Origin of the sequence: Collinsella sp. TF07-1 (assembly GCF_003437235.1) — a bacterium.
In the GTDB taxonomy this organism is placed as follows: domain Bacteria; phylum Actinomycetota; class Coriobacteriia; order Coriobacteriales; family Coriobacteriaceae; genus Collinsella.
In genome coordinates, this window is sequence record NZ_QSRV01000005.1 from 3,548 (window position 1) to 61,218 (window position 57,671).

Consider the following 57,671-nt stretch of genomic DNA (forward strand, 5'->3'; position numbering starts at 1 on the left):
CCCGTGGCGACCGTGGCCGCCGCGGGCCTCAAGCATGTTCCGGACTAGGAGAACATGCCGGTGAGGTAATCATTCAGCCGCTTATCCTTGGGCCGCTGGAAAATCTCGTCGGTCTCGTCGTACTCGACCATATCGCCCATGTAGAAGAACGCCGTGCGGTTGGACACACGCGACGCCTGCTCCATGTTGTGCGTCACGATGACGATGGCGCGGTCGGCCACGATCGACGACATCAGGTCCTCGATCGCCAGCGTCGAGATGGGGTCAAGCGCCGAGCAGGGCTCGTCAAACAAGATCACGTCGGGGTTGAGCGCCAGCGTGCGCGCGATGCACAGGCGCTGCTGCTGACCGCCCGAAAGCGCGTAGGCGCTCTTGTCGAGCTTGTCCTTGACCTCGTCCCACAGCGCCGCGCCGCGCAGGCTCTCCTCGACCATGCGGTCGAGCTCGTCACGGTCGGTGATGCCGTGGCGCTTGGGCGCAAACGTGATGTTGTCGCGAATGGACTTGCGGAAGGGGTTGGGCTGCTGGAACACCATGCCGATGGAGCGACGCAGCTCGTACGTGTTCTCGGTCTTGGTGTTCACGTTGCGCCCGCGGTAGTTGATCTCGCCCTCCACGCGACAGCGGCGAATCTCGCGATTCATCAGGTTGAGGCTACGCAAGAAGGTCGACTTGCCGCAGCCCGAAGGCCCGATGAGCGCCGTGATCTCACCCTTGTGGAAGTCGAGCGACGTATTGTGCAGCGCATGGTGGTCGCCATAGTACACGTTGACGTCCTTGGCGGAGAGCACGACCTCGTCGCTCACGGCCTTGCCGCTCACGCGCACGCGCCTCTCGCTCTCCCCCACGCTCGACAGAAAGTCCTGGGTCTCGGACGTGGCCGCCTCGGTTGCGGGCGTTGCATTCATCTCGCTCATTCGGCCGTCATCTTCCTTGCCAGTTGCTTGCCCACGATACGGGCGATTACGTTAAACAGCAGCACGCAGATCATCAGCAGTGCCGCGGTGCCCCAGACGATCTGCTGGGCCTCGGGGCTGCCCTCGCCATAGATCTTGTAGATGTGCACGGCCAGCGACTCGCCGGGACGGAACACGTTCCAGGCGCAGGTGGGGCTCGACAGGTTAAAGCTCAAGAAGTTCAGACGAACCGGCGAGCTCATGCCCGAGGTAAAGAGCAGCGCCGCGGCCTCGCCAAACACGCGGCCGGCCGAAAGCACGATGCCGGTCACGATGGCGGGCATGGCCTCGGGAATCAGGATGTGCAGTGTGGCCTCCCAGCGAGTGAGGCCCATGGCCAGGCACGCATCGCGCTGGGCCTGCGGCACGTCCTCGAGCGCCTGCTGAATCACGCGCACCAGGATGGGGATGTTGAACATGGTGAGCGCGACGGCGCCGGAGATGATGGAGTACTTCCAGCCCAGCTGCACCGAGAACACCAGAAAGCCGAACATGCCGACGACGATGGAAGGCAACGAGGACAAGGTCTCGATAGCGGTGGAGGCGATGTCGCGGATAGGGCCGTTCGGCGCGTACTCAACCAGGAAGACCGCTCCGCCCAGGCTGATGGGCACCGAGATGACTAGAGTGATCAGCAGCAGGTAGAACGAGTCGAACAGCTGGTAGAGCACGCCGCCCTGGGTTCCGTTGGCGCGCGCAGGCTGCGTGAGGAAGCCCGGCTGGAACAGCGTCGAGATGCCCTCGAACAGGATGTAGGCCACCATGGAGACGACGATGAGCATGACGATGGCGACGATCGCCGTCAGCACGCCCGTGGCGATGCGGTCCTGCCTTTGGACACGCCCGAGTCTCGCCTCGTCGATATGGATGCGCGTGCTAGCCACGAGCCTTCGCCCCCTTGCGGCCAATGAGATGGATGATCAGGATAAAGATGAGGCTCATGCCCATCAGCAGAAGACCGAGCGCCCACAGGACGTCGTCCTGGGCCGAGCCCTCGGCATAGACCGCCATGGACGTGGTGAGCGTGGTGGTGATGGTGGAGGCCGGCGACAGCAGCGACGTCGGCATGGCCTCGATACCGCCGATAACCATGCGCACGGCGAGCGTCTCGCCAAAGGCGCGGGTCATGCCAAGGATGACCGCGGTCATGAGCGAGGACATGGCGCTCTTGAGCACCACGTGCCAGATGGTCTGCCAGCGGGTGTAGCCCAGCGCGAGCGAACCCTGACGGTAGCTGTCGGGCACGGCACGCAGGCCATCGACCGAAAGCGTGGTCATGGTCGGCAGGATCATGACGGCCAGCACGATGGCGCCGGGCAAGATGCCCAGGCCTGTGCTCACGTGGAGAACGCTCTTCATAAGGCCGACGACCACGTGAAAACCGATCAGGCCAAAGACGACCGAGGGAATGCCGGTCAAAAGCTCAATAAGCGGCTGAAAGACCTTGGAGCCAAACTTAGGCTGGATCTCGACCGCAAAGATGGCAGAGCCGATGGCGATGGGCAGCGCGATGAGCGTGGAGAGCACCATGACCGCAAACGAGGTGACGATCAGGGGCAGGGCGCCGGTGTAGGGCAGGCCGTTTTCGGCTGTGTTGGCCAGATCCCACTTGGTGCCGGCGAAGAACTCTACGACCGAGACGCCGTCCTTGAGAAAAGCCGAGAGGCCCTTTTGGGCGACCATAAAGATGAGCGCGGCAACGACAAGCGTCACGAGCGCTACGCACGCGCCCGTGACGCCCAGGCCCACGTTCTCAAGGTCGCGCTTTGGCAGCTGTTTTGCCATTGCAAACCTTTCCGGGGCGATTACTTATTTAGCGGATACCTTGCCGCTGGCGTCCTTGACGACCTTCATGGCAGAGACTGGGATAAAGCCCTGCTCCTCGACGAGCTTGCCCTGGACGTCGTCGGAAAGCATGAACTCCAGGAAGGCCGTGGTGGCCTCGTCGGCGTCCTTGGAGCAGTACATGTGCTCGGTCGCCCAGATCTTAAAGGAGTCGTCGGTAACGTTTGCGCTCTTGGGCTCGACGCCCTCGACCTTGATGGCGTTGAACTTGGAGTCGTCGAAGTGCGAGAAGTCGAGGTAGGAGATGGCGTTGTCGGTGCTGGCCATCTGGGTCTGGACGTCGCCGGACTTGTCGAGCTCGGCGTCGCCCTTAAAGTCGTTGGCCTCGTCGCCAAAGACGGCAGCCTCAAAGGTGGCGCGGGTACCGGAGCCGGCCTTGCGGTTGAGGACGACGATGGTGGCGTCGTCGCCACCGACCTCCTTCCAGTTGGTGATCTGGCCGGAGAAGATGCCCTTGAGCTGCTCGAGGGACAGGTCGTCGACCGTAACGTTCTTGGAGACGACGGGGCCCATGCCCACGACGGCGACCTCGTGGTCGACGAGGTTCTTGACCTGATCGGCCTCGAGCTTGGTCTCGGCGAAGACGTCAGAGTTACCGATGGTGACGGTGCCGGCGGCGACAGCGGTCAGGCCCTTACCCGAACCGTTACCCGAACCGGAGACGGAGACGTCCGGATTGGCATCCATGAACTTCTCGGCAGCGGCCTCGACGAGAGCCTGGAACGAGGAGGCACCGTCGTAGGTCACCTCACCGGAGACGGACTCGGCGGCAGCGGCGCTACCCTTGTCGGCGGCGTCGGAAGCGCCTGCGCCGCCGCAACCAACGAGGCCGAGGCCCACGATGCTGGCGAGACCACCAGCGAGGCCGAGGAACTGACGACGAGAATAAGCCTGATCGAGCATGATCTTCCTTTCATACAAGCGACTCGCGGGCACCCTGCCCGCTTTGCTGTTTGGAAAGATACGGTCTCGATCGGGCAGCGCCCGCGTCAGCTGCGCTTTATTACGGGCATCTGATAGACCCTTACCGCAAGCGCGGCAGGGCTTTACAAACGAATAACAAACCCGCCACCAAGCATGACCCGCCTTTTACACCAATAAAAACAAAGTTGCGGTGAAATAGTTCCTGCTTGGCCATCAAATGGCCCATTCTAGGAACTATTCCACCGCAACTTAAAAAGCCCGGACGAAAGGGGTGCTAAGTTGTTAAAACGCCGCAGCCTTAAAGCTCAAGCTCGTTCAAACGTAAGATCGCCACGATATAAATCTTGAGCGCCTGCTTGAGCTGTTCCTCGTTGGCGCACTCGTTGGGACCGTGCATCTGGCCGCCCCACTCGGGCAGCTCCAGACCGGTCTCCTCGGGGCCAAACGAGACGGCGCGGGCAAAGTTGCGCGCGTACGTGCCGCCGCCCATGGCAAAGGGCTCAGCATGCTTGCCCGTAAACTCGTTATAGGTATCAATAAGCGCCTTCACGGCCGGATCGTCGGCAGAGACCGAGAACGGCACCTTCGCACGACCCACACGGCACGTCACGCCAAAACGGCCCACGAGCGGATCGAGCTGCTCGCGGATGGTATCGGCACTCGTGCTGTCGGGGAAGCGCACGTCGATGACCTGCTCAATATGGCCATCCGCCACGCGGATGACGCCAGCGTTGCAGGTAAGCGGGCCAAACGCCGGACTCGTCGCATCGATACCCAGGCCGCGACCATAGGCGTCCGCATGCACAAAGGCCAGGAACTTGACGAACTCGTGCTCGGCAGGCGTCAGCAGGCGCTCGTCGCGTGCACCAAACGCGTCCTCGGCCTCGCGCAGATACGCCACGATCAGCCCGACGGCGTTGATCGTTCCCTCTGGCATCGAGGCATGACCGCCAATGCCGTGGGCGAAAATCTGCGCATGCCCGTTATCAAGCGCCGTGATCTCCAGGCGGTCGGCGTTCTCAACGGGCGCCGGCAGCTCATCGGCGGCAATCGCGAGCTCGCAGATGGACTGCGACGGAATGGCATTGCTCGCCTCGGAGCCGCTCCACGACACGATGCGCCCGCCGTCGATCTTGGGACTCACGAACGTCGCCCCAAACTGGCCCTTCTCGGCATTGCAGACCGGAAACTCGGCATCGGGCGTAAACAAAAAGTCGGGGTCTGCGTGGTTCTCCAGATAATGGTGAACGTCGGACATGCCCACTTCCTCATCGCAGCCCAGCAGCGCGCGGAAAGTATAGCGCGGGGTAATGCCGTGCTTGAGCAGATAGGCGCCGGCGTAGAGTGACAGCACCGCCGGACCCTTGTCGTCGATAACGCCGCGGCCGAGCAGCCAGCCCTCGCGACGCTCCAGCGCAAACGGGTCGGTGTTCCAGCCCGGGCCGGCGGGCACCACGTCCACGTGGCAGATGGTCGCGAGCTGCTTGTCGCCGCGGCCAGGGATATCGGCAATGCCCACATAGCCCTCGTCGTCGCTCGTCTGATAGCCAAGCTTCTGCGCGATGCCGAGCGCACAGTCGAGCGCGTCACGGACCGGGCGGCCAAACGGCGCGCCGGGCTCTGCATCGGCAGAAACTGCCACGGACGGATAGCTCACCAGCTGCTCGATATCGGCGACGACATCTTCCCAGACCTCGTCGACATACTCAGCGACGCTCTGCTCCACCTGATTCATAGACTGCCTCCTTACCAATGAGCGGCAAGCGTACCTGCCCCTCACATTTAGTTCCTAGATAGAGAAAAGTTTAGCAAGCTCGGCCACCGAGTGCACCACTGCATCGGCACCCGCCGCCTCATGCTCACCCGGCGCCGCCGCGCCCGAATAGATGCCGATGCACGGCACGCCCATCGCGTGCGCGCCCTCGACGTCGTTAAAGCGATCGCCGATCATCACGGCATCGTCCGCTGTCGCGCCGAGCGCCGCCAGGGCATCGCGAACCGAATCGGCCTTGGTCTCGCGTCCCTGCGGCGGATTCATGCCAATCACCGCCTCAAACTGAGAGAGCCCGAGCTCATGCACCATGTCGATGCATTTGGCCTCCATGCGCGACGTCGCCACGGCCATACGTTTGCCTTGGGCGACCAACCCATCCAGCAGCTCGGGGACCCCATTGAACACGGGATACTCCTCCGGTCCCAGTTCATCAAAAAAGGCGCGGTACTCATCGGCCACCACAAGCGACTCCTCGCGGGAAAAGCCGTAAAAGTCGTGAAAGCTCTTCCACAGGGGCGGCCCGATCATGCGGCGCAGATCACCCATCTGCGTCTCCGAAAACCCGCGCGCAGCCAGCGTCTTGCGCGTCGAGGTCATCACTGCCCGACCCGTATCGGCCACCGTGCCGTCAAAATCGAACAGCACAACCGGCCGCTCGCAAAGTTGCAATGCCGCCATCGGCACCCTTCTTCCCCAGTTGATGATTTCCACACCACCGCTTCAAACTGTTGACTATTCAACAATTGAACCTAGCAATGTAGAGCAACTCCACTATACTTGTCGCACTTTGCTTTCAGAAGGCGGCGCTGCCGCGCCCCAACGAAAGGTGCAATTATGTCTTTTGCCATCATAACCGACTCCACGTCGGACATCTCCCCCGCCCGTGCCCAAGAGCTCGGCATTTACGTGATTCCGCTGCATGTGATTATCGAGGGCGAGGACCTGCTCGACCAGGTGCAGATTACCGCCGAGGAATACGTCGCCCGCATGGCCGGCTCCGAGCAGCTGCCGCACACCTCGCAGCCGAGCGCCGGCGAGTTCAAGGCGCTGTTTGACCGCGTACGCGCCGATGGCCACGACAGCGCGATCTTTATCTCGCTGTGCAGCGAGTGGTCCGCCTGCTATTCCAACGCATGCCTGGTCGCCGAGACCCACAAGCTCGACGTGCGCTGCATCGATTCGCGCACCGGCTCGGGCGCCGAGGGCCTGCTGGTGGAGTACGCGCTTGCCATGCGCGAGGACGGCCGCAGCTTGGACGAGACCGAGGCGCAGATCCGCGCGACGCTGCCCGACGCCCACCTGCTGCTGATTCCCCGCACGCTCGAGAACCTGGTCAAAAACGGCCGCGCCCCCAAGCTCGCCGGCCAGCTGACGCAGATGCTCAACATTCGCCTGGCCGTTTCGCCGGAGTGGAAGTCAGGCGAAATCAAGGCCATCAAGAAGGGCCGCGGTGCCAAGCGCATCGTTGCGAACACCATGGCTGACTGCCTCGAATTTTTGACCGAGCACCCGGGCTCCAGCGTGCGCGTGCTCACGACCGGTGCTGCCGAGGAGCAGGAGCTCGTTAACCAAGCGCTCGCAGGCCAGAACTACGTAGACGCCGGCACCGGCCCCATCGGCTGCACCATCGCCACCCACGTAGGCGTCGACGCCATCGCCATCAGCTACTGTCCCCGCTACCAACCTGCCAATTAGGGACAGGTTTATTTTGGCAGGTTTTATCTGGGCAAACGTTAAACGGTAACAAAGGCTTGCCTGGCAAGATCGGACATGCCAAAGCCGTCGAACAACCGAAGTACACCCAGCCACAACAAAGCCATCACGCCGACGCGCCGCAACTCAAGGCGCGCCGGCGTCTTTTTAGGAGTCGCGGCGGAAAAGGGGCCGTTTTAGCCAAAAGGCCGCGAAACGCTTCCCATTACGCCGCAACTTCATTGCCGCCCAACCAGCTAATCGAGAAATTGGCGGCGATCGATGCTTTGTCCAACCCCCTTGCGATACCCTCTGGGCAAAAAATGGCAAATATGAGTACTGTTACCAGTTTAGTAACAGCGAAATCTGGCTGAATTTGCCATCTTCCGCCAATTCCGAGCGTCATAAAGTCCCGAATCGCCATGTTTAGAGGGTTGATTCTATCCAATCCGAATCGATTGGTCTTAAATACTTTCCAGATGATATGTTACTGCTCAAACCACAGTACTCATATTTGCCATTTTTTGCCCACAGGGTCTATTCGAGGATAGTTTCCTGCGCCTCCAGCCCACCTCATGGCCGCCAAAACCCATTCAGCAACAGCTACCGCACATTTTGACATCAGCCAAACACCACTCACGGAGCTGTACTCCGCTATCACCGAACCAAAATCAGAGTCGAGTCCCTTAAAAATCAAAATAACATACCCTCATTTCAATGAACTCCGACAAGAACGGCATTTACATGAGCACCGTCACGCATCAATACGCCCTCATCGGGGGTACGCTATTCCAATTCAAGAAAACCGTCGCCCATGTATCGGAGCCGCACAGCCAAATCGTCATCTGCGGCAACGGTCCAGACATCCGTTACGCAACACTGGAAGAATGGGAGAAAGCTGGCGAATCTTTCGATAGACGGGCACAGGTCGAAGGAATCGTCACCAGTGCGAGCCCAGCGCGCGACAAACTGGAACTCTTTCGCAATCTCTTTACTGGCCGCAAAGATGTTTACGCTCATGGGTACCGCAGAAAAGACGGGGGCATCGGCTATACACCCGCCTGCGCAAATGAATGGAAGGCAAGCATTTGCCCCAAAGTAAATCGTCAGAAAACCAAATGCGCGGAATGCGGCAACCGCATCTTCCCCAAGCTGAGCGATGCCGCGATCATCGCCCATTTCAAAGGCAACGACGACAGGCTCCGAGACGTCATAGGTCAATACGTTCTCGATAGTGACAGTAACACAAAAGTCCTGGTCATCGACTTTGACGGAGCCGATTGGAAAGAAGCGACAAACGCCATTCGGCTTGTCGCAAAAAACCATGGGATCGATGCTGCAGTCGAGCGATCGAGATCAGGTAACGGCGCACATGTCTGGTTTTTCTTCCTAGAGCTCACCAGCGCAAAGATCGCACGAGAATTTGGAAGCAGCCTTATCACCGAAGCGGCGGCGCTCAACAAGACAATCACCTTTGAAGCTTTTGACCGGATGCTGCCCGCGCAGTCCACCATTCCTGAGGGCGGCTTCGGAAATCTCATAGCACTGCCTTTTCAAGGAAAAGCGCAGCGAAAAGGGAACAGTGTATTTGTTGACGAGCAATTTGAGCCCTTTCCCGATCAATGGCTTTACCTTTCACAAATTCAGCTGGTTCCACATGCAACGGTGCAAAATCTAATCGAAAGCATCGACAATAAACCGCATGGAATATCAGCTGCAGTGGCGGGAAACACCGCCGCGCCACATTCTCAGAGGCCGCGAAAGCGGCTTCCGCTCACGCTGCAGGACTTCCCGTCATCGCTACCCGTCACGCAAGCCGATATGCTCTACATAACCGAAAGATCTCTGAGCCCGGCCGCCCAGATGGAGGTTCGCAGGCTTGCAACATTTGCCAACCCGGAATTCTTCCGTGCCCAATCAATGCACCAATCAGTATTTGGCAAACCGCGGTACATAGACCTCAGTGAACTTAGAGATGGCTGCGTTGCGATTCCCAGAGGCTGTAAAGCTCAACTCGAGCGGCTGCTTCAAGAAGCCGGCGCTTCTGCTCACTATTCAGACAAGCGCATGTCGGGCAATCCAATTGTGATGACATTTAAAGGGGCTCTTCGCCCTGAACAGCAAATTGCCGCCGAACAGATGCTCAACTATGAAGACGGGATCATGTCCGCGCCGACGGGTTTCGGGAAAACCGTCATTGGGGCCTATCTTATTGCTGCCATCGGTCTTCCAACGCTTGTCATCGTTCCCAAGACTGCGCTCATTGCCCAATGGAAATCCCAGCTCGAACGGTTTATCGACATTACGGATAACAGAAAGCCAGTTCGAACCCCAAAAGGACGAATCAGTAAAAGGCAGCCTCCGCTCATTGGCCAAATCGGAGGAGGCAAAACCACCATAAGCCATCTCATCGACATTGCTTCATTCCAGTCTCTGTCCAGCAAGGACCCCCAGACCGGAGAACCAATAGCCAAGGAGTTCGTTCGTGATTACGGCCTCATCATCTGTGATGAATGTCACCATGCAGCCGCACCACAGCTTGAGCTCGTCCTCAAATCCGCTCCAGCCAAATATGTATACGGCCTTTCCGCGACGCCCGAACGCTCGGACGGACTCACGCGAGCACTCTCAATGCTCTGCGGCCCGCTTCGCCATGTCATTGATCCAAAAACGCAAGCAATCCAACAGGGAATTCAGCGCGTTGTTAGGCCGCGTTTTACCGGAGTTCGACTACCCGCCTACGAACCAGGGGCGTCCTTTAATCAAGTTCTCGATCTCCTGTGTGCGCACACAGCGAGAAACGAAGCAATTGTCGACGATGCCCTCGAGACCGCGTCAAACGGTCGACATCCGCTTGTGCTATCCAAAAGGAAAAAACATGCCGAAGAGCTATGTAGGCTGCTTCAAAGCCGCGGACACGAACCTATACTCTTAACCGGAGAAATCGACGCCAAAGAAAGAAAGGCAATACTGAACAGCCTTCCCGGCTTCGAGCATGAGCATCGAATTATCATCGCAACCGAAGGCCTTCTGGGCGAGGGTTTCGACCTGTCTTACCTTGACACTCTGCTCATTGCCACACCGATATCTTGGGACGGCAGCATAACGCAGCAGGCAGGCAGGCTACATAGAAGTCACGAGGGCAAGCAGCGGGTTGAGATATTCGACTATGTTGATTTGTCGATACCCATGCTCGCGCACATGTACCAGAAGAGACTCAAGACCTACGCCAAGCTGGGGTATGAAGTCTTTGCAGCAAATGACAACAAACGGGCCGATCAAAACATCCTCGTTAGGCCGGCAAGGGCCGTGGAGGCCTTAGCGGATGACATCGAGCGCGCAACGAAAAGCATTTTTATTGCCGCGCCCTACGCATCCGCTGCATGCCTCGCAAAGCTCGCTGCCGTACTCACAGGCGCCGCCGCCCGTGGGATTGCCCTTGAGATTTCAATTGCCTCGACTCCGCACAATGACGTGAAAGCGAGTTTTACCGAGATGAACGTCGACTATTCCATCAAAGCCGAAGGGCGCCTGCGCGCGTCAGTAATTGACGAGGAAACCGTCTGGTACGGAACTATCCCGTTACTGGCCTTTCCTAAGAAAGAGGACTGCAGCATCCGTTTCAAAAGCAGCGAAGTTGCAGCCGAGCTTTTAAGCGAAATCCAGCGAAGAGGAGAACTGGAGGTCGCAGCCACGAACGGGACGTCTCCAACAGTTACGGTGGAATAGGGGCTGTTTTAGCCAATCGGCCGCGAATCAATCCCTATTTCCCCGCGAAACATAAGCGAGCAATCAGCCCTGCGGGCCCTGAAATAACTCCTCATGCGAGCCCATTCTCACCAGTCGGATCACAGGATTAGTCTTATGCGGCAAGTACAGAACGACCACATCGACCAAGCCATCGGATAGATGGAAATCGATGTGGCCGTTGTAATTGCCGCCCGGGTTTGAAAGCTCATGGGCGCCATATTCCGCGGGAAGCGAGCCGCGAGCTGCAAGCTCTGCGACTGCTGCCTTAAACTCGGTTTTTAGCTGCGGATGGATGCGCATCGTCCGTTTGTAATCCGCCTTAAACTGAGCCTCGACTTTAATCTCAAACATCGCTAGTCCTCATCGAGGAATGATATAAGCTCATCAGCGTTATTGAATGACGGGCTGTCGTCTGGCAGAATCCCCAACTCATGAGCCTCGGCAATCACCATGGCGCGCCTCGTCGCCTCGTTGGGAACTTCGGGCCGACCCACAATCTCAAACGGAATCTTTCGCTGATTTACCAGCTGCCGAACAGCAAGGTTCAGATACGAATTGAGACTCAGACCAACCGTATCCAAGAACTCAGTCGCCTGTTCCTTGAGCCCCTCTTCGATGCGAACCGTCGTAGGCTTAACCGTTGCAGTAGACATACGCGACCTCCTCGCTCTCGTCTTTTGCATCAGTATACCCAATTTAGAAGGCAGGCTGATGCTAAATAGCATCAGCCTGCCTTCTCATCACTACAACGACAGGCACGCTCGCCCTACATCAGCCCGCTCAGGGCGATATCGACGGCCTCGTTGAGGTCGTCGGTAATGTGCACCAGCTCCGGATCGAGCGGGCTGATCATACCGGTGTCCATCACCGGGCCATTAAGCCAGTCGAACAGGCCCCGCCAGTACTCGGTGCCCACCAAAACGAGCGGCATGCGCTTAACCTTGTGCGTCTGCACCAGCGTGAGCACCTCGAACATCTCGTCGAGCGTACCAAAACCACCGGGAAACACGATGGCGCCCGAGCTGTATTTGACGAACATGGTCTTGCGCACAAAGAAGTAACGGAAGTCCATACCGAGGTTCACGTATTTGTTGAGCCCGTGCTCGTGCGGAAGCTCGATACCCAAGCCGACCGACTTGCCGTTCGCGCTCGCCGCTCCCCTGTTGGCCGCCTCCATGACGCCGGGACCACCGCCGGTGATAACCGCCACGCCGCGCTGGGCGATTTTACGACCGACCGTACGCGCCGCCTTGTAGAGCGGATCGGTCTTGGGCGTGCGGGCACTGCCGAAGATGGTCACCGCAGGACCAAGCTCGGCAAGCGCGCCAAAGCCATCGACAAACTCGGCCTGAATGCGCAGCACGCGCCAGGGGTCGGCATGCAACCAGTCGGTCGAGTCCTCGGGCGCCAGCAGGTTGGCGTAGGTGTTGTCCTTAGGAATCATGGGGCCGCGCATGACCACGGGGCCGCGTCGGTACGTCTCGTCGTAGGCCGGCTCGCCCTCGACGTTCTCATTCTTAATCAAGGGTACTCCTATCGAGAAAAAGAAAAGCGAGCGGGGTCGACGCCATGCGTCAAACACCCGCCCGAACATCAACTATTCGGTATGGTATCCACGATGCATCATGCGCTTGCAAGGCATCGGTCAGCGGTCGCGGCTCTTAGTAGTCCACCGCCGCAGGGCTGTTCATCCAGTCGCTCACAAACGCGCCGTAGCGGCCCTCGATAATGGCCTGGCGGGCGCGCTGCATAAGGTTGAGCAGGTAGTAGATGTTGTGCATCGACAGCAGAATACCGCCGAGCATCTCCTTCTGCGTGACCATGTGACGGATGAGCGCGCGGCTGTAGCCGCCCGTGCACACCGGGCAGGTGCAGGTGGGGTCGATGGGGCCGTCGTCGTGCGCAAAGCGCGCGTTGCGGAAGTTAAGGCGACCTTCACTGGAGAACGCCGTACCCATGCGGCCGGTGCGCGTCGGCAGGACGCAGTCGAACATGTCGATGCCCACGCCAACGCCGCGCACGAGCGTGGTAGGGTTGCCGACGCCCATGAGGTAGCGCGGCTTGTGCTTAGGCATGTACTCGGAAACCAGCGGCGCCAGCGTCTCGAACATGGTCTCGTGGTCCTCGCCCACCGAGTAGCCGCCGATGCCGTAACCGGGGAAGTCGCCGCACTCCTCCAGATGGCGCAGCGAGCGCAGGCGCAGATCCAGGTGCATGCCGCCCTGAACGATACCAAAGAGTGCCTGGTCGTCGCGGGTATGCGCCTTATAGCAGCGCTCGGCCCACATGCTCGACAGCTCGACGGCACGCTCAACGTAAGCGCGCGTGGCGGGATAGCCCGGGCACTGGTCCAGCTGCATGCAGATGTCGGAGCCGAGCTTCATGGCGATTTCCATGTTGTCCTCGGGCGTCCAAAACACGTGGCGGCCGTCGTAATCGTTGACGATAAAGCGCACGCCCTCGTCGGTGAGCTTGACGGCATCGTTGTGGCTGAAGACCTGGAAACCGCCCGAGTCGGTGAGGATGGGGCCGTGCCAGTTCATGAACTTGTGCAGGCCGCCCAGCTCGGCGATGGTGTCCTCGCCGGGACGCATGGACAGATGATAGGTATTGGCGAGCACGATCTGGGCGCCGAGCTTCTTGACAGTCTCGGTAGGAATGCCCTTGACGTTTGCCTTGGTGCCCACGGGCATAAAAATCGGCGTCTCGATGTCGCCGTGCGGGGTGTGCAGTACGCCGGCACGCGCGTGCGTCGTCGGGTCCTCGGCGATCAGGTCGAATTTAAAAAGGTTCTGGTCCATAAACTGGAACTCCTTGGTTGCGGTTCATACGCAAACCATTATACGGGCAACCCGCAAGAAGCACCGACTCGACAGAAACTGGTGCGAGGAGGATACGGCAGGGACACGGCAAATGAGCGTGGATTTTTGGACGATTACCGGATGAGCGTGGATAATCTCCCACTTTTGCCCAAAGCACAGCCCAAAAACGGGAGATTATCCACTTTCATTCTGCGGGCACTCATTTAAGTACGTCCCCGATGAGTGGAGCTATTTACCAGCCACGGCAACGCCGATATTTTGGCAACGCCGATGTTTTGACAACGTCAGCGAGCGGTCGCCAGAGCGAACAAATTGGCATGAAAAGAGGGCGGCATAGACCTTCTGGTCATGCCGTCCTCTTTGAATGGCAAGTTGTCGCTCTGGCGACCGCGCAGCGTCGAGCCGTTACGCGGTTTGGTAAAACCGCGTAACCCTACGGACGCTGGCCCATGCCGCCCTCGAGGGTGACGGTCTCGCCGTTCATGTACTTAAAGTCGGGGCCGCAGAGCTGAACGACCACGCGGCCGATCTCCTTCTCGACGTCGCCGTAGTGGCCCGCCGGCGGCATGTGGACGTTGGCCTTGAACGCCTCGGGATAGGCATCCTGGAAGTTCTCGAGCGCAGCAGTCCAGGCAAGCGGGCAAACGATGTTGACGTTGATGCCGTCCTTGCCCCACTCGTTGGCGGCGACGCGAGTCAGGCCGCGGATGCCCTCCTTGGCAGCGGCATAGCTGCACTGGCCGTAGTTGCCAAACAGGCCGGCGCCCGAAGCAAAGTTGACCACGGAGCCCTTGGTCTCCTTCAGGTGCGGATAGGCCTTCTGCATGTACAGGTAGGTGGCATACAGGCCAGAGTAAATGGCCAGGTCAAACTGGTCCATGGTGTGATCGGCAATGGTCACGCCCGAGGCGCTGGCCTGAGCGTTGTTGACGACGGCGTCGATGCGACCGAACTCCTCAATCGCTTTGTCGATGACGTTCTGGACGACGGCTTCGTTGTCCTGACCAGCCGAGACATCGGCCTGAACAGGCAGAACCTTAACGCCGTACCCCGCCTCGAGAGACTCCTTGGCAGCCTCGAGCTTGGCGACGTTGCGGCCGGTAATGACGAGGTTTGCGCCCTCCTTGGCAAAAGCGATATCGATGCCGTAGCCGATGGAGCCAGCGGAGCCGTCCTTAAGCGTAGCCTTGCCGCCGCCGGTGATAATCACGGTCTTGCCAGTGAAAAGTCCCATAAGAAAGTCCTTTCAAATCACGACGGGCACGCCCGCCGACTGCGCGCACCCAAATTCACGCGCCAAAAGCTGAAATGCAACTTTAACGTGTTCAAGTGAAAAATAAAGACCGCAGCAGGCGAACGGCACAACGTTATTCGGCGAAGGGGATGTCAAGCACGAACCGGATAAAGAGGCCGAATTTTTGTCATCCAAATGAGCTATCGAACACGTTTTGAAACTTTGCTGCGGCGCGTGGGATGTCGGCGCGAGACTTTATCATAGGGTGACAAACAACGATGAGGAGCGCATGCCTATGACAGACGAGCTGGACCCCCAGACTCAGCAGCATATTGATCATTCCGCAGACGCCATCGACGGCTGCGACACTTCTGCCAGCAGCGATGGCGGCATTGATGCCGCTGTCGAGGAGGCTCCTGCCGCCGCAGACGAGGCCGCAGACGCAAATGTCACCGCAGAGCAAGATAAAGAAGAGCAGCTAGAGCAGCCGGACCCGAGCGATACCGAGCCCAAGACTGAGAACGCCCCGCAAGCAGCAGGCCCCATCGAGGTATCTTCGGAAGAAGAGCTCGACGCCGTCATGGACTCCATGATGGATGCCGTCAAAGCGATGAAAGACGCCGTGGCCGACGCTGACGTTGACGCCGAGGAAGAGGAGGCCGCCGAGGCAGCCTCGACCTTCGTACCCGGCGAGACTCCGGTTGCCGACCAGGGCAGCACCATGCCCTCGTTTCTGCAGCTCGAGCATCCCACGATTGGCGCCGATGCGGTCGACCCGCACGCAGCAGGCTTTTCTGTGATCGAGGGCGGTACCGGCAATATCGCCGCGCCGCAGGCTACCGATGCGGACGCTGCCGACACCGCTCGCCCGACCGCCCCGCACTCCCCCGCCGCGAGCCGCGATCTGGGGACCGCCGTTTCGAACACCGCGAACGCCGTGGGCACCTTTATCGCCCAGGGCGCCTCGGCCATGCGCGAGATGAACGCCGCGAAAAAGGCACTTGCCGATGCCCGTGCCCACCTGGCCGAACTTGAGCAGCGCATTGCCGACCAGACCGAGGAACTCGAGACGCGCCAGGATATCGCAGGCCGCTACGACCAGATCGTCGCCGACCAGCGCCAGGCGATTGCCACGGCCCAAAAGACTGCAGCGGCCGCCGAGATTGACCGTGATGCCCACGCCTCCAAAGCGACAGAGCTCAAGGGTCAGCTCGAACAAATGAAGACAGAGGATGACGCGACTGAGCTCCGCCTGAAGGCCGCGCTCGACGCCGTGGAGGCCCGCGAGGCGAGCTCACGCGAGACCGGCAACCGCCTCGTTCGACGTCTTGAGGATTCCAAGCGCATCCGCGACAAGGTGAAGGCAGAGCGAGACGCCGGCATTGCCGCCGCACAACAAACCGTCGACGCCACGCGCGCCCAGCTCGAGACGCTGCGTCATGAGTATGCCGAGCTGCAACGCAATCCCTCGGCAAATCCCGCCAACTATACGGTGCGCACCAGCGAGCTCTCGATGCAGATTTCCGACACGGCAGATGCCCTGCGTAAAGCCGAAGAAGATGTCCCGCGCATCACCGCCGACCTTGAGCACTCGCTTGCCGCAGCCGAGCAGGCCGTCGAGCAGGCTCAAGCCCCTATCGCCGACGCAAAACGCGCGCACCAAGCCGTGACGACCGAAGCCGATGCCGCGCGCGACGAGCTGCAGACGGCGAAGACCGCCGCCGCGACTCGTCAGCGCGAACTGCGCGAGAAGATCGCTGCCGAGGACAAGGCACGCCGCGACCAGGAGCAGACCATCGCCAACGCCCAAACAGATGCCGCACATGCGCAGTCGATCATCGAACAGGCGACCGAGGTGCACGACCACCCAGAGATCACTGAGTCGCTTGCAGGATCCTTGGCCCGAGACAAAGCCGAACACACCGAGACCGAGCGAGAAGTCGCCCAGCTCGAGGCCACCGAGGACGCGGTGCGCGAGCGTACCCGCGACTCACGCATCAAATTCACCGGCGCCATCGTCTGCATCGTCGCCGCAATCCTGGTGATCATCCTAGTCTGGCTGTTCGCGAGCAAGTAGTCATTGGGGACGTTCTTAAACGACTAGTCAAACAAGAACGTCCCCAACGACTAGCCCAATGACGAGAGTGGATAATCTCCCACTTTGAGCCCCCAAGCAGGCCAAAAACGGGAGATTATCCACTCTCATTCTGCAGGCACTCATTTAAGCACGTCCCCAATGAGTACCTGCCGATGCTTTGGCAAAGTCAGCGAAAACACCCCTAAGCGAGCAAGGTGACGTGAAAGAGGAGGGCATTGACCTTCTGGTCATGCCCGACGATTGAACGTCAGATTGCCGCTCTGGCGGGTTTGCAGCGTCGGCCGGTTACGTCGTTTGTAAAACGCCGTAACCTACAAAATGAGCATTGCGTCGCCGAAGCTGAAGAAGCGGTAGCGCTCCTCGATGGCGGCGGCATAGGCATCCATGATCTGGTCGCGGGTGGCAAGCGCGCTTACGAGCATCATGAGCGTGGAGCGCGGCACGTGGAAGTTCGTGATCAGCGCGTCGACCACGTGATAGGTCGAGCCGGGCATGAGGTAGAGCTGCGTCGTGGCGTTCTCGCGCACCACGATGTCACCGCGGCCGAGCGTGTCAGCGCCGTCCTCGCGGCCTTCAAAATAGCGCGCTGTCACGGCCGGATTGGACACCGGAGCATCGGCGTCAAAGGCGCTCTCGAGCGAGCGTACTGCGGTGGTGCCGACGGCGATCACGCGGTGCCCCTCGGCCTTCGCCTTATGCACGGCGTCGACAACCTCCTGTGACACGTGGTAGCGCTCGGTGTGCATGACGTGCTGCGTGGGGTCGTCCTCCTCCACCAGACGGAAGGTATCAATACCCACCTCGAGCTCGACGGCGGCAAACTTCGCGCCCTTGGCCTCGATAGCGGCCATGAGCTCGGGGGTAAAGTGCAGACCCGCCGTAGGAGCGGCAGCCGAGTGCTCCTCCTTCATGGCGTAGACGGTCTGGTACTTCTCGGGATCGCCCTCGTAATCGGTAATGTAGGGCGGCAGCGGCACGTGGCCGGCGGCGTGAATGGCCTCGTCGAGCGTGCGCGGCTCGCCGGCGGCATTGCAACCGGCTGGCTCGAAGCGCACCAGACGGCCGCCGCGGCTATCGGTGACAAAGTCGACGACCTCGGCCGTCAGCACCACGGGAGCCCCTTCGGGCGCATGGGCGCCACCGGCGCGATACTCAATCTGAGCACCGGGCTTCAGACGCTTGCCCGGCTTGACCAGGCACTCCCAAACATGGCCGAGCGGATCCACGTCCTCGCGGCGCTTGAGCAGCAGCGTCTCGACCACGCCGCCCGAGCCCGTCTTGCGACCGATCAGACGGGCCGGCATCACACGCGTCTGGTTGATGACGAGCACGTCGCCCGGTTCGATATAGTCGATGATGTCACGGAAGATGCGGTGTTCAACGGTACCGCCGTGCTCCAGCGGCGTTCCCGCCTGGGAGCCCTTGCGATCAACCACTAGCAGGCGGCAGGAGTCGCGAGGCTCGGCAGGAGCCTGGGCAATCAGTTCCTCAGGAAGGTTGTAGTCAAAATCATCGGTACGCATCTTTGCCTCTTTCACAAAGCGCGTCAGTCGAAAAAATCGACTGACGCGCGCATCATTCTCCCCTGTATCCTATCAGCTTGTTGAGAGAAATATAGTATGGCAAACAGATTTGCGACTGTTTTCTCAACGCCCCGCTACTTAAGCGTTGCGCACATCACCGCCTTAATCGTATGCATGCGATTCTCCGCTTCTTGGAAAACACGAGACTTATCGGACTCAAAAACCTCGTCCGTGACTTCCATTTCGGTGACTCCAAACTTCTCAGCAATTTCGGCACCAACAGTAGTATTAGTATCGTGAAAGCTCGGAAGGCAGTGGAGGAAAATTGCCTCGGGCTTTGCCATAGACATCACCTCAGCGGTCACACGATACGGCGACATGAGCTTAATGCGGCTTTCCCACAGCTCTGCGGGCTGACCCATGCCAACCCAAACATCCGTGTAAATTACATCGGCATCACGAGCGCCTTCCTCAATATCCTCTGTAATGGTAATCGTCGATCCATGCTCGGCCGCAATACGACTACATTCTGCAAGGAGTTCAGGATCATAGGATGTAGCCCCCTCCGAATTTCCCCCGATTGGGCCGCAAGAACAGTAGTTAATGCCGAGCTTAGCGCAAATGACCATGAGCGAATCGGCGACGTTTCCGGCCGCCTTACCAAAAAATGTAAGTTTCCTGCCCTTAATCTCTCCAAACTCTTCACGCATGGTCAGAATATCGGCAAGCACTTGAGTCGGGTGGAATTCAGTAGTCAGCCCATTCCAAACGGGAACCCCAGCTTTTGCAGCAAGCTCCTCAACCTTCGCCTGTTCAAAGCCGCGGTATTCAATTCCGTCATACATGCGGCCAAGGACGCGAGCCGTGTCCTCAATCGACTCCTTTTTGCCCATCTGGGACGAGCCCGGATCCAAATAAGTTACACCCATGCCAAGGTCAAGTGCACCAACTTCGAAGGCGCAGCGAGTACGCGTGGAAGTCTTCTCAAATAGCAAAACAATATTCTTGCCTTCAAGGTATTTATGCGGAACACCGGCACGCTTCATGCTTTTGAAGTTGGCAGAAAGCTCAAGCAGATACTCAATCTCTTCCGTCGTGTAATCAAGCAGCTTCAGAAAACTGCGACCAGCGATATTAACACCCATATTCGCCATCTCCTATCACAGTGGATTTGCAACTAAATATCTTCGCGCCAGAAGGGCATGCTCATGCAGCGCGGGCCGCCACGACCGCGGGACAGTTCCTCGGAGGGAACGACCAAAAGTTCCAAACCGTTCTTGTAGAGCTCATCATTTGTGACAACATTGCGCTCGTAAACACAGACTTTACCAGGAGCAACGGCAAGAGTGTTCGACCCGTCGTTCCACTGCTCGCGAGACGCCTCAACCATATCGCCGGCACCGCACTCAATAAGCTGCACCTTCTCCACGCCAGTAGCCATTTCAAGAATATGCTCAAGCGTGTCATCAATCTCTTGAACAGCGACCATTCCCTCAGAGTCACCACGAGTCAGACGATAAACACGAAGGGTCTCAAAAATACCGGGATAAACTGTAAACTTATCGAAATCCACCATGGTGCAAACGGTGTCAAGATGCATGTAAGCATAGCCGTTGGGGATTTTAATAGCGTAAACGGTATCGATCTCAGAATTCCCAGATCCCCAGAACAAATTCTTTGCAAGCTCCTCAATCGCAGCCGCCTCAGTTCGCTGGCTAATTCCAATAGCCAAGGTATGAGCGTTAATGTTAAGCACATCACCGCCCTCGATATGCCAGGGATTCTTATGGTCGTACCAAATCGGAGTCCCTGCATAATCGGGATGGTATTTGAAAATCGCTTCATAGAAGGGCACTTCACGATCTCGCTGTTTCCAATACATATGGTGAAGCAGAACGCCTTTGCCCACAGAAGCAAGAGGATCGCGAGAGAAATATGAACTCGGAAGAGGCTTCAACACCAAATCATCGGGCTTCGCATCCTCATTATCCATCATGCTAAGCGTAGTCGAGACGCGAGGCAGCTCAAGGTCACGATAACGATACCCCCCCATAGCCTCAAGTACAAACTGATACGAATCTGAAATAGCGTCGAGCTTTTCACGAACAGCCTGCTCAAGCATAGGATTGACAATTCCGCTCTCAGCCATAAATGTATCGGTAAACTCAGCGCGAGCCGAGGGGCATGCATCCAGCGCTTCAGCAACGAGTTTCTCCATATAGAGAACTTCAACACCTTCGCTCCTCAGAAGATCCGCAAAGGCATCATGCTCCTTTTGAGCCACATCAAGATAGAAACAGTCGTGAATCCAGACATCCTCGAACTCTTCTGCCTTTACGTTCACAAGGTCACGACCGGGGCGGTGAAGCACAACTTTCTTGAGCTTACCAATCTCGCTGTGTACATTCAGTCCTTTAGGCATTCCTGTTACTCCATTTCAGCCATGAAACCTACAGGGCAATAAGTCCCGAGATTGCTACGAATACGATATTGATGAGCGACACGACCAAGAAGAATTTCCAAACGGTCTTCCACCACTGGCCAAGCTTGATCTTGCACACGCCCAAACCCGCTACAAGAATGGCGCTAGTAGGACAGATCAAAGACATCGTCGCGCTACCCATGGAGAGAGCCCACACGGCAGCCTCGGGATTAAGGCCCATGAGTTCGGTCAAAGGTCCAAAAATGGGAGCGGTCAGTGCTGCAAGGCCAGATGAGCTGGGAACCAGGATCGCCAGGAGGTTCTCAACCGCATAAAGAAGCGTAGTAAAGAGAACCGCCGGGATGCCGCCCAGACCAGTGGCGAGCGCATTGAGGATGGTATCGATGATCATGCCGTCAGAGGCAATGACAAGGATGCCACGCGCAAGTCCAACGACAATTGCCGAGAAAGCAAAGTCAGCGATACCCGCAACAAATTCCTGAGCGATGACGTCCTGACTAAAGCCCGCAATAACACCAGCCAACAAGCCCATGGCCAAAAAGACCGCAGAAATCTCGTTCATATACCAGCCCTGGGTCACAAGTCCCCAGATGATAAGGCACATTCCAGCGATAAATACCGCAAGCACGCCTTTTTGACGACCCGTAAATTCCGCATCAAGGGCAGATTCATCGGCAGCGAACTCGACTTTCTTGGCGATATCATCCTCAAATGTGATCGATGACTCAGGATTCTTCTTTACCCTTCGTGCATAGAGGACAACCCAAGTAATTGCAACGGCGGTCAAAACAACCCAGGCAATCATACGCAGCCACAGCTGGGGGTTGCCCTGAATACCAAGAATACCTTGCGCAATGAAAACATTAAACGGATTAATCGTTGAGGCGATGTAACCCGTGCGCGCTCCAACGAACACGACCATGAACGCCGTCATCGAGTCGAAGCCCATAGCCATCATAATTGGCATGAAGATCGCAAAGAACGGGAGAGTTTCTTCCGCCATGCCAAAGCTCGTTCCGCCCAATGCAAAGAGAACCATCGCAATAGGAATAATTAGAATGTCTTTGTTCTTAAAGCGGCGAACGACACGACCCATTCCGCTCGTGATAGCGCCCGTTTTAGTAATAACCTGAAACGAACCGCCCACAATCAAGATGAATGCAACGACCTCAATTGCCTCTTGTATACCGCGCGTTGGAGCCTGAAGAACATCGAAGACACCTTGTCTGAGATCTACTTCATCCCCGGTTTCCTCGTCAATATATGTCTTTTCACTCTGCTCGTACGTACCTGCGACAGTGACTTCACGACCGTTCACCTCCTGACGCTGATAGGACCCAGAGGGAACAATCCACGTGAGAACAGCGAAGATGACCATAAGTGCAAAGATGATCGCATATACATGCGGGACCTTGAACTGCTTGATGCCTTTCGAACTTTCCGCTGCCATATCTCCTCCTTCATTCCTTTTCCCATCTATCCAGCTGGCACCATAAATGTATGAGGTTGCTCAGCGGTGGTCGGGCAACCATCGCTATCGTGTCGCTTTTCACCTATGAACGGCAGCTAAAGTGACGTTATTAATCAATCTGATATTTTAAATTGATGTTATTTGTCAATTACATACGTCTTTTAACTTTTCCGCAACACAACAAGGAACCTGCCTTAGCCTTATATAAAAACCAGCAGGACAGGAGACAGGCATGCAAGGCATACACATAACAAATGAAATCGGTCATTTAAAAGCCGTACTTGTCCATCGACCAGGAGCTGAAACACAAAACTACCCTGATGCCGACTTCAGCCAAGTTTTCTCCCTGCGAAAATGGAGCGGTCGTTTTGACCTCGACAAAGCAATGTATGAGCACGATTCCATGGTTCAATTGCTTGAGAAGCATGGCGTAGAAACCATTGAAATTAGGGACCTTCTCGAAGACTCACTTGAAACTGAGCCCCAATCACTTAAATATTTTATTGATGACTACCTCCGTTGCAGCGGGGCAACAGGCAGAGAGTTCCTCGAGGCAATAACCCAGCTGTTTGAGAACGCTAAGAACACCCAGGAATTGGTGAATATAGTACTTAACGGCATTCGCTTTGGAGACACTGAGCTATGTTCAAACCAGTCGGAAACACTACGGGCGCTCGTGCACGAGCAATTTGATCCCGCCTCGCTCTTGGTCAATCCCCTCAACACGCTTTTTTTCACTCGTGATCCTGCTGTGGTAGTCGGAGACGGCATCATCCTAAATCATATGTATTGGCCTGAGCGTGATCGTGAGGTCGCCTTATACCGGCAGATATTCACCCACCACAAGATCATGGGAGAAACTCCAATATGTGATTTGAACAGGAGTAGCTACCATATAGAAGGCGGAGACATTATTGTTATCAGTGCTAAGACAATATTAGTTGGAATCTCTGACCGAACTGAACCCGCCGCCGTCGAGTCACTTGCCAAAGAGCTCCTGACCTCAAATAAATTCCAGACCACCGAGCTAATTGCGATTCGAGTCCCCTCTGACGGGCTGCGTATCCACCTCGATACGTTCATAAGTAGAATTGATCACGACGCGTTCCTCATCGATCGTGAGATATGCAATGCCGTTGATGCATACAGCATTCAACTAAAACGATCCGGAAGGGGCCTTACGATCACTCCTATCGATCGCACGATTCCGGAAATACTCTCTGCAGCCTGTTGCGAACCAATAAAAGTGATTGACTGCGGAGGCGGGAATCAAACCGCCTACGAAAGAGAACGCCGGAACAACGCAACGTCTATCCTTGCGCTCTCGCCAGGAAAACTATGCGTATATGAAGAAAACGTTTGGACCAACGAAGCGCTTGAGAAAGCAGGAATGGAATTATTCCCGCTATCCATTGACGAGCTCACCAAAGGCTATGGTGGCACAAACTGTCTATGCCTCCCTCTGTGGCGAGAGGATCTATAGCCATGGGCTTCGGGGCAAATATTCGTAAACTCCGCACCATGGAGCATCTTGGTCAGGCGCAACTTGCAGAGATGTTGGGGGTATCTAAAGAGACCGTTTGTCGTTGGGAAAAAAGTCGGTATGCCCCCCGTGAGCGCTATATTGAAAAGTTACAAGCGCTCTTCGGTTGCACCCGCGATGAACTTGTTGGCGAGGAAAACGGTTTGGCTGTAAAGCTCGCAAATAAAAGAATCGTCACCGACGAAGACCCTGCTATCCACGAAATGGAGGGCACATTTCCCGTCATCGATATCGAATCGCAAAAGCGCCGCATCACGCACGGCCAACAAAATGCTTGCGCGCCTGTAGACGTAGCCAAACGTCACCCACATAGCGTTTTCGTTAAAATCAAAGGCGACGAAATGTCCCGCATTTACCCTCCCGGCAGCTTACTACTTGTCGATACCACCGCAAAGCCTTGGAACGGCTGTGCTGTATTGGCGCTCGCAGACGGTAAAACACCGGTAATTAGGCGATTTGCAGAAGGAAACGACATGATTGTGCTGTCGTCCCATTCATATGCAACAGCAAGTCCGGATCTGATGTTTAACAAACGGAGGATTAGAATCATAGGAGTCGTCGTTTGGTATCAAGCGAGCCACGATCACACGCTTAATTAAATCGACTTTCCCAAAAACGACCGTACCGCACAGACAGCTCAAAGTCCCAGCCCAAATGAACTACTTTTTGGCGGCTTTGCGCTCGTCGCGGATGCGGGCGCGATCCATGGCCGCCTCGACCGCCGAGAAACGGCAGCCGCAGTAATTCTGCCGATACATGCCCAGCTCACGCGAACGGCGCGTAGCCTCGGGATAATACGGGCGAAAATCGCGAATCACCGGGGTGAGACCGCGGGCGGCAGCCAGACGCTCCAAAACATCATTGCAGGTATCGAACAGCTGATACGGCGAGACGGCGAGCGTCGTGCCCACAAACTCAAACCCGCGCTCCTGGGCCACGCGGCACGCCTCGGCCAAGCGCAGGGCATAGCACGAGCGACAGCGACGGGGCCGATCGGCACCCAGCGGGGCCACGCCGGCCTCCCAGCGCTCGCGGTCCTCCCCCGCCTCGATGAGCTCGATGTCGCCATCGGCACACCACCGGCGCAGCTCGTCCAGACGCCGCCGCCATTCATCGCGCGGTTGAATATTGGGATTGGTCCAGCAAATCGTGGGCTCAAACCCCTCCTCGCGCAGCAGGCGAACCGGCTCAAGCGAGCATGGTGCACAGCACGCATGCAGCAACAACGACTTCATCGACATCCCCGTCCCAGAAAACTCACCCCGACATCATGGCAGCTAAAATAGCCCCGTCCCAAAAAGACTACTTTGCGAAAAAGCGCACGCCAAAGGACGTATCCTCGCAGGCGACGATACGGCGGTCGCGCAGAATGGTCCGCACGTAATACCAATCACCCACACAGCCCGACAAGTGCAGACCAGCCGCCAGGTAGCACAGCAGCGGATAGTCCGAGAACGCAAACCCCAGGGCAAATGCTGTCGTCACAACAACCGTCGGCGCCAGGCAAACCGCCATGTACCGCCGGCGCGAATACACAACGCCCTCGGCGCAGGCATAGATCATCGCCGTCTCGCGATTCGCCCCAAAGGTCACATGCGCGCCCGCAGGCGCCAGCAGCTTAAAAAACACCGCATGCACCAGCTCGTGCACGGCAAACGACGCTGCAGAAACCGCAGCCACACCGACCATCCAGCCCACGACGGTGGTCCAGCCGCCCGCCTCAGCCGCGTCCAAGTCCGCAGGCCCGCCCAACAGCATAAACACCGGCACCAGGCACACGGCAAACACCGCGATCACGGCCATCCCCCACACGAAGCAAGCGTGCAGAAAAACCTCGTCCTCAAACGCATGTATGTTGGAAATCTCATTCATAGCATCTTAGGATAGCGCCCCTGCCACGCACCCGCCCGCATGTGCGATAATGTCGAACGATATGCACGAATTGACCACCGCGCCGCCGAACCCCGTGCCCGGCCGCGCTCTTACCTATATGCGAAGGAGTCCCATGGCATCCAAATACTCCATGAACGACCGTCCCAGCTGGCCGCGCCGCGCCATCGTTACCGCCGGCGAGCCCTACGGCAACAAGGGTCTGCACTTTGGCCACGTCGGCGGCGTCTTTGTCCCGGCCGACTTCTTCGCCCGCTTCCTGCGCGACCGCCTGGGCCGCGAAAACGTCATCTTCACCTCGGGCACCGACTGCTACGGTTCGCCCATCATGGAGAGCTACCGCAAGCTCAAGGAGAACGAGGGCTACGACAAGTCCATCGGCGAGTATGTCGAGTCCAATCACTCCCGCCAGGCCGCGACCCTCAACAACTACAACATCAGCTGCGACATCTACGGCGGCTCGGGCCTTGAGCCGGCGGCCCAGATCCACAACGAGGTGACTGCCGAGATTATCGAGCGCCTGCACGAGCAGGGCACCATCTCCAAGCGCTCCACGCTGCAGTTCTACGATGCCAAGGCCGGCACGTTCCTCAACGGCCGCCAGGTCATCGGCCGCTGCCCCATCCAGGGCTGCAAGTCCGAGAAGGCTTATGCCGACGAGTGCGATCTGGGCCACCAGTTTGAGCCCGAGGAGCTCATCGCGCCCAAGAGCCAGCTCACCGGCGAGGTGCCCGAGCTGCGCCCGGTCGACAATCTCTACTTTGACCTGCCGGCCTACCTCGACTTTATGAAGACCTACACCGCCAAGCTCGCCCAGAACCCGCAGGTTCGCTCCGTGGTCTCCAAGACCATGGAGGAGTGGCTGCTGCCGGCTCAGCTCTACATCCAGAACAAGTTCCGCGAGGCCTTCGATGCCGTCGAGGACCAGCTCCCCGAGCACACCGTGCTGGAGCCCGAGGGCAACAAGAGCAGCTTTACCGTCACCTTCCCCAGCTGGAAGGAGCGCGACGACGCCCACGCGGTGCTCGCCAACGGTGGCGTGCGCTTCCGCAGCGGCAAGGCACTCGTGCCCTTCCGCATCACCGGCAACATCGACTGGGGCGTTCCGGTGCCCGAGGTCGATGGCGTCTCCGACGTCACCTGCTGGTGCTGGCCCGAGAGCCTGTGGGCGCCCATCAGCTATACGCGTACCGTGCTCGCGCGCGATGCCAAGGCCGCCGGCGTGACCGAGGGCGTCGCCGCCCAGGATGCCGCCCTCATGGGCGAGCCCGCCGCCGACTCCACGCAGGTGCCCGCACCCACCTACCAGCACAGCTCGCTCGACTGGCGCGACTGGTGGTGCTCTGACGACGCTCAGATTTACCAGTTCATCGGTCAGGACAACATCTATTTCTACTGCATCGCGCAGACCGCCATGTGGGAGGCCCTGGGCTGGGACCTCACGCAGAGCACCGTCAGCGCCTGCTACCACCTGCTCTACATGGGCAAAAAGGCCAGCTCGTCCTCGCAGACGCCTCCCCCGCCGGCAGACGACCTGCTCAACCACTACACCTGCGAGCAGATGCGCGCGCACTGGCTGTCGCTCGGCCTATCCGAAAAGCCGGTGAGCTTTAGCCCCAAGGCATACGACACGCGTGTGACCGGCAAGGACAAGGACGGCAACGAGGTACGCGCCTGCGACGACAAGCGCGTTATCGACCCGGCCCTTAAGGAGAGCGCGCTGCTGACCGGCGTGTTCAACCGTCTGGCCCGCAGCTGCTTCTACGGCGTCGCCGTCAAGGAAGGCGACGAGAGCCCCTACCGCAACGGCTGCATCCCCGCCGGTGCCGCTTCTGACACCGTGGTCGAAGCCGCCCAGCAGGCAGCCCTCGCCTTTGAGCAGGCCATGTACAAGTTCGAGACGCACCGCGCGCTTGCCGTGTGTGACGACTACCTGCGCGCCGCCAACAAGCGCTGGAGCGACGCTTCCAAGGCCGCCAACAAGCTCGAGGGTAACGAGGCAAACGCCGCGATGACGCAGGCCCTTGTCGACGCCTTTACCGAGCTGCGCGTGGCGACCGTCCTGATGCACGGTATTGTGCCGGCCGGCTGCGAGCTCATCTGCGAGTACTTCGACGTCGACCCGGTCGCTTTCTTTAGCTGGGATAACATCTTTGCCTCCACGGACGAGTTCGTGGAGATCCTGGGCGAGAAGCCCGGCGAGCACCGCGTGAAGCCGCTGCCCCCGCGCTTCGACTTCTTTAGCAAGCACGAGAGCCAGTACTAAACACTCGACATGTAATGGAATGGGAAGGAAAGACGGATGTCCAAGCCGCGTCGTCGTAAGCAGAAAAAGCAGGTCAAGGCCGAGCTCAAGCTCAGGCAGTTTGCCGCCACCGAGCTTTCCGACCAGCTTGCCGCCCTTCCCTGCGCCGCCGACCTGCCGCGCTTTATGGTCGACACGGTCGCCGGCGCCTATGCGCCCGCCGATGCCGAGCTTATGATCGAGGGCTTCGGCGCCGCGGCCACACGCCCGGTCACGCTGCGCGCCAACACGCTCAAGGCAACCGCCGAGGACATCGCCGCGGCGCTCGATGCCGCCGGCATCGCCCACCGCCCCGTCGCATGGTACCCGGACGCTTCCATCCTGCCCGAGGCCCAGGTTTCCGACCTGTGGGACCTCGACATCTACCGCGACGGCAAGATCTACTTGCAAAGTCTGTCGTCCATGATGCCGCCGTTGGTCTTGGGCGCCCAGGCCGGCGAGGACATCCTGGACATGTGCGCGGCCCCCGGCGGCAAGACGACGCAGATCGCCGCCCTCACCCAGGGCCAGGCACACCTCACCGCCTGCGAGATGAGCATTCCCCGCGCCGAGAAGCTCGAAGCCAACCTCCACCGCCAAGGCGCAAAAAACGTGCCCGTCATGCGCATCGACGCACGCGAGCTCGACGAGTTCTTCCGCTTTGACCGTATCCTGCTCGACGCTCCCTGCACCGGCACGGGCACAGTCGTCAGCGGCAACGAGAAGAGCCTGCGCGGCCTCACCGAGCAGTTGCTGAGCAGGTGCGCCCGCTCGCAGCGAGCACTTCTGGACCGCGCCATGGGAGCCCTCAAACCGGGCGGCACGCTCGTCTATTCGACTTGTTCGATCTTGCCGCAGGAAAACGAGGACGCCCTGCAAGAGGCCCTCGACAAGCACATGGACTGCGAGCTTATCCCCCTCGATGGCACGCCGAGCGAAAGTGAGGCACGCCGCGCCCAGGAAGCTGGTGAGGAGCCGCGCATCGAGTCCAACGCCCTGACCGAAGCCATTGCCGCGGGTCAGGTATCGGCCATCGCCAACGGCCTGCCCGGCACGCTCACCATTCCGCCCAGCCGCGACTTTGAGGGCTTCTACATTGCCCTGATCCGAAAACGCAGTTAGCGCACGGATCCAAAACTCAACAAACTATCTCCGTGCGCGTTTGCCCTGCTGGTCGCGATGCTGTTTAAGCATCGTGCGCTCCTTGCGTTCGGCCCTTTTGCCCTTAATGGCCGTGACCACAAAGTAGATGACCGCGGCGGCAACAATTGCGCCCACACACAGGCCAATCGAGCCAAACATTGCTGTCAATTCCATACCGCGTCACCTCTCTTTTAAACGGGACTTTCAAGATAGCACCTCGATCCCCGCCACCACAGCTCCTTCACGTTCGCCGGCCCTTCGGTCTAACGAATTGCGTGGCGGGGAAAAATCAACTCGTCAAACGATTTAGCATTCGCAATTCCGGCTGCATCGCGCCGGCCGTCATCGCATAGAATCGAGCTTCCATGGATACCCTCAACGATCTAAATGAGCGCGTCGACGCCTTTGTCGGCACCAGCTCCTTCGACACGCCTGCCGCGGCAAACGACCAAGCCCCCATCGATGTGCCCGCCGAGGTTCACGAGGACATCGTCGCCTCGGTCGATTTCTCCGAGGTCGAGCTCGCAGACGAGTTCACCGAGCCCCAGGTAGCCGTGACCCCCAACGGACTGCTCCCCATGGAGCCGCTGCCCATCGACGGGCGTTTGCGCAAGGCGGCCCTTCGCATGCCTGACGAGATTGAGGAGGCCAGCGGCTTCACGCTCTTCGGCCGTCGTATCAAATCGCTCATCTACACCACCGACGTCGCGGTCATCCGCAACTCCAACGCCGATGCCGTCTTTGCCGTTTACCCCTTCACGCCGCAGCCCGCCATTACGCAGGCGTTGCTGACCGTCGCCGAGTGCCCGGTCTTCGTAGGCGTGGGCGGTGGCACCACCACCGGCAAGCGCTCCGTTCAGATGGCAGCCGTCTCCGAGATGCAGGGCGCGGCGGGCTGTGTGGTCAACTCCCCCGCCACCGCCGAGATGGTCGAGCACATCACCAACATCGCCGACATCCCCGTCGTCGCCACGGTCGTACGTTGCGACGACGATGCTCACGCAAAGGTGCGCGCCGGCGCCAAGATTCTTAACATCGCCGCTGGCAAAAACACGCCGCAGGTCCTGCGTGAACTGCGCGAGCACTATCCCAACCTGCCGCTCATCGCGCCGGGCGGCAAGACGCCCGAGAGCATCCGCGAGACCATCGCCGCCGGCGCCAACGCCATCATCTGGACGCCGCCTTCGGCACAGCAGCTACAGACCGACATGATGCAGCGTTATCGCAAGATGAAGGAAGACGCCACGCCCGTTATCTCGCGCGACGATGTGCCCATTATCGACCAGGTCGCCGCCGCCGAAGTCAGCCAGGTCGAGAACATGAATCCCGACGTGCCGATTCCCGACGAGGTCATCGAGCGCGTCGCTTCGATCCACGAGCGCGTCGAGGAGCGTCGCGCCAACCGCGGGCTCAAGCCCTCACTGCACGGCTTTTTCTTCCGAGGAAAGAAACGCTAGCAAAACATCTTGGCCCGCCCCACAAACGTGAGGCGGGCCGTTTTCGTTTGGGCAATCATGCAGCGATGTGATGGGGCAAATTAATCCACGCGCTTGTCGCCCATAAAGAAGAGCGCCACCGTACCAGGTCCGGTATGCGAGCCAATCAGAGTACCGATGTTATTGATCTCAATCTTGCCTTTAAGCTGCGGAACCTGTTCCTCAATCAGCGCCGCAACTGCTTCGGCATCCTCGCGGCACGCCGAGTGCGACATGATGCACTTACCCGAATAATCCGCACCGTCCTGCACGTGTGCCATCATGGTCTTAGCCATCTCGGAAATCGCGCGCTTCTTAGTGCGAATCTTCTCACGTGGCGACAGCTTGCCGTCGCAATCGACCGTCATAAGTGGGCAAATCTTAAGCGCCGTGCCGATGATTGCGCTCGCAGCCGAAATGCGACCGCCGCGCAGGTAGCTCGACAGATCGGTCGAGAAGAACCAGTGGTGCAGGTTGAGTTTGTGCTCCTCGATCCAGGCGGCCGTCTCGTCGAGCGAAGCGCCGCTATCGCGAACGTCGGCGGCACATTCCGCCAGCAGGCCAAAGCCCGAAGACGCCGCCAGCGAATCGATGACGCGAACCTTGCCGCCCTGGGGATAGCGATCCGCGAGCATCTGCGCCGCAACGCAGGCCGATCCATACGTGCCCGAAATACCCGACGACAACGTCAGGTGCAGCACGTCTTTACCCTCGGCAACAAACGGCTCCCAAAACTCCTCGTACTCACCCACGCTCACCTGAGACGTCTTGGGCATGGCGCCCGCAGATATCTGGGCAAAAAACTCGTCCGGCGTAATCGACTGATACAGATCGTCCGTATAGACAACATCGTCGATCTCGTAATGAAAACACACGACAGGGATATTGCGCGACACAAAGAACTCACGGGTTCGGTCGGCGGCAGATTCACAGGTCAGGACAAAATCACTCATATGAGGCTCCTTACTCATTGCTGCGCAAATTATTGCACAGTGAGCCTACATACGGTACATATGTCCACTATTTACCAAATCGAAGCAATAATAGCGAACATCTTTACCACCATCGTCTCCACCGACCCCACGCATGAATATCTGAGAAAACACCCTCTGTCGTCTCCACTCAACCGCCATATCTACCTCAACTAAATCGATTTACCAAACCGTTCGGCTAACAATTCGGCCGCCCATCCCCAATCGAAACAAAAGCGGCGCATACTGATAAACGTTTGACGCTGTTTATCAGTTTTACCAGCTCCATCGGAAGGTGTTTCATGGTCGCATTCGATCGCAATCCGCAAGACTTCAAGTATCTGCGTCTGCTGTCGAGACAATTTCCCACCGAGCAATCCGCGTTTACCGAGATTATCAATCTCTCGGCCATTCTCAACCTGCCCAAAGGCACCGAGCATTTTATGAGCGACGTGCATGGCGAGTACGAAGCCTTTATGCACATCCTCAACAACTGCTCGGGCGTCGTGCGCGAACATGTCGACGAGATTTTTGGCGACACGCTTTCCTTTGACGAAAAGGGCGAGCTGTGCACGCTCATCTACTACCCGCGCGAGAAGATCGACCTGGTCCGCAGCCGGCGCGAAGACTCGCCCACCTGGTACAGGACGATGCTTGACCAGCTCATCATGGTCGCCCGCTCGCTTTCGAGCCGCTATACGCGCTCCAAGGTGCGTAAGGCCATCCCGCGCGATTACGCCTACATCATCGACGAGCTGCTGCACACGCATCCGGACGAGAACAACTATCGCGTGCGCTATCACGAGCGCATCGTGGAGTCCATTCTGGAGACCGCCAGCGCCGACGACTTTATCGAGTCGCTTGCCTCGCTCATCAAGCGCCTGGCCGTCGACCACCTGCACCTGGTGGGCGACATCTTCGACCGCGGCGGCGGCGCGGCCAAGATTATGGACCGCCTGCTCACCTACCATTCGCTCGACATCCAGTGGGGCAACCACGACCTGCTGTGGATGGGCGCCGCTGCCGGCGAGCCCGCCTGCATCGCCACGGTGCTGCGCAACAACCTACGCTACGACAACTACGAGATCCTGGAGAACGACTACGGCATCTCGCTGCGTGAGCTTGTCGCCTTTGCCGATGCCACCTACACCGACGGTGAGCCCATCACCCCGCTGATCAAGGCCATCAACGTGCTGCTCTTTAAGCTCGAGGGCCAGATTATCCAGCGCCACCCCGAGTTCGATATGACCGACCGCCTGTTACTCGACAAAATCGATCACGACACCGGCACGGTCACGCTCGCCGACGGCAGTGTGTGGCCGCTCACGACCAACGACTTCCCCACCGTCGACCCGGCGGACCCCTATACGCTCACGCCCCAGGAGCAGCACATCATCGACAAGCTCGTGTCCGAGTTTGTCACCGCCGATCACCTGCATCGCCATATCGATTTCCTCTATTCCCACGGCTCGATGTACAAGGTCGCCAACGGCAACCTGCTCTTCCACGGCTGCGTTCCGCTCAACGAAGACGGCACCTTTAGCAGCATGAACTGCTTGGGCACCTGGCACGCTGGCCGCGATTATCTCGATTTTTGCGACCACATCGCCCGCCGCGCCTGGCGCGTGGGCGACCGCGACGCTCTCGACTGGATGTGGTACCTGTGGATTGGCTTTAACTCGCCCGCCAGCGGACGCCTGGTGCGTACCTTTGAGCGCGCCTATATCGCCGATAAGAGCACCTGGGTCGAGCCGATGGACCCGTACTTTACGCTTACCAAGTCGCCCTCGGTCTGCGATGACATCATGCGCGAGTTTGGCGTCGCGCCCATGGCCTGCTCGCCGACGGGCCGCATCATCAACGGCCATACGCCCGTCAAGACCACCAAGGGCGAGCAGCCCATCCGCGCCAACGGCAAGCTGCTGGTCATCGATGGCGGTTTCTGCCGCGCCTACCACCCCAAAACGGGCATCGCCGGCTACACACTTATCTCGAGTTCGCGCGGATGCCGCCTTAAGTCGCATCAGGCCTTTACCACCGTTGCCGAGGCGCTCACCCGCAACATCGATATCGAAAGCGAGACCAACCGCTTTGACGAGGCCGACCGTCGCCGCATGGTGAGCGACACCGATACCGGCGTCAAGATCCGCAGCCAGATCCAGGACCTACGCCAACTGCTCGATGCATATAGAAACGGTGCCATCGAGGAGCGCGCCTAGCTCCACCCGCGGGGATTGGCTAAACTTGCTGGGTTTGTCATCCCCACGGCGCCCCAGCGCCACCCTAAGGCAGGTACCATGCAAAAGCTCCTTGCGCAGATCATGAAATTTGGCGTCGTCGGTGTCATTGCCACGGTTATCGACTTTGGCATTATGAATCTGCTCCACTACGGTCTGGGCCTTAACATCCTGATCGCCAACACCAGCGGCTTTATCGTCTCGCTCATCTTTAACTACGTCGCGAGCATGAAGTACGTGTTTGCACACAAGGAGGGCATGAGTCGCCGCCGCGAGTTCATTATCTTTGTCGTGCTGTCCGTGATCGGCTTGGCGCTCAACGACGGTATCGTGCTGGCGCTCAACGCCGGTCTGGGGCTCGAGGCCAATATCGCCAAGATTTGCGCCACCGCACTGGTCATGGTCTACAACTTTGTGACCCGAAAGATCTTCCTGGAGGGCGAGGAGACCAAATAGCTCGGCCTCCTCGTTGCACTACGGGGCCCACGAACGACGTGCGTCGAGCGCTGCGTTGTTCGTGGGCCTTGTTCGTTTACGGGCAAATTTGGCACGTTTGCGGATTGTCTCTTGCAAATTTGGCGAGTTCGTATAGTTCTTGGCAAAGACCTTACGTTTCCCATGCAAAAGCTCTAAAGTATCCTCTGCTCGATTCGTCAACGCATTGGATGTGATTACGTGCGCAAGGCACTGGCACAACCTCATACTAAGCAATTCCTCAAGTTCGCTGTCGTGGGCCTTATCTCCTTTGGCATCGACTGGGGCATGCTGATTGCGCTCGTCGAGCTGTTCCATCTCGACTTTTTGATGAGCACCACAGTCTCGTTTACCACCTCCGTCGTGGTTAACTACTGGCTCAGCATGAAGTACGTGTTCGACCATCGCGAGGGCATGAGCCGCAAGCGCGAGTTTACGATCTTCACCATCCTGTCGGTAATTGGTCTGGGTCTCAACGACCTGTACATGTTTGTGGGCGTCACGTTTTTGAGCATCGGCTACCAGGCCATGAAGGCAATCGCAACGTTCTTGGTCACCTGGTACAACTACTTTAGCCGTCGCTTATTCCTCGAGGGCGCGTAGTCGTAGACGGCCCAACATAATCTCGCTTCGCAGCCGGTTGGAATTCACGTTCCAACCGGCTTTTTGTTTACAGAGTCTGCCGCGGAAGGCGTACGAGGCGGGCTACAGTGCATGAATGGGACGCAGTTTCCCTATGAGCGCCGTTCCGGAAAGTGCATCCCAGATTGCAGCCTCAGAATGGGACACAGCTTCCGCAACGCCGTCCTAGCGGAAACTGTGTCCCGGAATTCGCCTTCAGAGTGGGATGCAATTTCCGGTTGAGCCTCGATTGGGAAACGACGTCCCATTCGCATGAAAACGGGCGGCTCGGATGTTGGTCCGAACTGCCCGTCTGGCGCGCTATGTCGAGGCCTCTAGCCCGTTACGTAATACCACACGACGTTGGCGCCATTAGGGAGAACGTAGTTACTGCAGGCCGTCATGGGCGCTGTGCCGTTAACGGAGTACATCCAGCCGCTCTTGCCGCCATGCTCCATCTCGGCCAAACCGCCAATGGCGGCAACATACGTTCCGTACGACGTGCCGCGCGCATTCACGGAAAGCCCTAGGGCGCACAGAGCATCGTAGGCCGTAGCGCCCTCGTTAAAGGTGAAGGTGCCACTAGAAGACACAGGATTGCCCACGGCGCTCGATGTGACCGAAACCGTCACCGTGACGTAGCCAGGCTGCTGCGAGCCGCCCTGATTGCCAGCAGAGGCGCTGCCGCTGTTGGATGCAGACCCACCGCCAGACACCGAGCCGCCGCCCGAAGAAGAGCCGTCAGAAGAACTCGATCCACCGGCGGATTCGGAGCCATGTCCGGCAGACACGTTGCTGGACTTCTTCCCGCCCTTGCCTTCGGACTTCTTCTCCTTCGAATCCTTTTTTGAGTCCTTGTCCGAGGATTCGGAAGCGTCCTTGGAATCAGATTCATCCGAGTCCTTCGACCCGTCCTTCGCATTGTCCGAAGATTTGGAGTCCTTGGACGCAACCTTACCCGAAGCGGTAGTCGAGCCGGAAACCGACGCATCCTTGGCAACGATGCTCTCCCCCGTCACGGTCTCGACAATCCAATCGATGGACCAGGCACCGCTGACGGAAGGGTAAACAAAGCCCAGCGAGACGACAATCAGCGCAATGCAGACGGCTGTCAGAACACCAACAAGCGCCTTGCGCCGCGAGGCGGGCGCCACCGAAGCGGCGCCCTTTTGCTTTGTATCGTCAAGCTGGATGAACGACGAGTCGGGCTGCTTGGACTCGGCGTCCTGAGGCTTATTGGACACAGCCCTCACCTACCGACGCTTGGTGAATACGAACACGCCGATGACGGCAAGACCGATCACGCCTGCCGCAACGCCGACGATGGCAAGCGGATTGAAGCCAGACTGCTGCGCGGGAGCCGCAGTGGACTTCTTAGCAGCGGTCGTAGCAGACGAGCCCGTATCGGACTTGGAGCCGGACTTGCTGGACTTCTTATCAGACTTCTTGCTGTCCTTCTTGTCGGACTTGTCGGAATCCTTCTTGGAATCCTTGCCGTCCTTGGTCTCGGTCGTGGTCGTGGTCGACGACACCGGCTTCTGCCCAGGCGAAACAGCGCCGCCGCTCTGCTGGCCGTTAGTACCATTGCCGGAACCGGCGCCGGCACCGGCATTACCCGAGCCGCCGTTGGAGCCAGAGCCGCCGTTACCACCAGGGTTAACAGCATTCTTGACCCACTTGGCATACAGCGTCATATCCGCCGTCACCGCAACGCTAAAGTCATACGCCTCCGTACAAGCCTCGTCGGTATACCAACCAGCGAAGGTGTAGCCCTCGCGCGTCGGATCGGCAGGCTTGGCCACAGAGCCGTTGGCGGCCGTAGTCTGAAAATCGACCTTGGACCCCTTGCCAGCACTAAACGAAACCTTAACGCCAGCATTCAGCTTGAACAGCGTGCCAGAGTCGTTGATGTAGTACAAGTTGCCCTGGGCATCACAAGCGATTGGCGAGTCACAGTAGTTGTTGTGGCCCGTTGCGCTAAACACACCAGAAGCCTCGGTGTCACCCAACTTGTAACGATATACGCCACCGCCCGTGGTGTAGTTAACGAAATCAGGGCTCTCGCCGTAGTTAACCGTGAAGTAGACATACGCGTCTTTGCCCTGGGCACTCACGAGCGGAGCGCCCTTGATGCCACCAAGTCCGGCCGGCAGCTGAGAGCCGTCCGCCGTCGTGACCAGCGTCCTGGCAAAGTCCTTGGCCGGGTCAATAATCGCCAGCGCAGAGCCGCCAGCAACCTCGCCGCCAACAATTAGCTTGCCATCATACATCGTAGGCGCACACGCACAGCCGGTAAGGCCAAGGTCAACTACGCGCTCCTCGGTAATACGCGAAGCGGCATCCGCATCGCGTGAGTCGCCATCAGAAATCGCCAATACGTGCAGCTTGCCGTCGCGCGAGATGAGATAGGCATGGCTACCGTCGTCAGAAAACACGCAGGTGGAGTTGACAATCGCCCCAACCGAGACGCTGCCGAGCACATCGCCCGTCGACTTACTCAGCATCTCGACGGTACCGGAACTGGTGGGAACCAAGACAAAGTCATCGCCCACCGTAGCGCCTGTCCAGTAATAGCCCTCGTTCGGATTGACATGCTGCCAAGAAACCGCTCCGGTCAGGATATTGATGCGCGTCAGATGGCCGTTGTCATACGTGCCCTTTCCATAGTCGACATCAACGGTGCCGACATAGAGGTAATTGCCATCAACCGTCAGCTGAGAATTCGACTGAGCAGTCCCGCTCACGAAGTCAGTGACCCAAACCGTTGTGAGCGTGTCAGCCGTCAGAGCCTGGACCGCACCGCGGTCGAGCGGAACGATAACCAAACCGTTCGCGTAAATCGGGCGCGAGGTGTAACCGACCGCAGTCTTAAGCTTCGACTCGGCAAGGACCTTGCCCGACTCGGCGTTAATCTTTAGTAAACGCTTGTTGACGGCGAGGTATACGTAGCCGTTAACAACGATAGGCTCACTTGCGTTGGGATTCGTGGCACCCGAGTACGCCTTCCAATCGAACGTCCAGGAGCTCGCTAGCGCACCCGTAGGCGTCGAAACGTTCTCGACCGCTGCATTGGACTTGCCGTCCCAATCGGACTTCCAATCGGTCGGACGTGGGGCGCTCGGATTGACTACGACCTCGTCGGGATTAGGCACCGTATCGCCGGCAGCATAGGCCCAGACGATCTCGTCACGCGACTTGAGCACGTAGTCACTGTCGAGTTGAGATCCGGGAACACCGTTAACAAAGTACGACCAAGCGCCGGCCAACTTAGTGCCGTCAAGCGGAGAGACGAGGCTGTGAACGCCCCAGAAGCCCAGCTGATCGTACATCTCGGACTTGATGCCCAAAGCATCGAAGTAGGCGGCAGTGGCGTCCTTGATCGTCGTGCCCCCAACAAACACCTGCTTCGAAGGATCGGTCCAGCGCTGTGCCTTATCGTCCTTCTTGCCGATGATCTCCATCGAGACAGAGACCTGACCGGGCATGGTGCCATCGGAACCATAGACCCAGGTAATCTCATCGCCGGCCTTGAGCGTGTAGTTGCCGGCGCCGACATTGGCCATCTTGCCGTTAACGAAGAACTGCCAGGACTTCCAGGTGCTTTCGTTTACCCGTACGGTCGAAAGCTTCACGCTCTTATTGAACGGAGAAGTCAGCGAATTGAGGAACCAACCATACGAACCGGTTTGGACGTCGGCGCCAATACCGGCCCGCTTAAAGACCTGCTCGGAAAGATCGGCGGCAGTTGCGCCCTCTTCCACCAGTGCAGTCGTAGGCTGCGCCCACGTCTGCTGAGCACCCGAAGCGTCCTGACCGATAACGGTGCAGCTTACCGAAAGCTGGTCGGTGGGTGCAGCGTCGCCGTACTTCGAATAGCACCAGACAACAGAGTCACCCGCATCGAGGGGGTAACTGCCAGCGCCAACCGACGCCGCAACACCATTGATAAACAGCTGCCAATAGGCACCCGTAGCGGAATCATACGCAAGAGTACGATCAGCGTCGAAAGGCGACGTAATGGAGTTGAGCACCCAGCCCCAAGAACCATTGGGGTCGTAGTCGACCTTGAGACCGGCCTGCTTAAAGAGCTCTTCGGAAAGATCGGCGGCCGTCGAGCCATTCTTGAGCGTGTACTGCGTCGCGGCAGCCCACGTTTGCTGTTTACCCTTGGCATCGATGCCAATGACGGAGCACGTCGCCGTAACCTCGGGATCGTTTTGACCGCTCGTGCCCAGAACCGTGATCTTTGCCGACACGTCCTGGTTGGCAAGCTTGGCGTACGTAGCGTTGTCGGGGTAACGCTCAGCGTAGCGAGCGTACTTCTCGCTCGTCAGACGCGAGGAAACGACAACCTTCGTGTTGTACTGCGGCTGCGTGACCTTGAGATTCTCTGCGGAAACAATAGAGCTGTTGCTCGACTTAAACAGACGCCAATCCTGCCCGGACATCGCGTCATAGCCAGGCAGATCGACCGGAACAATACCGGGGGACGTCGAATCGGTCGTTGCCTTGTTGTAGCTCCAGGCAAGGTTGCCGTCGGCATCGAGATATGCCTTCTGGAACGCGTGCATGTCGGTCGAAACGGCACTAGCGTCCTGGCCATTCAAGATGGCAGCGGCGTAGCCGGCCTTAGCCTGCTCCATAAGAGAAAGCTCGGCATCGAGCTCGCCCTGGTCCTGCGGAGCAATCGCAAAATCGAGGGTCTTACTAGCCGTGACCTCGGAGTTCGACTTGTCGGTCACCGTGAGGGTGATCTTGGTGTTTGCGGCCTTGGCTCCGGGCAGCGGCTGATAGACCGTGCCCTTGTAACCGTTGAACGTGATGTCATCGGTGCTGGCAGAGTACTTGACCTCGTAATACTTGCCGTCGAGATTGAGCGTGCTCGTGCGTGGCATCTGCAGGTCGGCGGTCAAGCCGTCCTTGTTGGCGACCACGTCGGTGCCGGAGTACTTGATATTATCGTAGGTAAAGGCCGCATTGACCTTCTCCTGCAGTGCCTTCTTGTCGGCGTTGACTTTCTCGGGATCGCCCTTGACCGTCACGACGAAGTCATGCGAGCCGGCAAGCTTGATGTCGCCGCTCGTAACCGTAACCTTGGCGGTCAGCGTCACGTCTCGATCGCTCGATGCGCGCGAAACCTTACCCGTCTTATCTTCCCAGCTATAACCAGAAACAAACAGGCGCTCGGTGTCGGAGCTTGTCCATTCAACAGAGAATTTCTTTGCGGAACCCGCCTTGTACGGAAGCGTGACATTTTGAGTCACGCCATCGGCGGACTCGCCCGACGCGTAGCCAATCTGCAGGGATTCGGCGGCTCCGTCAAGAAGGTCTTGCAGTTTAGCCTCGTCCCAAGCAACCTGCACGGACTTGTTGGGCAGGTAATACTCGGTCTTGCCATCGCGCGACAGTTCAAACGCCACATCGGCGTTACGCAGACCGTCGATGTTGTAACCGGTGTAGTTGTTGGGGTCAATGAAGAAGAACGTCACATTGCCATTGGTCTTATCCTGGGCGTCGGAGATACCGACCGTAGCCTTGGCGTCCTCGGCCTTAAAGGCAACGCCGCCCTCAGAGACCTTGACGTCAATATCGGTAAAGCCCAAATCGGCAAGCTGCGCCTTCAGGACATCGTTGACGTTGCCGCCCTTGGCGCTGTAATCAACGGCGATCTGCTTATTGGCATCGTTAAGCTTTTGGACTGCGGCCTCAAGCGAGCCCGCGGCGATAACCTTGTTAGCGGAGACGAGCTCGACCGTCGAGCTGCCGCTCGTGGCGACAGCCTTCAGATACTTGCCAGCAGCAGATGCCGAAACCGTTGCCGCGGCGCCCGACATATCGGGCAGCAGCGTCCAGTCGGCCGCCGGAGCCTTCGCGTCGTCGGCCGCATACCAGGCTACAGTCGCCTGGTCGGTGACATCGATACCGTTGGTGGTCGAACCGTCGGCGCGCTTGGCCTGCGCTGTCGCCTTTACGCTATCGCCCGAGACGAGATGGGTCGAATCGCTATTAATCTGCGGGCTGGCGATCACGCGCAGCAGGCTATACTCCCCCGCCGCGGTGACGCTATCGGACGAAACCCATTCAACCGTGTTGTCGAGAGCGCTCGCCGTAACTTTGATGCGCTTGCCGACAAGCGCATCCGTAAGAGTCAGGCTGCCATCGGTCTTATCGATGCCGTCGGTGAGCTCGGTCCAATCGGCATCGCCCTCGCCCTTGGCATACCACGCCATGGTGAGCTCGGCATCTTCGGGCACGTCCTTCGTCGAGCCCGACCAGCTGCCCGGAACCTGCACGCTCGGCGTGATCTTTGAACCCACGCTGAGCGTAACGTTCTTATCGGCAAGCTCAATGCCTGCCAGCTTGTACTGGCCCTTAAGCGTCACGGGGCCGAGCGGGGCAACGGACTGCGTGCCGCCGTAGGAGCTCTTCTTCTGCGTGCTGGAAACGGTATTTTCGCTCGTCACCTTCACGCGCAGATACTTGCCAGCATAGGCAGCGTCAACGGTATAGGCGGCCTCGGTAGCACCGGGAATATCGGTATAGGCGGGGTCGTAGCTCGAGCTGCTGTTTGCATACTGCCACTGGTAGGTCACGTTATCGGTGCGGTCGATATAGTTGTAGCGCGAACCGTCCTTTTTGCGCACCTTAGTCTTGAGCGTATCGCCTACGTGCACGCCATTGGTAGCAGGAGAACCCTCGAACTGCACGTCATAGAGCTCCACTTGGCCCGCGACGGAAACGGGACCCACCGCATAGTACGGCTTCTGCTCGCCATAGCCGCCGTTGGCCTTGGCCACGACGTAGTAGCCCTTAAGGGCGGCGGTCACCGTCAGGGTGTTACCGGTCTCACCCTTGATAGGCGTGTCGCACTTGCTTGCGGTGTTCGAGGTGCCCTTATACCACTGCCACGTGACATGCGAATCGGCGGTAACGTCGGTGGAACCCGCCTTGGCGGTCGCCGTAATCGTAGAACCAACCTCGACTTTGCCCGAAGTCGGGCTCATAGTCACGCTCGTAACGTTAATTGAACCGGTAGCCGCAACGAGAGCGCCCGTGTTGTTGGCCATGCTCGAAGAGCCGATCTTCGAGGACACCTTGCACTTGAGGTACTTGCCACCTAAAGCGTCGGTAAGCTCGAGGGTCTCACCCGTGGCACCCGCAATGTCGGTATACGTGCCACTCTTGGTGTCAGAGCTCTGCCACTGATAGTTGAGCTTGCTCGCGTCGACGAACGCGCCGTACGCGCCGCCCTTCTCCTTAGCGCGGGCCTTAGCGGTATCCCCCACCGCAAAGACGCTCGTATCGTCCTTGGTATTGATGATGGACACGGCCGAAATCTCGACCGCACCGGCCTGTTTGACCTTGCTGGAAGTGGTCTTGTTCACCGTGTTGACGCCAGCGTTGGCCTCGACCCTGATGTACTTGCCCTCAAGGTCGTCGCCCACCACGAGCGAAGCACCCGTCTTGCCCTCGATCTTGGTAAAGCCCGAGTACTGCGAGGTGGATGCGGACCACGTGTAGGTAACCTTGGCGTCGGCGGGGGCTTGCTGATAATAGCTTATGTACGGAGTCGCCGTCAGGGTGTCGCCTATGCTCGGCGTGTCGCTACTCAGCTTGACGTTGTTAAGCTCCATCTGCCCGGCACCCAGCACGGGACCGGGGATGTTGTTGGCATTGATACCCGAGCCGGAAGAAACGGACGGACCATAGTAGTCCTTGCCATCAACCGTTACCCTGCAGATGAAGTATTTGCCTTCCATCGCGGCGGTGACGGTGAGCGACTGCTCGTGGCCTACGACCTCGGTGTAGTCGGCGACATTGCTGCTGGCCCTAGTCGTACCGGCGAGCCAGGTGTAAGTCCAAGTGCCGGGATTGGCAACGGGCTCAGTCGAAGTGCCGTACCAGTCGTCCTCGACCTCATCGTACATATTTGCCCAAAGCGTCTCACCGGCCTTGAGCGCGCCCGACTTCGTGGAATAGGAGCTGTCCTTATCCTTGGTATCCTGGATGAAGACCTTGGCCTCGCTCGAAAGCGTTGTGGCAGACGCGGCGGCAACGGCGTTCTTCTGCTCCGAAGCAGCAGGCGTCGCAGCAGAGTTCTCGGACTCAGTCGCGTTGCCTGCGGCGGTGTCGGCACCATTCGCGGCACTCGCAGTTGCGCCCTGATCTGCGCCGGCGTCATCGGCAGCAGCGCTCGCCGCCGCACTGTTCGCGCCGGTGTCGGCAGCGGTGCCATCGTCGGCCGCCGCGCCCTCGCCGCCCGTCGCAGCCTGCGCCACGGCCTCGGCAATGCCCTCGGCGCCCTCGGCCCAAAGTTGCGCCGGCGTGGTGCCAAAAGCCATGGCAAAAGCCAGGAACGCCACCAGACCGCGCTTGGCTACGCCGCGGGCAATCGCTCCATGACGACGCCACGAGGCGCGTTGGCACTCATCCTCAAACATATCCATTTGTCTCCTATTGTCTGAACTTGGGACATTGCCCAGCGGCTGCCCCACGTCATCGCGCATATCGCGCTTGAGTACCCCCATCGGGGTCCCCCTTCCCTCCAGAGCCCAACGCGTACCGGCGGCATGCGCCGCGGCCGCGTACAAGATGGGAGGCGATCCGACTTAACCTTACCGACCCGGGCGCGCCGTCCGATCTGCGACGCGACCATCCCGGGCCAAGAGGAATTACGGTTACTGGTACAGCCGGGGACTTACACCCCGATTCTCCCAAACGCGCAGGAAAACCGCGCATTCGTGCGTCTCCGCACCACCATCTAGGCCATCGATTATTACTGTCGATATGGTAGCACGCAAAAGGGCCCCGCACACAGGCGAAGCCCAAGGTACAAGCTATGGTTTGCGATAGAAAAGGGCGGGGATGAAGTGCCGAGCAAAATAACCCGTTTCCCCGACCCCGGGAAATCGCTAACGCTTACCGCCGTGGCTATTGCGCCAGATCTCGCGGCCCAGCATCAGTGCCAGCGCCAGCGCGCTCACGTAGCCCATAAAGCCAATGACCGGGATACCAAACACAACCGGCTCGATACGCGCATAGTACACCACCGACGAACCGATAAACAGACCGGCGATCACAATTGCCATCGACATGCGGTCGATAATTCCACCCAGCTGCCGCAGTGCCTTATCGCTGCTCATGATCTGCGTGTTCACCTTAAGCTGGCCGCGCGTAAGCATACGCGACGCCAAGCCCAGATACTCGGCCGCCTCGAGCGAACCTTTTGCCGCTCGATAGCTGCTCGCGGCAAGATCGCGCCCCATATCGCGCACGCGCGCATAGGTGCTCTTCTCGTTTTTGATGTGCGTCTGGATAATCTGGATCATGTTGACGTTGGGCATGTACTCGGTCAGCAGGCCCTCGAGCGTCACCATGCCGCGCGCGAACATCGTCACCACACTCGGCAGCTCAACGTCGTTTTTGCGCGCCAGATTGAGCAGCGAGGTCAAAAACTCGCCGATATCCAGGTCCTTAAGATCGAGCCCCGCAAAGTCGGCGACAATAAAGTCCAAGTCGGACAAAAAGGCCGAATGGTCGAGCTCGGCAGAATCGCCGCGCGTCACGGCAAAGCGCATAAGCGAATCCTTGAGCTTGGGGACGTCACCCTCGGCCACGGCGAAAATCATGTCCTTGACGATACCGCGGTCGTGACTCGACATGCGCCCGACCATGCCCAGGTCGATAAAGTAGACGATGCCGTCCTTGAGGATAATGTTTCCCGCATGCGGGTCCGCATGGAAAAAGCCGTCGTCGAGCACCTGCGTCGAATAGTCCTCGACGATTGCGGCGCCGATCTTTTCCAAGTCATAACCCTCGGCTGCCAAACGCTTGGGATCGGCGATGGAGATGCCGTCGATGTAGTCCATGACCACCACGTGCTCGGTGCAAAGGTCCAGGTAGGATTTGGGACACGATACGCCATGCACGCTTTTGTGGAAGTCATAGAAATCGTTGAGGTTTTTGGCCTCGGCCAAAAAGTTGGTCTCCTCGCGAAACGAGGTCCACAGCTCTTCGACCACGCCGTGCAGGTCAACAAACTGGTCGGTGTTGACGAACTTGGAAACGATACGCACCACCGAGCGAATGATGTCGATGTCCTGCGCCATCACCTGCTGCGCACCGGGGCGCTGCACCTTAACGGCCACGTCCTCGCCGGTCACCAGGCGGGCGCGGTGCACCTGCGCGAGCGACGCGCTACCGAGCGGGTTGGGGTCGATCGCGTCGAACATCTGCCCCAGGCGCTGGCCGTATTCCTCTTCCAGACAGCGGAGCACTACCTCATACGGCACCGGCTCTACGTCGGAGCGCAGACGGCGCAGCTCGTCGCAAAACCGCTGCGGCAAGATCTCGGAGCGGTTGGCCAGAATCTGCCCCATCTTGACGAACATAGGGCCGAGCTCTTCGAGCAGACGACGCAGGCGCACCGGCGTGAGGTTGTCCCACACGCGATACTTTTTGATCAGGCGAACGATCTGCCCAATGCGCTCACGACGACCTGCCGGCGTGAGCTGGTATTCCTCATCCGGCGCCATCGCGTCGGGCTCCTCGGGGACCATATCGACAGCGCGCGGCTTCTTGCGAGCGCCCGAGACGGCGGCATCGACCTCGTCGACAACCGCCGCCTCGTCACCCAAGGGATCTTGATTGTTGTAATCGGTGGTGGAATCTGCCATCTGCGCTGCTACTCGGCCTCTTCGGCGTCCTCTGCGTCGTCGGGTTCAACGGACTCGACGGGCACCGAGGTCACGTTGTCCTCGACCGAATCGACGATGTCGCGCACATGGGCCAGGAAGGCCGTGCGCTCGGGGGCGGTCATAACGCGGACGCGAGCCAGGATGAGCTCATCGAGCACGCGCTGTGCCGCAGTCTCGCCCTGCATGCCCAGGCGCTCGGTCAGGTCGGAGATGGTGCCACCCGCCTGCTCGAACATATCGGACACGCTGCGGGCGATATCGGGGGTGCCGGCATCCTTGCGGACCTGCTCGCCCTTGGTACCGAGGTCGTCGAGAACCTTCTTGCCGCCCTCGACGGCAACGGCGGCGGCGCCGAAGCCCACGTTGATGGCACCGTTAACAAGCTGATCGAGTTTCATAACCATGGTTGGCTCCAATCATGAACAACTGCATTGGACTTCTTGTACCCAAGATTGAGTGAACGACACAAAATCGTTTTACCGCCAAGATAAAAATCGAGCGGGCCAAAGCCTTTGACGGCGTTTGCCCCGCTCGTTCGCTGCAAGGTTGCCTTTACCTTACGTTGTCGTTCATCGCGAAGGAGTTCTTCATGGCACAGCTCGTGGTGTAGAGCACCTTGCCCAACAGGGCATCGGTCTCCACGCGCACGAGCTCGGCAAAGGCCTCGTTAGCACGGGCGAGCTCGGCAGGCACCTCGGCCTCGGGCAGCGCGGCTACGACAGCGTCAACGTCGTGAATCTGCTTGTGGCCCATGCCGCCGACCTTTTCCTGATAATCCTCGACCGCGCGACCGCACTCATGGAAGCGGACATCTGCCAAGGCACCGATCAGGCGATTCACCCAATAGAAATTCTCGGACGTCACGCGAGCCTGCGTGCCGGCATAGTACTCGGGCATGGTCTCGACGTTAGCGTACAGCGGCACGAGCGCGTTAAACGAGTTGGAGCCAAACGCCATCCACTGCACGGCGCGATACGCCGGCTGCGCAAAGGGGCGCAGCTGCAGCACGGCAAGCTGGCTGTTGCGGTTGATGCCGATGGGACGATAGGCGCCGCGCGTGGCGGGCGTGCCCTTGCTGCCGTAGCAGTCGTACTCCGTGCCCTGGTAGTGGCTCGAAAGCACGTACTTGATGTCCTCGATGGTCACCTTGCGCTCGGGCACGCGGCTCCAGGGAATGTCGTCGCTCTCGGGCGTGTAGTCGGCGTCGGGACCGTCCCACACATCGCTGGGGTTGAGGCAGCGCTGCATATACCAGGCGCGCGGCGTGTTGTAGACGTGATCGCTGTCGCTGTGCGAGCCAAAGGCCTCGCGCGGGTTAAAGACCGCGGCGGGACCGTCACCCTCGACGCCCAGCGTTAGGTCCAGATGCCACTCTGCCATCCAGGAGCGCAGGTCGGCAGAGCACATGTGGTCGACCTGAGCGCCCTCGGCGTCGTCCAGGTCAAAGCTGTCAATACCCAGCTGGTTGGGCATGGTCACATAGGCGTCATCGGGCACGCGCTTGGCGATCCAGTGGTGGCCGCCGATGGTCTCGAGCCACCAGATCTCGTCAACGTCACTAAAGGCGATGCCATTGTTCTCGTAGGTGCCGTAGCGCTCGAGCAGGTCACCCAAAATACGCACGCCGTCGCGGGCGGACTTGGCGTACGGCAGCACCAGGGTCACCATATCCTCCTCGCCCAGTCCGCCGGGCTGGGCCGGAACATAGCCGTCCTCGCCCTCGTTGCCCTTGGCGGGCACGTAGTCCACGAGCGGATCGGCGCCGCGGACGCGCTCGTTGGTGGTGAGTGTTTCGGTTGCGGACATGCCAACATTGAGCTCGTTGAAGCCGGCCTCGGCCCAAATGCCATGGCCCGGGACAACGTCGGGGACGCTCGTGTAGCGCATGGGGTTGTCGGGCAGCTCAACGGTCAGGTGGCTCAGGACACTCGTGTAGACACGCGGCTGCTCGTCGGGATGCACCACGCGCATGCGCTTGGGCTCAAACACCCCGTTGGACGAGTCCTCGTTGCGGGCGACAAGCGTCGACCCGTCGTAGCTCGCGTTCTTACCAACCAAAATCGTTGTGCACGGCATGCGCATCCTCCTTGAGCGAAGAAATCAAACGGCAACAGTGTATCGCTTCGGCGCAAAAAGGGCGAAACCACGGCCACAGCAACCCCTGTGTGCAAAAAATGTCAAATATGAGTACTGACACCAATTTAGTAGCAGCTATTTTGCCGGGCGTGGGCGTCGAAAGTCTACATTTGTACAAAAGTTAGACTATGTAATTCCTCAAAGGTCCAATAAAATAGGGGTCCCTATCGATACTAAATATCGTTAGAGAGCCAAAATGACCTAAATTATATGCGACTAGCTTGGCAACAGTACTCATATTTGGCATTTTTTGCACACGGCGTGTCACGGGAGTATATATCTAACCCCCTAATCAGCCAAAAATGCCTAGTTCAATGCGCGCTCCGCCGCCTCGATCACGTGTTTGGCGAGAATCGCCGTCGTCACTGCGCCCACGCCGCCCGGCACGGGCGTGATGGCGCCAACAATCGGCTCCGCAGCATCAAAATCGACGTCGCCGACCAGCTTGCCGGCGGCCTCGTCCCAGTTAATACCCACGTCGATGATCGTCTGGCCCTCGCGAACCGCATCCGCGCCAATCGTACGCGCACGCCCAACCGCGGCAACAACAATGTCGGCAGAACGGCACTCAGCAGCCAAGTCGCGCGTATGCGTATGGCACGTCGTCACGGTGGCATTGCGAGCCGTAAGCATGGCGGCAACGGGACGGCCAATCACCAGCGACCGACCAACGACCGCGACCTTGGCTCCATCCAGCTCAACGCCGTAATGGTCCAGCAACGCCAGCACAGCCTCCGCTGTGCAGGGGGCAAAGCCCTCGCCACGCCCCGAAAGCGTGGTAAGCAGCGAGGCCGGCGTCATGGAGTCAACATCCTTGGCAGGATCGAGTGCCGCGGCAACTGCATCCTCGTCAAGCCCAACGGGCAACGGACGAAACATCAGGCAGCCATGAACAGCGGGGTCGGCATTGATGTCCTCGATGGCCGCCAACAGCTCGTCCTGCGAAACATCGGCAGGAAGCAAAACGCGGCGAACCTCGATGCCGACCTTCTCGCAGCGCTTGAGGGCGCCACGCTCGTAGGATAGATCGTCCTCGCGCTCGCCCACACGAACGATGGCCAGCGTCGGCACGATGCCCCGTTCGCGCAGGGCGGCGCAGCGAGCAGCGAGTTCCTCAGTCAAAGCACGGGCAACGGGAGCACCCTTCAGCAGCTCTGCCATGGCTATCCCCTCTTCCTGGCGGCGTCGGCGGCGCGGCGCGCCAGCGCATCGGCGCGCGGCAGCCACGTATCGAGCAGTTCATCGCACGCCGCCTCGAGCTCCTCGGCGCGGGCACGATCCTTCATAGACGTGGTGTTCGCAAAGAGCGTCAAACTCGCGCCCTGCATGGCAGCGCGGCAGAATACGGCGCCGCACGCCACATCGGACAGCAGTTGGCGCGAACCCTTATCGGCCATGTCCTCGAGCAGCGCCAGCGCACGACCGCACGCATCCATAATGCGGTACGGCGGCATGGCTGCCACGTGCAGTGCATCCTGAATCGCAGCCGGTCGAGCCGGATCATCGCGCGGAATACCGTATGCCGCAGACACCTGGCCGTACGCACGAACGTCCTTGGCAACCAGACCCACAAGCTCCTGAGCCAGCTCGTCTGCCTGGGCAAACGCGTGCGTTAGATCGTCTGCGCGATCGGCAAGCGCGGGGTTCGTCGCGCCATAGCGAGCAACCATCCCGCACAGCGAGGCACCCAGTGCTCCCACAAACGCGCTGGCGCTGCCGCCGCCGGGAACCGGCTCGCGCGCGGCAAGCGCCTCGGCAAAACCGCGACAGGTTTTATCCATCATCTCTTGGCTCATCGAAACACCTCTGCCTAGAGCGCCGGTCGCCACGGACCGCGCCGGAATAAAAAATGGGACAACGACGCCAGGAAGCGGTTGTCCCATTCATCGATCTTGTCCAAGCCAGTCTAGCCCATAAGACAAAGGCTGTCAGGAGCTCTGGCTATCGGTGTTTCCGATTGCCGGCTATAGGCACGGGCGCCTAGTCCACCTGAAACGTCGGCAGCAGCGTGTCGATAATCTTCGATCCCATGTCGCGGTTTGCAGTCGAGTACTCCAAATGCGCCGTGGCAATCGTCGAATCCGTGACGATCGTCTTTTCGTAAATGACCGTATCGTCCTCACACCACGAGACCACGTACCAGTTGTCGCCCTCTGCGGTATAGAGGTCGGCCTTGCCCGAGGTGTCCTCATCGACAAACATCTCGTGTGCAGTTTCGTCGTTAATGTTGACGTAGCCAGACAGGCTGATCACAAAACCCGTCTCCGGATCCTCGTACCTTGTGCTGCTGCCGCTGGGAGTATCTTCCATCTCAAAACGGTTGGGAATCGACATGCTATAAGGATGCATGTCGTTCGTGTACGTATGCACGTCGGTCAGGTAATCGTCCGAATCGCCCGAACCGTAGTATGCCGACTCGTCCCCGGGGACGGCCTCGTCATCGGACGCCGAGGATTCCTTGGACTTGGACTTGTCGCTCTTCTTCTTGGCAGAAGAATCTTTCTCGTCCGAAGACCCGGTATCGACCACCGAAATCTGCGTGCCGGAGCTCTTTGACCCATTGAGCACCGTAAGCGCAAACACCGTGCCGCCGCCGATGAGGACCACAGCAGCACATGCCACAGCGATAATGACCGGCGCCTTGCTCTTGGGCTATTGAGGCGCAGGCGCGACCGGCGGCATCGATTGGGTTAGGCCCGGGGCAGAGGAAGGACCAGCGCCCGTAGGCGTCGGCGCGGAGCCACCCGCAAGCGACGCCCCGCAATGCGTGCAAAACGTCGATCCATCGGGAACTTGCTGTCCGCATTTTTGACAGAACATCGTTCGACCTTTCGTGGTTTAGCTTTTGTCACAGCCAAGTCTATACGCCCCCACCCAGGGCGCTGTTGCGCAACATGAAAAAGCCGATGCCGAGCCGTACCGTCCCATGCGCCTGCCCCAAACATGGGACACATGGCCCACCTTTCGAGACTCCCGGGCAGCACAAGCTGGGGCATATCTATAAGTAAGGAACCCGTTGGGGCACGGCCACTCAACGGCCGAAAACTAAGAACGGAGGTATCGCCGCACCACACACAACGATATCCGCCACGCTTGCGAATAGCAACATACACCAACGGCTCCAACAACCCGCGGCGCCGTGATGTCACCGACAGACAAGGAGGACGCCACCATGAAGAAAAAGACCCTATCGATCCTTTCCCTTTGCATCGCCCTCTTTGCCGCACTCGCCCTTGTGGGCTGCGGCGGAAGTGCGTTAAGCGGAGGCGGGGGCAGCAGCGCATCCAAGAGCGAGGGCAAGGAAAAAGCTCCCGTCGCCAAGAAGACCGACTTTATCTGGTTTAAGGTCGAGATACCCGAGAGCGTTGGCGTGAGCGACTCCGCTGGCAAGAATGCCGACAGGGTCCAGCTCACCTTCCCCGAAGACGAGAACGGTTCGGCCGATCGCTTTATCCCCGTTTGGAAAAAAGCGCTGACGGCCGAGGAATCCCACGCCGACCAGGCGGAAAAGAAGGGGGATACGTTCCAGTGGAAGGATGGCGGATCCGTCGAGTATAACGGCAGGACGTGGCTCGTCGGAACGTACGAGGACAACAGCGGCGTCTCAACCCTCCTCTTTACCGACGTTGAGCCGGGAAGCGTCTACGTTCTCATCTCGAACTTCGATCTGCATAAGAAAGAAGCCGAGGCGCTCCTCAACTCCATCGAGTTTCCCGATGACATGGCGAAGGCAGTTGCCGAGGCACGCGAAGTCGAGATTTCGAGCATCGAGATCAAGCATTAGGGGCTCGCACGCAGCATCGCATGCGCAGTCATTAAATGATTGGACGCCCAGCCAGGGGAGGATCGGATCGGCCGGCCCTCCCCTCTTTTACGCCCGCGCATATTGCCACTTAACGGCGCAAATCCTGCCCCCAGAATGGGACACATGGCCCACCCGAACGAGCCGTCCACGCGTACAGTAAAGGCAGGTAATCCATGGGCGGTTACAGATCGAGGAGGACACGACCATGAAAAAGAAGGCCTTTGCGATTCTCACCCTCTGCATCAGTCTCTTTGCCGCGGTTGCCCTGGTGGGCTGTGGCGGAAGCGGCGGCGCTACCGGCAGTGGCGGCGGCGGCGGAGCAGAAAAGCCAGCCGTGGATATGAGGACCGACTTCATCTGGTTTAAGGTCGAGGTCCCCGAGGGCGTCGAGATCACCGACGTCGCAGGCGACACCGCCGACAGGGCCCAGTTTAAGTTCACTGAAAGCGAGCACGCCAGCGATCGCTTCATCCCCGTCTTCGACTCTGACAAGAACGCCGACGAGCTGTTCGACTACGAGGCAAAGTGGAATGCCAGCTTTGAGTGGACCGAGAATGACCCCGTCAAGTACAACGGCAAGACTTGGCGCAACGCTTCCTATACACACTCGGGCGGCGTAACGACCGAGTACTTCACCGACGTTGAAGGCGGCAGCGTGTACGTGCGCATCGACAACGTCGAGGAGCACAAGGATACCGTCGAGACCATGATGAAGTCCCTGGAATTTGCCGACGACATCGTCAAGGCCAAGGCCGAAGCCATGGACGTCAAGCTCGACGATATCGAGATCAAGCGCTAAGCGACTGGCGAGCGCAGCGGGAAACACAGGCACAGTGCAAACAAGCGACGATACCCCAGCGCTTCGCACCAAGGGAGGATCGGCTCGCCGGCCCTCCCTTTCTTATGCCGATAGCCGGCGAACGCGAGGGTGCCGGGCGGCAAAACCACCCCCAGCGCGGTAGCAGCACAAATAGACAAGCGCCCCAACGCGTCCGCCCGCCGATTTATAGCGCCGCGCAGACAATTAAGCCAACACGTTTAGACATCTGGGCAGTATAGTGACCCAAACGAGTGCATAACCGCACCCTGCGAATGGAGGAGTTATGACCGAACACCACGCCATCAGTCGCCGAGCGTTTACGTTGGGCCTAGGACTTGCGGCGTTGTCGCCGCTTGCAAGCCTGCCCGAAACCGCGACGCTGGGTATTCCCCTGCGAGCGGCATTTGCAGACGACGCTGCCACAGCGTCGGTCAGCCTCGACAAGTTCGTCATTCGCCTTCGCCCCGCGGGCTATTTTCGTACCGCAAGCGTCAACCAAGACGGCAACATCAAGGGCAACGTCTGCCACCTTTTTAACGACGGCACGTCAAGCAAGCTCATCCTCGAGCGCGTGCTGACCGATGCAGATAATACAAATTGGTATGCCATCCGCACCTTACTCAATTTCGAAGAGCATAAAAAGACGGGCTACAGCATTTGGTCGGTCGACGGCGACTCGGACAAAGATGGAAAGGTCATCCACGTATGGAATGGTGAGTATGACAAAAAGCCCAGCCGCGCTTTTGCGTTTGAACGCCAGTTAAACGGAACCTACATCATCCGAGACCGCACAAACGAGAAAAAAGACATTAATTACCTGGCCATAGAAAAGGACGGCAAAGACCAGGACAACAACAAGATCTGCCATAAGAGGAAGGACATTCCGTGGGAGCTCGAGCTTGTCGGTTACGACATGGGCAAGATCAATACCACGGTTAGAAGTATCGACTGGACCACGTATAGCAGCTACGTCGACGGGCCCTGTTGGATGAAATACGTCGACAACAACAAGTTCCTCGACGAACTGAGCATCCCGGGCACGCACGATTCGGGCACCTGCAGCGTGGACAACGACACCGAGCCCCAATCCTCCCAAGCAAAATGCCAGCAGGATTACATCCCCACGCAGTTGCTCGAAGGCGTTCGCTATTTTGATATTCGACTCGGAAAGGGTGAGAACCCCGGCATCGACCACGGAGCATGTTACCTGCTCAAAAAAGACGGGAACTTTATGCATCTCTCCGATGTCATCGGGTACTTCAATACGTTTTTGAGCGAAAACCCGACAGAAGCGCTCATCATGCTCGTGTCGCGGGGCAATGACGAGGCTACCGACGAAAGCCTCACGACGGCCTTGGGCAAGGTTTTTGATGAGAACCCCGACCTGTTCTACACATCGAGCCGCATCCCCACGCTGGGCGAGGTGCGCGGAAAGATCGTCCTGCTGCGTCGGTTTGGGCTCGCCGGCAACAGCGTAAGCAGCCACACATGGGGCCTCGACCTCACCCAATGGGACGACAAAATCGCAGCACACACCGACAGCACCTCTATGTGTCTCGTTCGAGACGAGCGGGGCTTTGAAGCCGTGGGGAAAACGGGTGACGAAGAGCCCTATTGCACCAAGGTATACGCCCAGGACCATTACGAATGCACAGGAACCGACAAAATCGGCTGGGTCGATATGGCGCTGCAGGAGACAACCAAGCTCGCCCGCATCATGGTGGACGTCGAGGACAATGACGGGGCCAAGGTAAAGGTCCTGGAGCACAGCTGGTGTATCAACTACACCAGCTGCACGAACTACAAGCAAGGAAGCAATCCTTTTACCGCAGCACGAGTGGTCAACGAGCATCTATACAAGAGCCAGTATATAAACAGCACCGGAAATGAGAGCACAAAGGAGGACTGCCTCAAGCACATTGGCATCATTGCGTCCGACTTTGTTGATGCGGCACTGGCCCGAAGCATCTACCAGCGCAATTACGATGCGAAGCACAAGCAGACCGTTTCGTACTACCTCCCGACCCGTATGCGCATGACATACGGCGACTCGTTGAGCGATGCCTCACTTCAGGATGGAAAGACCGTTGGCGAGGGCTATTTCCGCCTCGTCGACAGCAGCAGCACGCTCAACGTGGCAGATTCGGGCAGCAAGTTCGTCGAATACGTGGATGTCGACGCCCTGGGCAACGAGACTGTTACAGGACTGCGGGGTTCCGTGCCCATCTATATCGACCGGCGCGCGTTGACGCCCCACTTTGAGGGGCTCGAAGGCCTCAAGGTCGGCGAGGACGTGCGCGCCAAGATCACGGCGCTGCTCGACGGCAAGCTCGAAACCGATGCTTGCACGGCCCAGCTCGAGTTTATGCACGATGCAAACGGCGCTCCGGGCACGGCAATGGCCGAGGGCGAGGCATTTACCGCAGGGACGTACTGGGTGCGCGCGAAAGGCCTTTTGGGCGACGCGGCGCAGAACTACACGCTCGCCAGCGACGGAGCCGCAAGCTTTGCAGTTGCAGCCTCGGGCAACGCGGGCGGCGACGGCACCGGCACCGACAGTGGCACGGGCCCCAACGCAGGTAGCGCCGACAAGAACGGCAAGGGCAAAAGCTCGGCCGGAAAACTCGCCGGCACGGGCGACGGCTCTGGCATCGCCGCCGGGCTCGCCGCTGCCGCCGTAGCAACAACAGCCGTCGGCGCGGCAATGCTTGTCAACGACCATGAAAGTGACGAAGGCGCTAGCGAATAGGCCAGCCGGCCTTTTGGGCGCATCAACTCGATGAGGGGCGCAGAACACCGTTCTGCGCCCCTGATTTTTACCTTGGTCCGAACGCCGCCATAGGCTACATCACCATGTTCAGCGCGTTCACAAATTCCTTGGCCTGGGAATGACTGCTCAGCCTGTAGGAACAGTCGGTCAGTAACCTATTACGAAGGAACACGCGCTTACCCTTGACCCTGTTGACACCCGTAATGTCCTTGAGGTAGACGTTTTGGTATGGGTGCCGAAGAAGTTGTTCTTCACGACCGCCTCGATACGATTGGGATAGATGCTTATTCCCTTGAAAACGCCGGCACCCTTATCGTGAAACAACAACGTGTTGTCATCCACGCGCGCCACCCCCATGGAGTTCGATAAAACTATCTCTATGACCACATTTTAGTCACTACAAACCCTTTTTGCGGTCACGCGCAGGGCACCAAAACGTGTCCGCACGAGCAAATAGACTAATACAACAACGAATATAAGCCGTTATCCAAGGATGGCGCCGCAAAACAAAGGATTAGCAATAGCTAAGATTTAAGCCTAAAACCCTTAGGAAGTGCTAATATATAGTTATTGAAAGAGGCTGAGATGCAGAGACGCGAATTGATCCGTATCCTCGAAGAAGCCGGCTTCATCTCGAAAGGAGGCACTAATCACGAGAAGTTCGTCAAAGGCGACAAGCTCGTGCTCGTAAAACGCCACCGAGAGATCGAGGATCAAATTGCCAAAAGAATCCTAAGGCAGGCAGGGCTTCGATAGCTCATCCTCATCACATTTCGCATCACTTTTTAAAGGAGGTCTTACATGGTTTACGTATGGGAATTTGAGTTCTTTGATTCGGACGGTATGGTCGATGCCGTGCCATGTGGCTCGCTGGGCGGAGGAGGAACGTTTGGCTCCGACCTAAACGACGCTGTCGAAAGCGCCGCCGATTTTCTCGCATGTATGGTCGACGATCACCTTATGGGCGGCGTCGATCTTCCCGCGCCGGACTTTGGACACCAGCCACAACACGGCGGCAAGGTAATCGCCGTGGCCGTCAGCCGCGAGCTCGGCGACATCCCCGCCGTCACCGCGGCGGACACCGCTCGCATGCTTGGCGTTAGCACGGCAAGGGTATCGCAGCTGATAAATGCTGGGCTGCTGGATTCTTGGAAGGACGGCACCAAGCGCATGGTATCCAAAGCTTCCATCGAGGCACGACTCGCCGAGGCACCAAAGGCAGGGCGCCCAAAAGAGGTCCCTTGCTGTATAAAGCAATAGCGTTGCGGGTTTTCATTTGTCAGATTAGCTGACAAGCTCTCCCAATTCGGGACTCACTGCGTCCCGAATTGGGCTGGACACATTGTCGCTGATTGCCACGCATCTCCAATCCGAAGTGAAAGAGGAGTTTTCCATGACAGACAGACCGAAAACAACGCTACGCGACTGCATCTACGGGCTTGCCGTCGGCGACGCGTTGGGCGTTCCCTACGAGTTCAGGCCTCGTGGCACGTTCGAATGCACGGACATGATCGGCTACGGCACGCATGGGCAGCCCGCCGGCACCTGGAGCGACGACACATCCATGACGCTTGCTACCTGTGACTCGATTAGGGAGCTTGGGCATATCGACACCGCGGACATGCGCGACAAGTTCGTAGGCTGGATTGCCCGTGGCGAGTATACGATCGACGGCGTTTTCGATTACGGCGGCACGACTGCCCACGCCCTGCACACCGGCAAAGGTGGCTCCGGCGAACGCGACAACGGCAACGGTTCGCTCATGCGCATCGCGCCCTTGGCGTTTGTCGACGCGACTGACGACGAGATCTGCGAGGTCTCCGCGATTACGCACGCCCACAGAACGTCGACCGATGCATGCGTCATATTTGTCGAGCTGATGAGGGATGTGATGAACGATGCGCTCCCCTCGTGGGCGCTCCACCTGAAAGGCGTGCCTGAGCAGGAAATCAGGTCCGGCGGCTTCGTGCGCGACACGCTTAAAGCCGCTACCTGGTGCTTTGTGAACACCAACAGCTACGAAGCCTGCGTGCTCGCCGCCGTCAACTTGGGCGACGACACCGACACCACCGCAGCCGTCGCAGGCGCGCTCGCCGGCACGGCATACGGCATCGAGGCCATCCCGCAGGAGTGGGTCGATACCCTGCGCGGAAAAGAGCTGATTGAGAGCTGCCTGTTTTAGGGCGCCATTCAAGAAATAAGGCAGGAGGCATCATGGAGAGGAAGGTCGCAAATATAGACGAGTTCCAAGTGGACGAAAACGGGATTCCGCT

At 58.7% G+C, this 57,671-nt stretch carries 46 protein-coding genes (1 of these 46 cut by a window edge); 18 read left to right on the top strand and 28 right to left on the bottom strand.

Translation table 11 applies throughout. The features are described 5' to 3' along the window. Positions 1-44: 44 nt before the first annotated feature. The 6 genes from pstB to DXC67_RS02995 form a co-directional block, all read right to left on the bottom strand. On the bottom strand, positions 45-917 hold the full coding sequence (gene pstB, locus DXC67_RS02970) for a phosphate ABC transporter ATP-binding protein PstB (protein WP_117634962.1): 873 nt from the start codon (positions 915-917) through the stop codon (positions 45-47). Further along, on the bottom strand, positions 914-1,840 hold the full coding sequence (pstA, locus tag DXC67_RS02975; protein WP_199410568.1) for a phosphate ABC transporter permease PstA: 927 nt from the start codon (positions 1,838-1,840) through the stop codon (positions 914-916). Before pstA ends, pstB begins: the two co-directional genes overlap by 4 nt. After that, entirely contained in the window at positions 1,833-2,741 is a 909-nt protein-coding gene (gene pstC, locus DXC67_RS02980; protein WP_117637294.1) for a phosphate ABC transporter permease subunit PstC, read from the bottom strand. The genes pstA and pstC overlap by 8 nt, the downstream gene beginning before the upstream one ends. Positions 2,742-2,765: 24 nt before the next feature. Continuing rightward, positions 2,766-3,704, bottom strand: coding sequence for a phosphate ABC transporter substrate-binding protein (locus DXC67_RS02985; protein WP_117637295.1), 939 nt, complete (start codon positions 3,702-3,704; stop codon positions 2,766-2,768). A 319-nt stretch (positions 3,705-4,023) separates the two neighbouring features. After that, positions 4,024-5,460, bottom strand: coding sequence for a M20 family metallopeptidase (locus tag DXC67_RS02990; RefSeq protein WP_117637296.1), 1,437 nt, complete (start codon positions 5,458-5,460; stop codon positions 4,024-4,026). A 54-nt stretch (positions 5,461-5,514) separates the two neighbouring features. Then, entirely contained in the window at positions 5,515-6,210 is a 696-nt protein-coding gene (locus tag DXC67_RS02995) for an HAD hydrolase-like protein (protein ID WP_233503143.1), read from the bottom strand. 123 nt (positions 6,211-6,333) lie between these two features. On the opposite strand from DXC67_RS02995, the gene DXC67_RS03000 reads away from it, so the two are divergent. Together DXC67_RS03000 and DXC67_RS03010 are read left to right on the top strand one after the other, a co-directional pair. After that, a complete protein-coding gene (locus DXC67_RS03000; protein WP_117637298.1) occupies positions 6,334-7,194 on the top strand; it encodes a DegV family protein in 861 nt (286 codons plus the stop codon). 741 nt (positions 7,195-7,935) lie between these two features. After that, complete coding sequence (locus DXC67_RS03010; RefSeq protein WP_158551272.1) at positions 7,936-10,920, top strand: DEAD/DEAH box helicase family protein; 2,985 nt, start codon at positions 7,936-7,938, stop codon at positions 10,918-10,920. 63 nt (positions 10,921-10,983) lie between these two features. On the opposite strand, the gene DXC67_RS03015 is transcribed toward DXC67_RS03010, so the two are convergent. The 5 genes from DXC67_RS03015 to DXC67_RS03035 form a co-directional block, all read right to left on the bottom strand. Continuing rightward, entirely contained in the window at positions 10,984-11,292 is a 309-nt protein-coding gene (locus DXC67_RS03015; RefSeq protein WP_117637301.1) for a type II toxin-antitoxin system YafQ family toxin, read from the bottom strand. A gap of 2 nt (positions 11,293-11,294) precedes the next feature. Further along, positions 11,295-11,594 (bottom strand): type II toxin-antitoxin system RelB/DinJ family antitoxin, encoded by a 300-nt coding sequence (locus tag DXC67_RS03020; RefSeq protein WP_117637361.1) that lies wholly within the window; start codon positions 11,592-11,594, stop codon positions 11,295-11,297. A gap of 113 nt (positions 11,595-11,707) precedes the next feature. Further along, positions 11,708-12,397 (bottom strand): TIGR00730 family Rossman fold protein, encoded by a 690-nt coding sequence (locus DXC67_RS03025; RefSeq protein WP_369831358.1) that lies wholly within the window; start codon positions 12,395-12,397, stop codon positions 11,708-11,710. A gap of 205 nt (positions 12,398-12,602) precedes the next feature. Then, complete coding sequence (tgt, locus tag DXC67_RS03030; RefSeq protein ID WP_055250876.1) at positions 12,603-13,742, bottom strand: tRNA guanosine(34) transglycosylase Tgt; 1,140 nt, start codon at positions 13,740-13,742, stop codon at positions 12,603-12,605. 454 nt (positions 13,743-14,196) lie between these two features. Further along, complete coding sequence (locus DXC67_RS03035; protein ID WP_117637303.1) at positions 14,197-14,997, bottom strand: SDR family NAD(P)-dependent oxidoreductase; 801 nt, start codon at positions 14,995-14,997, stop codon at positions 14,197-14,199. Between the two features lie 295 nt (positions 14,998-15,292). Here DXC67_RS03035 and DXC67_RS03040 point away from each other — a divergent pair, with 295 nt between their 5' ends. Beyond that, on the top strand, positions 15,293-17,074 hold the full coding sequence (locus tag DXC67_RS03040; protein WP_117637304.1) for a hypothetical protein: 1,782 nt from the start codon (positions 15,293-15,295) through the stop codon (positions 17,072-17,074). A 332-nt stretch (positions 17,075-17,406) separates the two neighbouring features. Here DXC67_RS03040 and queA read toward each other — a convergent pair whose 3' ends face one another. The 4 genes from queA to DXC67_RS03060 all read right to left on the bottom strand — a co-directional run bounded on the left by queA (position 17,407) and on the right by DXC67_RS03060 (position 22,511). Then, positions 17,407-18,618 carry a tRNA preQ1(34) S-adenosylmethionine ribosyltransferase-isomerase QueA gene (gene queA, locus DXC67_RS03045; protein ID WP_117637305.1) on the bottom strand — a complete coding sequence of 404 codons (1,212 nt, stop codon included), beginning with the start codon at positions 18,616-18,618 and terminating at the stop codon, positions 17,407-17,409. A gap of 134 nt (positions 18,619-18,752) precedes the next feature. After that, on the bottom strand, positions 18,753-19,763 hold the full coding sequence (gene argF / locus DXC67_RS03050; protein ID WP_117637306.1) for an ornithine carbamoyltransferase: 1,011 nt from the start codon (positions 19,761-19,763) through the stop codon (positions 18,753-18,755). Positions 19,764-19,795: 32 nt separating this feature from the next. Further along, entirely contained in the window at positions 19,796-21,040 is a 1,245-nt protein-coding gene (locus DXC67_RS03055) for an arginine deiminase (RefSeq protein WP_117637307.1), read from the bottom strand. Positions 21,041-21,068: 28 nt separating this feature from the next. Then, a complete protein-coding gene (locus DXC67_RS03060; RefSeq protein WP_117637308.1) occupies positions 21,069-22,511 on the bottom strand; it encodes a YfcC family protein in 1,443 nt (480 codons plus the stop codon). A 253-nt stretch (positions 22,512-22,764) separates the two neighbouring features. On the opposite strand from DXC67_RS03060, the gene DXC67_RS03065 reads away from it, so the two are divergent. Beyond that, positions 22,765-24,015, top strand: a complete 1,251-nt coding sequence (locus tag DXC67_RS03065) for an arginine deiminase family protein (RefSeq protein ID WP_117637309.1) — start codon at positions 22,765-22,767, stop codon at positions 24,013-24,015. 2 nt (positions 24,016-24,017) lie between these two features. Then, entirely contained in the window at positions 24,018-24,674 is a 657-nt protein-coding gene (locus tag DXC67_RS03070) for an XRE family transcriptional regulator (protein WP_158551273.1), read from the top strand. A 60-nt stretch (positions 24,675-24,734) separates the two neighbouring features. Here DXC67_RS03070 and DXC67_RS03075 read toward each other — a convergent pair whose 3' ends face one another. Both DXC67_RS03075 and DXC67_RS03080 read right to left on the bottom strand, forming a co-directional pair. Continuing rightward, complete coding sequence (locus DXC67_RS03075) at positions 24,735-25,310, bottom strand: epoxyqueuosine reductase QueH (RefSeq protein WP_089572108.1); 576 nt, start codon at positions 25,308-25,310, stop codon at positions 24,735-24,737. Between the two features lie 67 nt (positions 25,311-25,377). Then, the gene (locus tag DXC67_RS03080; protein ID WP_117637311.1) at positions 25,378-25,947 is read right to left on the bottom strand and encodes a DUF3267 domain-containing protein; all 570 of its coding nucleotides are present in this window, start codon (positions 25,945-25,947) and stop codon (positions 25,378-25,380) included. 133 nt (positions 25,948-26,080) lie between these two features. Between DXC67_RS03080 and DXC67_RS03085 the strand changes: the two genes are divergently transcribed. Beyond that, entirely contained in the window at positions 26,081-28,231 is a 2,151-nt protein-coding gene (locus DXC67_RS03085) for a methionine--tRNA ligase (protein ID WP_055250885.1), read from the top strand. 36 nt (positions 28,232-28,267) lie between these two features. After that, the gene (locus DXC67_RS03090; protein WP_117564476.1) at positions 28,268-29,371 is read left to right on the top strand and encodes an RsmB/NOP family class I SAM-dependent RNA methyltransferase; all 1,104 of its coding nucleotides are present in this window, start codon (positions 28,268-28,270) and stop codon (positions 29,369-29,371) included. A 24-nt stretch (positions 29,372-29,395) separates the two neighbouring features. On the opposite strand, the gene DXC67_RS10365 is transcribed toward DXC67_RS03090, so the two are convergent. After that, positions 29,396-29,566: a hypothetical protein gene (locus DXC67_RS10365; RefSeq protein ID WP_158551274.1), complete on the bottom strand. Its 171-nt coding sequence runs from the start codon at positions 29,564-29,566 to the stop codon at positions 29,396-29,398. 191 nt (positions 29,567-29,757) lie between these two features. On the opposite strand from DXC67_RS10365, the gene DXC67_RS03095 reads away from it, so the two are divergent. Beyond that, positions 29,758-30,849: a hypothetical protein gene (locus tag DXC67_RS03095; protein WP_117637312.1), complete on the top strand. Its 1,092-nt coding sequence runs from the start codon at positions 29,758-29,760 to the stop codon at positions 30,847-30,849. An 80-nt stretch (positions 30,850-30,929) separates the two neighbouring features. On the opposite strand, the gene DXC67_RS03100 is transcribed toward DXC67_RS03095, so the two are convergent. Continuing rightward, positions 30,930-31,820 (bottom strand): DegV family protein, encoded by an 891-nt coding sequence (locus tag DXC67_RS03100; RefSeq protein ID WP_117637313.1) that lies wholly within the window; start codon positions 31,818-31,820, stop codon positions 30,930-30,932. Between the two features lie 320 nt (positions 31,821-32,140). Here DXC67_RS03100 and DXC67_RS03105 point away from each other — a divergent pair, with 320 nt between their 5' ends. The 3 genes from DXC67_RS03105 to DXC67_RS03115 all read left to right on the top strand — a co-directional run bounded on the left by DXC67_RS03105 (position 32,141) and on the right by DXC67_RS03115 (position 35,152). Continuing rightward, positions 32,141-34,057: a fructose-1,6-bisphosphatase gene (locus DXC67_RS03105; protein WP_117637314.1), complete on the top strand. Its 1,917-nt coding sequence runs from the start codon at positions 32,141-32,143 to the stop codon at positions 34,055-34,057. Positions 34,058-34,135: 78 nt separating this feature from the next. Beyond that, positions 34,136-34,531: a GtrA family protein gene (locus DXC67_RS03110; protein ID WP_117637315.1), complete on the top strand. Its 396-nt coding sequence runs from the start codon at positions 34,136-34,138 to the stop codon at positions 34,529-34,531. Between the two features lie 219 nt (positions 34,532-34,750). Beyond that, on the top strand, positions 34,751-35,152 hold the full coding sequence (locus tag DXC67_RS03115; protein ID WP_117637316.1) for a GtrA family protein: 402 nt from the start codon (positions 34,751-34,753) through the stop codon (positions 35,150-35,152). Between the two features lie 353 nt (positions 35,153-35,505). Here DXC67_RS03115 and DXC67_RS03120 read toward each other — a convergent pair whose 3' ends face one another. The 9 genes from DXC67_RS03120 to DXC67_RS10790 all read right to left on the bottom strand — a co-directional run bounded on the left by DXC67_RS03120 (position 35,506) and on the right by DXC67_RS10790 (position 50,823). Then, positions 35,506-36,414, bottom strand: coding sequence for a DUF4430 domain-containing protein (locus tag DXC67_RS03120; RefSeq protein WP_233503144.1), 909 nt, complete (start codon positions 36,412-36,414; stop codon positions 35,506-35,508). 9 nt (positions 36,415-36,423) lie between these two features. Beyond that, positions 36,424-43,617: a DUF4430 domain-containing protein gene (locus DXC67_RS03125; protein WP_117637317.1), complete on the bottom strand. Its 7,194-nt coding sequence runs from the start codon at positions 43,615-43,617 to the stop codon at positions 36,424-36,426. A 465-nt stretch (positions 43,618-44,082) separates the two neighbouring features. Then, entirely contained in the window at positions 44,083-45,846 is a 1,764-nt protein-coding gene (locus DXC67_RS03130) for an AarF/ABC1/UbiB kinase family protein (protein ID WP_117637318.1), read from the bottom strand. 8 nt (positions 45,847-45,854) lie between these two features. Beyond that, positions 45,855-46,271 carry a hypothetical protein gene (locus DXC67_RS03135; protein WP_117637319.1) on the bottom strand — a complete coding sequence of 139 codons (417 nt, stop codon included), beginning with the start codon at positions 46,269-46,271 and terminating at the stop codon, positions 45,855-45,857. Positions 46,272-46,419: 148 nt separating this feature from the next. Then, positions 46,420-47,943 carry a C69 family dipeptidase gene (locus DXC67_RS03140; protein WP_117637320.1) on the bottom strand — a complete coding sequence of 508 codons (1,524 nt, stop codon included), beginning with the start codon at positions 47,941-47,943 and terminating at the stop codon, positions 46,420-46,422. Between the two features lie 366 nt (positions 47,944-48,309). Then, the gene (locus tag DXC67_RS03145; protein ID WP_117637321.1) at positions 48,310-49,164 is read right to left on the bottom strand and encodes a bifunctional 5,10-methylenetetrahydrofolate dehydrogenase/5,10-methenyltetrahydrofolate cyclohydrolase; all 855 of its coding nucleotides are present in this window, start codon (positions 49,162-49,164) and stop codon (positions 48,310-48,312) included. A gap of 2 nt (positions 49,165-49,166) precedes the next feature. Continuing rightward, the gene (locus DXC67_RS03150; RefSeq protein WP_158551275.1) at positions 49,167-49,799 is read right to left on the bottom strand and encodes a cyclodeaminase/cyclohydrolase family protein; all 633 of its coding nucleotides are present in this window, start codon (positions 49,797-49,799) and stop codon (positions 49,167-49,169) included. Positions 49,800-49,983: 184 nt separating this feature from the next. Continuing rightward, on the bottom strand, positions 49,984-50,610 hold the full coding sequence (locus DXC67_RS03155; protein WP_117637323.1) for a hypothetical protein: 627 nt from the start codon (positions 50,608-50,610) through the stop codon (positions 49,984-49,986). Between the two features lie 45 nt (positions 50,611-50,655). Further along, complete coding sequence (locus DXC67_RS10790; RefSeq protein WP_117637324.1) at positions 50,656-50,823, bottom strand: zinc-ribbon domain-containing protein; 168 nt, start codon at positions 50,821-50,823, stop codon at positions 50,656-50,658. 352 nt (positions 50,824-51,175) lie between these two features. Between DXC67_RS10790 and DXC67_RS03165 the strand changes: the two genes are divergently transcribed. The 7 genes from DXC67_RS03165 to DXC67_RS03195 all read left to right on the top strand — a co-directional run. After that, positions 51,176-51,787, top strand: a complete 612-nt coding sequence (locus DXC67_RS03165) for a hypothetical protein (RefSeq protein ID WP_117637325.1) — start codon at positions 51,176-51,178, stop codon at positions 51,785-51,787. A gap of 226 nt (positions 51,788-52,013) precedes the next feature. Further along, positions 52,014-52,607 (top strand): hypothetical protein, encoded by a 594-nt coding sequence (locus DXC67_RS03170; RefSeq protein ID WP_117637326.1) that lies wholly within the window; start codon positions 52,014-52,016, stop codon positions 52,605-52,607. A gap of 304 nt (positions 52,608-52,911) precedes the next feature. Beyond that, the gene (locus DXC67_RS03175) at positions 52,912-55,377 is read left to right on the top strand and encodes a phosphatidylinositol-specific phospholipase C (protein WP_117637327.1); all 2,466 of its coding nucleotides are present in this window, start codon (positions 52,912-52,914) and stop codon (positions 55,375-55,377) included. Between the two features lie 606 nt (positions 55,378-55,983). Then, complete coding sequence (locus tag DXC67_RS10795; RefSeq protein WP_084591772.1) at positions 55,984-56,154, top strand: type II toxin-antitoxin system HicA family toxin; 171 nt, start codon at positions 55,984-55,986, stop codon at positions 56,152-56,154. Positions 56,155-56,199: 45 nt separating this feature from the next. Continuing rightward, positions 56,200-56,658 (top strand): helix-turn-helix domain-containing protein, encoded by a 459-nt coding sequence (locus DXC67_RS03185; protein WP_117637328.1) that lies wholly within the window; start codon positions 56,200-56,202, stop codon positions 56,656-56,658. Between the two features lie 133 nt (positions 56,659-56,791). Further along, the gene (locus DXC67_RS03190; protein ID WP_117637329.1) at positions 56,792-57,580 is read left to right on the top strand and encodes an ADP-ribosylglycohydrolase family protein; all 789 of its coding nucleotides are present in this window, start codon (positions 56,792-56,794) and stop codon (positions 57,578-57,580) included. A gap of 32 nt (positions 57,581-57,612) precedes the next feature. After that, positions 57,613-57,671, top strand: partial view of a hypothetical protein gene (locus DXC67_RS03195; RefSeq protein WP_117637330.1) — the start only. Its footprint extends 133 nt past the window's final position; only the first 59 of its 192 coding nucleotides appear in the window; the start codon lies at positions 57,613-57,615; its stop codon lies beyond the right edge, outside the window.

Coding starts and splice junctions, on each gene's coding strand:
- DXC67_RS03175 (WP_117637327.1), top strand. CDS start 52,912: ATGACCGAACACCACGCCATCAGTCGCCGAGCGTTTACGTTGGGCCTA.
- DXC67_RS03080 (WP_117637311.1), bottom strand. CDS start 25,947: ATGAATGAGATTTCCAACATACATGCGTTTGAGGACGAGGTTTTTCTG.
- argF (WP_117637306.1), bottom strand. CDS start 19,763: ATGGGTGTTAATATCGCTGGTCGCAGTTTTCTGAAGCTGCTTGATTAC.
- DXC67_RS03170 (WP_117637326.1), top strand. CDS start 52,014: ATGAAAAAGAAGGCCTTTGCGATTCTCACCCTCTGCATCAGTCTCTTT.
- DXC67_RS03100 (WP_117637313.1), bottom strand. CDS start 31,820: ATGAGTGATTTTGTCCTGACCTGTGAATCTGCCGCCGACCGAACCCGT.
- DXC67_RS10795 (WP_084591772.1), top strand. CDS start 55,984: ATGCAGAGACGCGAATTGATCCGTATCCTCGAAGAAGCCGGCTTCATC.
- DXC67_RS03105 (WP_117637314.1), top strand. CDS start 32,141: ATGGTCGCATTCGATCGCAATCCGCAAGACTTCAAGTATCTGCGTCTG.
- DXC67_RS03025 (WP_369831358.1), bottom strand. CDS start 12,397: ATGCGCGGCCCCATGATTCCTAAGGACAACACCTACGCCAACCTGCTG.
- DXC67_RS03110 (WP_117637315.1), top strand. CDS start 34,136: ATGCAAAAGCTCCTTGCGCAGATCATGAAATTTGGCGTCGTCGGTGTC.
- DXC67_RS10790 (WP_117637324.1), bottom strand. CDS start 50,823: ATGTTCTGTCAAAAATGCGGACAGCAAGTTCCCGATGGATCGACGTTT.
- pstC (WP_117637294.1), bottom strand. CDS start 2,741: ATGGCAAAACAGCTGCCAAAGCGCGACCTTGAGAACGTGGGCCTGGGC.
- DXC67_RS03130 (WP_117637318.1), bottom strand. CDS start 45,846: ATGGCAGATTCCACCACCGATTACAACAATCAAGATCCCTTGGGTGAC.
- DXC67_RS03125 (WP_117637317.1), bottom strand. CDS start 43,617: ATGGATATGTTTGAGGATGAGTGCCAACGCGCCTCGTGGCGTCGTCAT.
- DXC67_RS03015 (WP_117637301.1), bottom strand. CDS start 11,292: ATGTTTGAGATTAAAGTCGAGGCTCAGTTTAAGGCGGATTACAAACGG.
- DXC67_RS03185 (WP_117637328.1), top strand. CDS start 56,200: ATGGTTTACGTATGGGAATTTGAGTTCTTTGATTCGGACGGTATGGTC.
- DXC67_RS03135 (WP_117637319.1), bottom strand. CDS start 46,271: ATGGTTATGAAACTCGATCAGCTTGTTAACGGTGCCATCAACGTGGGC.
- DXC67_RS03075 (WP_089572108.1), bottom strand. CDS start 25,310: ATGAAGTCGTTGTTGCTGCATGCGTGCTGTGCACCATGCTCGCTTGAG.
- DXC67_RS03140 (WP_117637320.1), bottom strand. CDS start 47,943: ATGCCGTGCACAACGATTTTGGTTGGTAAGAACGCGAGCTACGACGGG.
- DXC67_RS03055 (WP_117637307.1), bottom strand. CDS start 21,040: ATGCCTAAAGGACTGAATGTACACAGCGAGATTGGTAAGCTCAAGAAA.
- tgt (WP_055250876.1), bottom strand. CDS start 13,742: ATGGACCAGAACCTTTTTAAATTCGACCTGATCGCCGAGGACCCGACG.
- DXC67_RS03190 (WP_117637329.1), top strand. CDS start 56,792: ATGACAGACAGACCGAAAACAACGCTACGCGACTGCATCTACGGGCTT.
- DXC67_RS03060 (WP_117637308.1), bottom strand. CDS start 22,511: ATGGCAGCGGAAAGTTCGAAAGGCATCAAGCAGTTCAAGGTCCCGCAT.
- DXC67_RS03070 (WP_158551273.1), top strand. CDS start 24,018: ATGGGCTTCGGGGCAAATATTCGTAAACTCCGCACCATGGAGCATCTT.
- DXC67_RS03145 (WP_117637321.1), bottom strand. CDS start 49,164: ATGGCAGAGCTGCTGAAGGGTGCTCCCGTTGCCCGTGCTTTGACTGAG.
- pstB (WP_117634962.1), bottom strand. CDS start 917: ATGAGCGAGATGAATGCAACGCCCGCAACCGAGGCGGCCACGTCCGAG.
- DXC67_RS03010 (WP_158551272.1), top strand. CDS start 7,936: ATGAGCACCGTCACGCATCAATACGCCCTCATCGGGGGTACGCTATTC.
- queA (WP_117637305.1), bottom strand. CDS start 18,618: ATGCGTACCGATGATTTTGACTACAACCTTCCTGAGGAACTGATTGCC.
- DXC67_RS03035 (WP_117637303.1), bottom strand. CDS start 14,997: ATGGGACTTTTCACTGGCAAGACCGTGATTATCACCGGCGGCGGCAAG.
- DXC67_RS03095 (WP_117637312.1), top strand. CDS start 29,758: ATGGATACCCTCAACGATCTAAATGAGCGCGTCGACGCCTTTGTCGGC.
- DXC67_RS03000 (WP_117637298.1), top strand. CDS start 6,334: ATGTCTTTTGCCATCATAACCGACTCCACGTCGGACATCTCCCCCGCC.
- DXC67_RS03090 (WP_117564476.1), top strand. CDS start 28,268: ATGTCCAAGCCGCGTCGTCGTAAGCAGAAAAAGCAGGTCAAGGCCGAG.
- DXC67_RS03020 (WP_117637361.1), bottom strand. CDS start 11,594: ATGTCTACTGCAACGGTTAAGCCTACGACGGTTCGCATCGAAGAGGGG.
- DXC67_RS03065 (WP_117637309.1), top strand. CDS start 22,765: ATGCAAGGCATACACATAACAAATGAAATCGGTCATTTAAAAGCCGTA.
- DXC67_RS10365 (WP_158551274.1), bottom strand. CDS start 29,566: ATGGAATTGACAGCAATGTTTGGCTCGATTGGCCTGTGTGTGGGCGCA.
- DXC67_RS02990 (WP_117637296.1), bottom strand. CDS start 5,460: ATGAATCAGGTGGAGCAGAGCGTCGCTGAGTATGTCGACGAGGTCTGG.
- DXC67_RS02985 (WP_117637295.1), bottom strand. CDS start 3,704: ATGCTCGATCAGGCTTATTCTCGTCGTCAGTTCCTCGGCCTCGCTGGT.
- DXC67_RS03165 (WP_117637325.1), top strand. CDS start 51,176: ATGAAGAAAAAGACCCTATCGATCCTTTCCCTTTGCATCGCCCTCTTT.
- DXC67_RS03085 (WP_055250885.1), top strand. CDS start 26,081: ATGGCATCCAAATACTCCATGAACGACCGTCCCAGCTGGCCGCGCCGC.
- DXC67_RS03150 (WP_158551275.1), bottom strand. CDS start 49,799: ATGAGCCAAGAGATGATGGATAAAACCTGTCGCGGTTTTGCCGAGGCG.
- DXC67_RS03040 (WP_117637304.1), top strand. CDS start 15,293: ATGACAGACGAGCTGGACCCCCAGACTCAGCAGCATATTGATCATTCC.